The organism is Streptomyces sp. NPDC001222, from assembly GCF_042896945.1.
GTDB lineage: Bacteria > Actinomycetota > Actinomycetes > Streptomycetales > Streptomycetaceae > Streptomyces > Streptomyces gibsoniae.
In genome coordinates, this window is record NZ_JBIAXT010000013.1 from 54,510 (window position 1) to 108,824 (window position 54,315).

The following is a 54,315-nucleotide window of genomic DNA, read 5'->3' on the forward strand; positions in this document are numbered from 1 at the left end:
TATGTGCGGGTCATCACCCACCCGGCGTTCACCATCCCGCTGTTCATCGCGAGCCTGTACGCGCTGTACTTCACGCCGATCTTCGACTTCCTGATGCAGTCCAAGGCCGGGCACATCGCGATGATGGTGCACTTCCTCGCCGTCGGCGTGGTGTTCTTCTGGCCGATCATGGGCGTCGACCCCGGTCCGAACCGCCCCGGCTATCTGATGCGGATGCTGGAACTGTTCGCGGGCATGCCGTTCCACGCGTTCTTCGGCATCGCTCTGATGATGGCGTCCACGCCCATGGTCGACACCTACCGGCACCCGCCCGCCTCGCTCGGCATCGATGCCCTCGCGGACCAGACCTCGGCGGGCGGCATCGCCTGGGCCTTCAGCGAGGTCCCGTCCGTACTGGTGCTTCTCGCACTGCTGTTCCAGTGGTACCGCTCGGAACAGCGGCAGGCCAAGCGGAAGGACCGCGCCGCGGACCGCGACGGCGACCAGGAACTCCAGGCGTACAACGCCTATCTGGCCTCACTCAACGCACGCGGCCGCTGAGTTCCGCGACAGCACTGAATTCCCTTTTCCTCCAATTCTTTTCAAGTCGCCTGAAATGCTCCCGCATTCGCTAACCTGGTGCCCGGCGCCCTGCCTCCGCTCGGCAGGGCACGGGGGGACCGCCGGGGGGAGCGGTGATGACACGTCGTGCATTCCTTCGAAAGACCGGAAAAGCAGCGATCCGGAGGATCGGATTTCTTCTGGCCGCCGTACTGATCCTCAGCGGATGCGGCAGAAACGTACAGGTGTACGCGGTGAAGGCCGTCGCCGCGGGGGTTCCGTCGCTGGCCCCCTTCTTCGACGAGCGCAGCGGCCTCGGCCGCGACACCACGGTCCGGGCGGGCCGGGTGCCCGGCGGCCTGCAGGCGGGCGACACACCAGGGCTCTACGGTGGTTCACGCACCCCGACGGTCTGTGACATCGCCCGGCTGAAGCAATTCCTCACCGATCCGCACAACGCCCCGAAGGCCAAGGTCTGGGCACAGGTCGAGGGTATTGACCAGAGGGAGATCCCGGATTACCTGGACCGGCTCACACCCGTCCTTCTGCGTCACGACACCCTCGTACAGAACCACGACTTCAAGAAGGGCAGGGCCGCACCTTTCGACTCCCTGCTCCAGGCCGGAATCGCGGTATTGGTGGACGAGCGGGGGCAGCCGACGGTGAAGTGCTCCTGTGGCAATCCGCTGCGCCCCTTCCGGGGCGACACCACCCGCATCTCCGTCAAGTTCGAGGGCGCCGACGAGAAGTGGGCCGGGTACGACCCGGCCTCCGTGGTGACGGTCCATCCCGCCCCGAAGCGGCTGACCCGGCTGGCGCTGGTCGACGTCGACGACCCGGATCGGGGGCTCGACCGGCCTGTGGGCACGGCCGGGGGGCACGACTCCTCCTTCGACACCCGGGTACGGCACAAGGTGCCCGATGTGACGGGACTGCGGTACGCGGAGGCCGTACGGCGGCTCGCGGCCGAGGGACTCGCGGTCGCCTACGTCGGCCGGGGCGCGCCGCCCGACGACGCGGCGGTCACGGGCTCGGATCCCGGGCCCGGCACGGAGCTGGCGTTCGGTCGGTACGTGACGCTGTCGGTGGACATGGGCGAGACGGACGGCCCCCAGGTGCCGGGCGCCTCCGGCTCGTCCGGGAAGGGAACGGCCGGGCCGACCGACGGCGGCACCGGCCGGGTTCAGACCGGTGGGTCCCCTCCCCCGTCGTCCGGCAGCCCGACGCCGAGGAAGTCGGGCGCCTCCTCGGCCACCTCGAGCGACAGCGGCCGGGTCTCCTCGCCGCCGCCGACGACGGCAACGTCCAGCGGCTCGTCGTCCCCGTCGGGCCGCTCGTCCCCGACCGCCCGCTCCTCCCCAACGGGCCACTCCTCCCCGACAGCCGGAGGGAGCTCGGCCCCGACCACCCGCTCCTCCCCAACGGGCCACTCGTCCCCGACCACCCGCTCCTCCCCAACGGGCCACTCCTCCCCGACAGCCGGAGGGAGCTCGTCCCCGACCACCCGCTCCTCCCCAACGGGCCACTCCTCCCCGACAGCCGGAGGGAGCTCGTCCCCGACCACCCGCTCCTCCCCAACGGGCCACTCGTCCCCGACAGCCGGAGGGAGCTCGGCCTCAACGGCCCGCTCGTCTCCGTCGGGCTATTCGTCCCCGTCGACCCGCTCGTCCCCGACGGCCGGTGGGAACTCGTCCTCGACCGCCCGCTCGTCCCCGTCGGCCCGGTCATCCCCGACGGCCGGGGGCGGCTCGCCCTCGACCGCCCGCTCCTCCCCGCCGACCCGCTCATCCCCCACAGCCGGCGGCGGCTCGTCCCCGACCGCCAGAAGCGTCTCCCCCACGACATCCCACGGCGCCCCGGCCGCCGCCACGGCAGGCGGCTCGCCAACAAGCCGCCCCCTCGGCCCGACCTCCGCCGCGACAGACGGGGCAGGCGCCTCGCCCACCATCGGCACGACCTGGATTCGGGAGTGAAGGGATGGCAGCAGGATCACCGCAGTCCGGAGTGGGCCGGGTCATCGCCGGCCGCTACCGTCTGCTCAACCGGCTCGGCAGCGGCGCCATGGGCCAGGTGTGGCGCGCCCACGACCAGCGGCTGGCCTGCGACGTCGCCCTCAAGGAGGTGGCGTTCCGCGATCAGGTCGAGGCGACCGAGGAACGGACCGCCCGGGTGTCCCGTGCCCGCGCGGAGGCCCGGCACGCGGCCGGGCTGCGCGGCCACCCGCACGTGGTGACCGTGCACGACGTACTGGAGCACGAGGGTCTGCCATGGATCGTCATGGAGTACGTGCCGGGCGCGCTCGACCTGCGTGAGCGGGTCCACCGACACGGCCCCCTCGCCCCCGCCGAGTGCGCGCGCATCGGGCTCGCCGTGCTGGACGCGCTCACCGCCGGGCACGAGCGGGGTGTCATGCACCGGGACGTGAAACCGGCGAACATCCTGCTGGCTCCGGACCGCTCCGGGACGCCGTACGCCCGTGTCCTGCTCACCGACTACGGCATCGCGGTGCAGCCGGACGCGGGTGAGACCCGGCACACGCTGGCGTCCGCGCTGATCGGGACGCCGGGCTATCTGGCGCCGGAGCGTGCCACGGGCGGGCCCCCGACCGCCGCCGCCGACCTGTTCTCACTGGGCTGCACGCTGTACTTCTCGGCGGAGGGATGCGGGCCCTTCGAACGCGACACGCAGCTCGCTGAGGTCACCGCGGTGGTCCTGGAGGACCCCCGGCCGCCGCTGCGGGCCGGGGCGCTGGCGCCCCTGCTGTCCGCGATGCTGGTCAAGGACCCGGCGCAGCGGATCACGGCGCACGAGACCGCGGCCGCGCTGACGGCCGTCGTCACCCCGCAACCTCATCCGCGCACCCGGGTCGACCTGGCGCCCACCGCGGGGGGCACGCCGAACGGCTGGGCACGGCCGGGGCCGGCCACCGCGCCCACCACGTCGTACGGCCAGGGCGGGCCCGCCGCGGCGAGCGGGTTCGGCCCGCCGCTCGTCCGCAGCGAGCCGCATCCGCGGCGGGCGCACGCCGTGCGGGCCCTCGTCGCCTGCCTCCTCGGGCTGGTCCTCGCGCTGGGCGGGGTCTGGTACGCCGTTGACCGCGCGGCGTCCGGCGGCACGGCGGCACCGTACGGGAAGTCCGTCGCGCTCACCCGCCCGCTCGAAGAGGGCGACTGTGTCGTCGCCGCCTGGCCCGGGCGACCGTTCCAGGGCCCCCCGCCCCGCCTGAGTCCGTCGAGCTGCGACGACGCGAGCCCGGACGGGCAAGTCATGGCCCTCGTCGCCGACGCGTCCGCCGACGAGGCGCGCCGGCGGGGTCCCGCCCTGTGCGAGGAACGCACCCGGGACATCCGCGGGAAGCTCGCGGACGTCCGCAGTTACGCCGTGGTCCCGACCGCCGCGGGCTTCGCTGCGGCCGGGCGGCGCACCGCGTGTCTGGTGCTCGGCGCGCACGGGCCGGTCTACGGGCCGCTCGGCGACCGCCGCAAGCCGGGGATGAGGTTCGTGGACACGGCGAACATGCAGAAACAGGACTGCCTGGACGTCCTGTCCCGGTCCGCGGCACAGCTCGTCCCCTGCGCCGGGCCGCACGACCAGCAGGTGCTCGGCTTCACCCGGCTGGCCCCGGACATCACCCTGGCCAAGGCGAAGGGCCTGTCGGACCGGGCGTGCGCGCGGGACGTGCCGCCGAAGGACCACGGCTACGACCCGAACCTCTATACGGCCGCCTCCTGGACGGGAAACGCCGCCTGGGCGTCCCGAACTCATCTGGTCGTATGCACCGTACGCCGGGAGAACGGGGGCACCATGGGGAAGGACGAACCATGAGGAGGGTGTTGCGATGCCCGGTTCCACGAAGACGATGGGAGTGCTGACCGTCGGTGGGCTCGTCGTGGTGACGGCCTACACGGTGGCGCTCGGCAGCAGTGGCTGGCTGTGGTTCGGCTGGGTCGTACTCGGCCTGATCACCCTCGCCATGGTCCTGACCCGCGACGCGTGACCTCTCATGGCCGGGGCAGCCGCCCGGCCGAGTGCACTCCCGGCTGGTACTTCGGCAACCGGGCGGTGATCTTCATGCCCGCGCCCGGGGCGGTCTCGACGACGAGCCCGTGGTCGTCGCCGTAGACCTGGCGCAGCCGGTCGTCCACGTTGGACAGGCCGATGCCGCCGGAGGGTCCGGCGTCCCCGGCGAGGATGCGGCGCAGCAGCTCGGGGTCCATCCCGGCGCCGTCGTCCTCGATGACGACCACGGCCTCGGCGCCCGCGTCCCGGGCGGTGATGCTGATGTGGCGCTTGTCGGCGGTGCCCTCCAGTCCGTGCTTGACGGCGTTCTCGACGAGCGGCTGGAGGCACAGGAACGGCAGGGCGACCGGCAGCACCTCGGGGGCGATCTGCAGGGTGACCGAGAGCCGGTCGCCGAAGCGGGCCCGTACGAGCGCCAAGTACTGGTCGATGGCGTGCAGTTCGTCGGCGAGCGTGGTGAAGTCGCCGTGCCGGCGGAACGAGTAGCGGGTGAAGTCGGCGAACTCCAGAAGGAGTTCGCGGGCGCGCTCGGGGTCGGTACGCACGAACGAGGCGATCACGGCGAGCGAGTTGAAGATGAAGTGTGGGGAGATCTGGGCGCGCAACGCCTTGATCTCGGCCTCGATGAGCCGGGTGCGGGACCGGTCGAGGTCCGCCAGCTCCAGTTGCACGGAGACCCAGCGGGCGACCTCGCCGGCGGCCCGGACGAGGACCGCGGACTCACGGGGCGCGCAGGCCACGAGCGTTCCGTGCACCCGGTCGTCGACGGTGAGCGGGGCGACGACGGCCCAGCGCAGGGGGCAGTCGGGGGCGTCGCAGCGCAGCCGGAAGGCCTCGCCCCGGCCGCTCTCCAGCGGGCCGGCGAGCCGCCCGAGCACCTCGTCGCGGTGGTGCTCCCCCGCGCCGTCCCAGGCCAGCACGGACTCCCGGTCGGTGAGGCAGAGGGCGTCGGTGCCGAGCAGGGTGCGCAGCCGACGCGCGGATCTGCGCGCGGTCTCCCCGGTGAGCCCGGCGCGCAGGGGCGGGGCGGCCAGGGAGGCGGTGTGCAGGGTCTGGAACGTGGCGTGCTCGACGGGCGTGCCGAGCCCGCCGAGGGTCTCGGGGCGCGCGGTGCGCCGTCCGAGCCAGAACCCGGCGGCGAGCAGCGGGAGTACGGCCACGCACAGGCCCGCGAGGAAACCGCTCATGCCTCCGCCTCCGCGCGCAGTTCCTCGGGCAGATGGAACCGGGCCAGGATCGCGGCCGTCCCGGCCGGCACCCGGCCCGGTGTCGCCAGGGACACCAGCACCATGGTGAGGAACCCCAGCGGCACGGACCAGAGGGCCGGCCAGGCCAGCAGGGTGTGCGCGGTGCCGGCGCCAGGGTGGCCCACCATGGTCAGCGCCACGGCGACGAACGCCGAGCCGCCGCCGGCCAGCATCCCGGCCGCCGCCCCCGGCGGGGTCAGCCGCCGCCACCAGATGCCCAGCACGAGCAGCGGGCAGAACGACGACGCGGACACGGCGAAGGCGAGTCCCACCGCGTCGGCCACGGGCAGCCCGCCCACCAGGACGCTCGCCACGAGCGGCACCGCCATGGCCAGCAGCGTGCCGAGCCGGAAGTGTCCCACGCCCCGCGACGGCAGGACGTCCTGGGTGAGCACCCCGGCCACCGCCATGGTCAGGCCCGACGCGGTGGACAGGAACGCGGCGAAGGCCCCGCCCGCGACCAGGGCCCCCATCAGGTCCCCGCCGAGACCGCCGGTCATCCGGCCGGGCAGAAGCAGTACGGCCGCGTCGGCGTTCCCGGTGAGGGTGAGCTCGGGGGCGTAGAGCCGGCCCAGCGCGCCGTAGACGGGCGGCAGCAGATAGAAGGCGCCGATCAGGGCGAGTACGGCGACGGTGGTGCGGCGGGCGGCGACCCCGTGCGGGCTGGTGTAGAAGCGGACCACGACGTGCGGCAGGCCCATGGTGCCGAGGAAGGTGGCGAGGATCAGTCCGTAGGTGGCGTACAGCGGGCGCTTCTCGCGGCCGGAGTCGGGCGGGGCGGAGATGCCGCCGCCGCGGTCGGTGACGGGCGCGGGGACGCGGTCGCCCCGGTCGAAGGTCAGCCGGGTGCCGAGCCCGATGCGGTGGACGCCGGTGCTGAGCCGCACGCGCTGTGACGTGTAGTGCCGGCCGTCGACGGTGCCGGTGGCGGTGACGGAGAGCGGGCCGGAGAGCCGCAGGTCGAGGGTGTCGTCGATGCGTACGACCCGCTGGTCGCGGAAGGCCGGGGGTTCCGCGAACGCGGCGCGCGGCGCGCCGTCGCCCTGCCAGGCCACCGCCAGGAACAGCGCGGGGACGAGCAGGGCGGTGAGCTTCAGCCAGTACTGGAAGGCCTGGACGAAGGTGATGCTGCGCATGCCGCCCGCGGCGACGGTCGCGACCACCACCACCGCGACGAGGACCCCGCCGAGCGGCTCGGGCGCGCCGGTCAGCACGGCCAGGGTGAGCCCCGCGCCCTGGAGTTGGGGCAGCAGATACAGCCAGCCGACCCCGACGACGAAACCCCCGGCGAGTCGGCGCACCTGCTGCGAGGCGAGCCTGGCCTCCGCGAAGTCGGGCAGGGTGTAGGCGCCGGAGCGGCGCAGCGGGGCGGCCACGAACAGCAGCAGGACGAGATAGCCGGCGGTGTAGCCGACCGGGTACCACAGCATGTCGGGGCCTTGCACGAGGACCAGGCCGGCGATGCCCAGGAAGGATGCGGCGGAGAGATACTCGCCGCTGATCGCGGCGGCGTTGAGGCGGGGGCCCACGGTGCGGGAGGCGACGTAGAAGTCCGAGGTGGTACGGGAGACCCGCAGGCCGAAGGCGCCCACGAGGACGGTTGCGAGGACGACCAGGGCGACCGCGGGGACGGCGTAGTTCTGGTTCACGGGCCGCGCCTCAGCGGTCCTCGACGAGACGCACGAGGTCCTTCTCGTTGCGTTCGGCGCGGCGCACGTACCAGCGGGCGAGGAGGACCAGCGGCGGGTAGAGGCAGAAGCCGAGGACGGCCCACTCCAGCCCCTTGTCGCGGGTGGCGGCGAAGACCAGGGGCAGCGGGCCCACGAGCAGCACGAGCACGGTGAACACCGTGAGGGAGGCGCGCAGTTGACTGCGCATCAGGGACCGGACGTAGGTGTGGCCGAGGGTGGTCTGCTCGTCTATCTCGGTCCGCGGGCGGGAGTAGCCGAAGGCACGGCGGGTGTGCCGGGGCGGCCCGGTGACGACGACCCGGCGCTCGGTGGGGTCCTGGGGCACGCCGCTCCTCACCGGCCCATGGTCCGGCGCGTCAGCACCTCGCGCAGCTCGCGGGCGTGCCGACGGCTGACCTGGAGTTCGACCGATCCCACGAGAACGCTCACCGTGCCCGCGCCGAGGCGGAGTTCGTCGATGTGCCGTAAGGCGACGAGGTGGCGGCGGTGGATACGGAGGAAGCCGCGCCCGTGCCAGCGCTCCTCCAGGGAGGACAGCGGGATGCGGACGAGGTGGCTGCCCTGCGCGGTGTGCAGACGGGCGTAGTCGCCCTGTGCCTCCACATGGGTGATGTGCTCGACGGGCACGAACCGCGTCACCCCGCCCAGCTCGACCGGGATGTGGTCCGGGTCGGGTTCGTGGACCGGGATCAGCGGTGCGGTCCGGCGCTGCTGCTCGGCCCGGCGCACGGCCTCCGCGAGCCGCTCGCGCCGCACGGGTTTGAGGACGTAGTCGACGGCCTTGAGATCGAACGCATGCACGGCGAATCCCTCGTGGGCGGTGACGAACACGACGAGCGGCGGCTCGGCGAGGCCGGTCAGCAGGCGGGCCATCTCCAGGCCGTCGAGCCCCGGCATATGGATGTCGAGGAAGACGACGTCGATCGCGTCGGGGCCACCGGGGCCGGACTCCAGGGCACGGTTGATCCGGCGCAGCGCCTCGGTCGCGTCCCCCGCGCCCTCCACGCTGCCGATCCGCGGGTCGGCGTGCAGCAGATAGAGCAGCTCCTCCAGCGAAGGGCGTTCGTCGTCGACGGCGAGGGCGCGCAGCATGAACGTGGAGTGTAGGAGGATTCCGTACGCCTGGACATGTGCGGAGCATGGACGTTCCCGCTGGATACAGTGCCCGCATGAACAGCAGGCCAGCGCCGTTCGACGAGCTCGACCGGAAGATCGTCACCGCTCTGATGGCGAATGCCAGGACCAGTTTCGCCGAGATCGGCGCGGCCGTCGGCCTGTCGTCGACGGCGGTCAAGCGCCGGGTGGACCGGCTGCGCGAGACGGGCGTGATCACCGGGTTCACGGCCACGGTGAAGCCGTCGGCGCTGGGCTGGCGCACGGAGGCGTATGTGGAGGTGTACTGCGAGGGCGCGGCGCCGCCCCGGCGTCTGGCGGAGGTCGTGCGCAACCATCCGGAGATCACCGCGGCGATGACGGTGACCGGCGGGGCGGACGCGCTGCTGCATGTGCGGGCGCGGGATGTCGACCACTTCGAGGAGGTGCTGGAGCGCATCCGCACGGAGCCCTTCATCCGGAAGACGATCAGCGTGATGGTGCTGTCCCACCTGCTGCCGGAGAGCCCGGAGGCGGGCGCCAACCAGGCGGCGCCCGACAGCGCAGCAGACGTGCGCTGACGGGCCCCAAGACGCAGCGTTGCTGCGCGAGGACGCAGCCATCGTTCCTTGTCGCGCGTCTCTGTCACTTTCTACCTTTGTGTCACCCTCACTCGACGCCCCAGGAAGCGGAGGAACCCCTCTGTGACCGACTCCCGTGTGCCGCGCCGGCGGCGCTTCCTCGTCTGCGAACCCAGACACTTCGCCGTGCAGTACGCGATCAATCCGTGGATGCATCCCGACACGACGGTCGACGTCGACCTCGCCCGGGAGCAGTGGCAGGGGCTGATCCGCGCCTACCGCGACCACGGACACACCGTCGACGCCGTGGCCCCGGTCCCCGGCCTCCCGGACATGGTGTTCGCCGCGAACTCGGCGGTCGTCGTCGACGGCCGCGTCTTCGGCTCCTACTTCCACGCCCCCGAGCGCCGCCCCGAGTCCCACCACTACGAGACGTGGTTCAAGGCGGCCGGCTATGACGTCCACCGCTCCGAGTCCGTCTGCGAGGGCGAGGGCGACCTGGTCTGGACGGGACGCTACCTCCTGGCCGGCACCGGATTCCGTACGACGCGGGACGCGCACCGCGAGGTACAGGAGTTCTTCGGTCACCCGGTCGTCAGCCTGACCCTGGTGGACCCGTACTTCTACCACCTGGACACGGCGCTGTTCGTCCTCGACGACCACAACATCGTCTACTATCCGGAGGCGTTCTCGCCCGGCAGCCGCGAGGTGCTCGCCCGGCTGTACCCGGACGCGGTGCTCGCGACCCGCGAGGACGCCATGGTGTTCGGGCTCAATTCCGTCTCCGACGGGCGCCACGTCTTCATCGCTCCCCGGGCCGAGGTGCTCGCCGCCCGGCTCGCCGACCACGGCTACGACCCCGTCCCCGTCGACCTCTCGGAGTTCCACAAGGCCGGCGGTGGAATCAAGTGCTGCACTCAGGAGATCCGTTCATGACCGCACCTGCCCGTACGCGTTCCTCCGACGAACTGATCAGCGCCGAGCAGCCGGTTCTCGCGCACAACTACCACCCGCTGCCCGTGGTGGTGGCGCGCGCCGAGGGCACCTGGGTGGAGGACGTCGAGGGCCGCCGCTACCTCGACATGCTCGCCGGGTACTCGGCCCTCAACTTCGGCCACCGCAATCCGGTGCTGATCGAGGCGGCCCACCGCCAGCTGGACCGTCTGACCCTCACCTCCCGCGCGTTCCACAACGACCAGCTCGCCGAGTTCGCCGAGTCCCTGGCCGCGCTGACCGGCCTGGACATGGTCCTGCCGATGAACACGGGCGCCGAGGCCGTGGAGAGCGCCGTCAAGGTGGCCCGCAAGTGGGCGTACGAGATCAAGGGAGTGCCCGCCGACCGGGCGACCGTCGTCGTGGCCTCCGGCAACTTCCACGGCCGTACGACGACGATCGTCAGCTTCTCCACGGACGAGACGGCACGGTCGGGCTTCGGCCCGTTCACCCCGGGCTTCCGGATCGTCCCGTACAACGACCTGGCCGCGCTGGAGGCGGCCGTCGACGAGACGACGGCAGCCGTGCTGATCGAGCCCATCCAGGGCGAGGCCGGTGTGATCATCCCCGACGACGGCTATCTCGCCGGGGTCCGCGAGCTGACCCGCCGCGCCGGGTGCCTGTTCATCGCCGACGAGATCCAGTCGGGTCTCGGCCGCACGGGCAGCACCCTGGCCGTGGACCACGAGGGGGTCGTGCCGGACGCGGTGCTGCTCGGCAAGGCGCTGGGCGGCGGCATCGTGCCGGTGTCCGCGGTGGTCGCGCGCCGTGAGGTGCTCGGGGTGCTCAAGCCGGGCGAGCACGGCTCCACGTTCGGCGGCAACCCGCTGGCCGCGGCGGTCGGCTCGGCGGTCGTCGGGATCCTGGAGACGGGCGAGTTCCAGCGCCGGGCGGCCGAGTTGGGCGTGGTGCTGCGGGACGGTCTGACCGCGCTGCTCGGCAAGGGCGTCGTGGGCTTCCGCTCGCGCGGCCTGTGGGCGGGCGTCGACGTCGACCCCGCGATCGGCACCGGCCGTGAGATCAGCGAGCGCCTGATGCGGGAGGGGATCCTGGCCAAGGACACCCATGGCTCGACGATCCGTCTGGCCCCGCCGCTGACCATCACGGCCGAGGAGCTGGAATCGGCCCTTCAGGCGCTGGAGCGCGTCCTGACCGTCTGAGGACCGGCGACCGACGGCACCCGGGAGTCCGAGCACCACGGACCCCGGGTGCCGCTGTCCGCCGCCGGGCCCTGCGGCGTCGGTGCGCCGGTCAGGGCCACAGTCCCGTGAGGTCGAGCGCCTCGGCCGGTGTCCGGGCGTGCCGTACGCCCGGCACCTCGTGTCCCCCGGCCTCGACGAGGCGCCAGCCGTCACCGAGTTGGACCACGGGCACACCGCCCCGGCGCACGGCCAGGGCCAGCTCCGAGAGCGTGCCCCAGGAGCCGCCGACCACGATGACGGCGTCCCCGCTGTGGACGATCACACTGTTGCGTGCCTGCCCCATGCCGGTGGCGATCGCGACGCTCAGATCCGGCCCGGCACCGGCCCGGTCGGCCCCCGGCAAAACTCCGACGACCAGCCCGTCGCGGGACCGGGCGCCCGCCGCGACGGCGGCCATCACCCCGCCGTGCCCGCCGCAGATCACCACGGCCTGCCGCTCCGCGAGCAGCCGTCCCAGTTCATGGGCGAGGTGCCACTCGCGCTCCCCGCACTGCGCGGGCCCGCACACCGCCACCTGCACCGCCATGCCGAGCCTCCGCCGGGCGCCCGATGGCGACCTCAGCCGACCTTGTGGCCGTGCAGGGGCGCGGTCGCCGCGCCGGCGCCCTCCCGCATCCCCTTGAGAAACTCCTCCAGGACCTCGGTCGCCGTCAGCCGCGGCTGCCAGTCCAGTTCGGTGTGCGCCCGGGTGCAGTCCATGAGCGGCAGGCGCAGCACGGCGTCGAAGAGATGCGGGGAGGCGGGGAGCAGACGCAGGCCCCACGCGGCGGCGATCGCCGACCGGGCGGCGGTGCGGGGCAGCCGTACCGGGCGGGACCCCATGACCTCGCCCAGGGCGGCCGCGTCGAGGGGCGGCTCGGCGGCCAGGTTGAACGCGCCGCGCACATCACGGTGGAGGGCGAGCTGATACGCGCGGGCCGCGTCGTCGGTGTGCAGAGCCTGGACCCGCAGCCCGGAGACGTCCGGCAGGAACGGCAGCAGTTCCGGGCGGACCAGCGGTCCGGGCAGGAACCGCCCGGCGAAGATCCGCCGCTGTTCGCTCGCCGACTCCCGTTTGAACAGGAAGGCAGGCCGCATCCTGACCACCCGGATGTCGGGGTGCTCGTACTCGAAGGCGTCGAGGGTCCGCTCCAGATAGGCCTTCTCCCGGGTGTAGGCGGCGTCCGGCCAGCCGTGCGTCGGCCATGACTCGTCGACGGCGTCTTCCTTGGGGCCCGGGGAGTAGGCGCCGACGGACGAGGCGTGCACCAGCGTGGGCACCTTGGCGGCGGCGACGGCCTCGAAGACCCGGACGCTGCCGAGGACGTTGGTCTCCCAGGTCGCGACCGGATCATGCGTCGGCTGGAACGCCCACGCCAGGTGGACGACCGCGTCCGCGCCCTCGAACTCCTGCACGATGTCGGCCCCCGCCGACGTGAGGTCGACCGCCGACCATCGCACCCGGTCAGGGCCGAGGTCGGGGACCCGGCGCGCGAGGCCCCGCACGCTGTCCACCTCCGGGTCCTCGGCGAGCAGGCGTACGAGACTGGTGCCCACATTGCCGGTGGCGCCCGTGACCACGATCTTCTTACCCGTTGTGGTGCTCACTGGCTGCTCCTCTCATGACCGGGACGGGCGAGTACCCGGTGCGCGCGGGAGCTGCACACCCCGGTGGCCGTCGCAGATCGGTGCCGAGTGCCCTCACCCGTGCCGGCGCTCGTGCCGGGCGAGCAGCGAGAGCAGGTCGGCGACGCTCAGGCTCGACTCCGCCGGGTGCCTCAGGAGGGTGCCGGGCTGGATACGGTAGATGTTGGAGCGCCCCTCGCGGCTGTGGGTGAGGTAGCCGCCCTGTTCCAGATCCGTGATGATCTTCTGGACGGCGCGTTCGGTCAGCAGGCAGCGGGCCGCGATGTCACGGATGCGGGTGGTCCGGTCGTCGGCGATCGCGGCCAGGACGCGTGCGTGGTTGGTGAGGAACGTCCACCCGATGTGCGGCTCAGGCACTCCAGCCATACAGCCGAGCGTAGAAGCACGGCTACAGGAAGACAAAATGACGAAAGGGACTTCAGGTATGCCCTGACGTGCCCGGCTCCCCGCCCGTGTTCCCGATCCGCCGTGGGGCCCGCCCAGGCGGCCGATATGCAGGGCCGTACGAGTCATGCCACGCTGATCGGGGGCGGAGTCACGCCCTCTGTCTCACCGCGTCGAGGAGTGAGCCGCCATGACCGACCGGGAACGCCACCCGTTCGAGGACGACTCGGGCCACCTCAGGGACATGACCGAGGAGACCCTGGGCGCCCAGGAGCAGGCGCGCCAGGAACGCCAGCACCGGCTGGAGGAGCAGCAGGGCCGGCGCAGGGACGACGAGTCGCCGTCCGCACGCCCTCAGCAGGAGGACGACTACTATCTGTGAGCCGCAACCGCGCGGCAGTGCTCACGTCAGTCGTGCGCTTCGCGGTGCCTTTCCCTCACCCCGGCCCGGCCCCCGGTCCGGGGTGCCGTACGCGTGGGGTCCGCCCGGTTCCCGCCGGTCGCGCGCGACCCTACACTGGCACCCCGTCACATGCCGGTCGAGCTGCTGGAACACGGCGGTAGAGCCGATCCGCCGGAGTGAGGAGCAAGGCCCTTGTTCTACTACGTGCTCAAATACGTCCTTCTCGGCCCCCTGCTCAGACTGGTCTTCCGGCCGCGGATCGAGGGCCTCGACCATGTGCCGACGGACGGGCCGGCCATCGTCGCCGGCAACCATCTCTCGTTCTCCGACCACTTTCTGATGCCCGCGATCCTCAGACGCCGCATCACTTTCCTCGCGAAGGCCGAGTACTTCACCGGGCCCGGCGTCAAGGGCCGCCTGACCGCCGCGTTCTTCCGCAGCGCGGGCCAGATCCCGGTGGACCGCTCGGGGAAGGAGGCCGGACAGGCCGCGATCCGCGAGGGCCTCGGCGTGCTGGCCAAGGACGAGTTGCTGGGCATCTACCCGGAGGGCACCCGCTCCCACGACGGGCGTCTGTACAAGGGCAAGGTCGGAGTCGCCGTGATGGCCCTCAAGGCCCGGTGCCCCGTGATCCCCTGCGCGATGATCGGCACCTTCGAGGCCCAGCCGCCCGGCCGGACCATCCCCCGCGTCCACCCCGTGACCATCCGCTTCGGCAAGCCCCTCGACTTCTCCCGCTACGTCGGCCTGGAGAGCGAGAAGGCGGTGCTGCGCGCCGTCACCGACGAGATCATGTACGCCATCCTGTCCCTCTCCGAGCAGGAGTACGTCGACCGGTACGCGGCGGACGTCAAGGCCGAGGAGGCCGGGCAGACGGGCGAGCGGTCGCCCAGGTTTCCACGGATGCCGCTGGGGTGAGCCCGGGTGGCACGGACACGAACAGGGGCGGCCGGATGTCCGGCCGCCCCTTTCGCGCAGGTGTCGCGAGACGTGCGCAGGGCTTCGCCCTACGTGTCCGCGCCTACGGCTTCGGCGTCGCGTGCGGCGTGCAGGTCACGTCCGCCTTGTCCGTCTTGCCGGTGAGCAGGTAGGTGTCCACCCGGCTGTTGATGCACGGGTTGACCAGACCGGTCACACCGTGGGAGCCCGCGTCCTTCTCGACGATCAGACGGGAGCCCTTGAAGCGCTTGTGCAGCTCGACCGCGCCGTCGAACGGCGTGGCGGCGTCACGCGTGGACTGCACGATCATGACGGTCGGCAGGCCCTTGCCCGTCTTCACGTTCAGCGGGGACTGCTGCTTGACCGGCCACGTGGCGCACGGCAGGTTCATCCATGCGTTGGCCCACGTCATGAACGGGTAGCCCTTGTTGAGCCGGGTGTTGTCCCGGTCCCACTTCTGCCAGCTCGTCGGCCACTTGGCGTCGGTGCACTCGACGGCCGTGTAGACGGCGTTGCCGTTCTCGGCGGTGATGTTGCCCGCCGTGTTCGACAGGTCGGGCGCGGCCGCGTCCACGAGGGCCTGGGTGTCACCGGCCACGTACTTGCTGAAGACGGTGGCGACCGGTACCCACGAGGAGTCGTAGTACGGGGCGCTCTGGAAGAAGGAGATCAGCTCGGCCGGGCCGACCACTCCGCCGATCGGGTTCTTCTTCGCCGTGGCGCGCAGCTGGAGCCACTTGGCCTGCACCGCGTCACGGGTGGTGCCCAGGTGGAAGCTGGCGTCGTTCGCGGCGACCCAGTTCTCCCAGTCCTTCCAGCGGCCCTCGAAGGCGACGTCCTGGTCCAGGTTGGCCTGGTACCAGATCTTCTCCCGCGAGGGGTTCACCACGCTGTCGACGATCATGCGACGGACGTGGCCCGGGAAGAGGGTGCCGTAGACGGCGCCGAGGTAGGTGCCGTACGAGACGCCCAGGTAGTTGAGCTTCTTCTCCCCCAGGGCGGCCCGGATGACATCGAGGTCGCGCGCGGTGTTGGGGGTGGTCATCTGCTGGAGCATCGTGCGGCCGGTGCGGTCGAGGCACCCCTGCGCGTACTCACGGGCGAGCTTGCGCTGGGCGCTCTTGTCCGCCTCGGAGTCGGGGACCGGGTCCGCCTTGGGCGCCTTCACGAACTCCTGAGGGTCCTCGCAGGAGATGGGCGCCGAGTGGCCGACACCGCGCGGGTCGAAGCCGACGAAGTCGTACGCCTTCGCCACGTTGACCCAGAGCGGGTTCTTGGTGGTGATCCGGAGCGGGAAGCGCATCCCGGAGCCGCCGGGGCCGCCGGGGTTGTACACCAGGGCGCCCTGGCGCTCCTGCTTGGTGCCGGTGTTCCCGACGCGGTCGACAGCGAGCTTGATCTGCTTGCCGTCCGGGTGGGCGTAGTCGACCGGGACGGTGACCCAGCCGCACTGGACGGGCTTCGCGAAGCCCCAGTCCGCCGGGCAGTCCTTCCAGTCGATCCCGGCCTTGGCCGCGCGCGCGGCGGCGATCGCCGCACCACGGGCCTCCCGGTCCTGACCGTGGCGCGAGTCGGCGGCGGCCGACGGTGCAGCCATGGCGCCGGCTATCAGCGTCGCCGTGACGAGCGCCCCCGCGGAGCCGAGCGCGGTGGCTCGTCTCGTCGGTCTGATTCCCCTCAAGTGTGACCTCCCCGTACAAGGTTGCTATAGGTACGGGGATCCTTGCTGCTGTGAGATCCCTGAGAACAGGGGGGACTTGGCTTCTTTACCAATCCGATAACCGGTGCACGGCGCTCCGCCCAGCGGAGCGGGCCGGTCAAGTCAGCGTTTCCAGCGCCTCGTTGAGCACTCGGCGTAGCCGCAGCGCGTCCGGTGCGACCGCGGTGACGAGCGCGCCGGGCCCGGCGAGCGGGGTGAGCGCGGCCCCCTCCCCCAGCGTCCGCGCCTGGGTCGGGTGTCTATCGAACTCCGGTCGCACGACGAGGAGTTGCCCCATCGCGCGGTGTCCCGCCAGAACGGCGGGACCGTCCCATCCGCCGGGGGCGCCCGGTCCGCAGGCCACCTCCTGGTCGAGCATGGGGCGCCCGGCAAGCCGTACGGTGAGACGGCTGGTGAGCCGTCCCGGTTGCTCTCCGAAACGGCCGAGGACCTGCTCCTCGCGGTACACGAGACGGGCGCCGGGCGCGAGGTCGATCCGCGTGGAGACGGACAGCTCGCTGCCCCCGGCCGAGATCAACTGCTCCGGCAGCCAGTGCAGTTCGCCGTCGGCAGCCACATCGAGCCGGACGTCGTAGCGGGCCTCGCCCTTGGCCTGCCCGGGCAGGGCGAGGGTGGCGGCGGCCGATCCCGTATGGAGCAGCGCGCCGCTGCCCACGGCCGCCTCGACGGTGAAGTGGTCTCCGCCGAGCGGCCCGCTCATCGCACCGACGAGCATGACCCGGGCCTCCGCACCGCGCGCCCGGGTCCGGCGCAGCGCGAGCGGCCCCTCGCCCGCCAGCACCGGCAGGGACGTGCCGCCCCGGCCGTCGTCCCGGGCCACGATCCGCGCGGTGGCCCGTACCCCCGTCGTCACGCCGTCCACTCGGCGAGCCGGGCCCGCACCCAGCCGGCCACCTCACCGACACCGGCCTCCGTCCGCAGGGACTGGAAGACAACGGGCAGTTCGGCGCGCTGTGCCTTCGCGTCGGCCGCCATCCGGGCGAGATCGGATCCGACGTACGGCGCGAGATCGGTCTTGTTGACGACGAGCAGATCCGCGGTGGTGACCCCGGGGCCGCCCTTGCGGGGGATGTCGTCGCCGCCCGCGACGTCGATGACGAAGAGCTGCGCGTCGACGAGTCCCTTGGAGAAGGTGGCGGTGAGGTTGTCCCCGCCGGACTCGACGAGGATCAGATCGAGCGGCCCGACCTCGTCCTCCAGGTCCTCCACTGCTTCGAGGTTGGCGGAGATGTCGTCCCGGATGGCGGTGTGCGGACAGGCTCCCGTCTCCACGGCGGCGATCCGCTCGGGCGGCAGCACGGCCTCCCGCAGCAGGAACTCGGCGTCCTCGCGGGTGTAGATGTCGTTGGTCACGACGGCGAGGGACAGTTCGTCCCGCAGGGTCCGGCAGAGCGCGGCGACGGTGGCGGTCTTGCCGGAGCCGACGGGACCGCCGAGCCCGATCCGCAGGGCGCGCCGGGAACCGTCGGGCCTGCGTGCGTCGGCGCCGACGGCGGCGGGGCCGTCGTGGGTGTGGTCGAGGTGCATGGGGGCTCCTGTCGCATAGGTGGGGCTGGAGGGGAGGGGAGGGGAGGGGAGGGCTCCGGGGATGGGGCCTCTGCTAGGTGGCGAACAGCCGGACGGGCCGCGCGGCATGCGCCTCCGCACCGATCTCCAGCAGGGGCGCCGAGGCGGCGGGCAGCGCCTCGGTCCCGTCGTCGAGCACGCGCCGGGCCGCCTCCCGTGCGCGGTCGGCCACGAGATCCAGCTCGGGCGTCAGCCGCGCGAGCACGGCCGACGCGTCGAAGGGGTCCAGGCTCAACAGCCGTACGACCGCGCTCGCGGGCCCGCTCACGCTCTCGTGGACGGCGCAGTACGCGGCGTCCTGCGCACCGAGTCCCGCGGCCCGGGCCGCGACTCCCAGCACCACCGGCTGGTGCGCGCCCTTGGGGAACGCGCCTGCCAGGGCGTCGAGTTCCCCGGACGGCCAGGTGGCGCGCGCCGCCCGCATCAGCTGCCGTCCCAGCCGGCGCGCGGCGGCCCGGAGCGCGGCCGACGGCGTACGGGCGTCGGCGGCGGCGTCCAGGGTGGCCGGGTCCGCACCGAGCGCGGCCGCCGCGGCGAGGGACGCCGACACCAGCCCGGCGGTGTGCAGCCGTCCCCGGCAGAAGTCCTCCAGGCTCGCGGCCCCGGTGATCCGCCCGGTGCGGACGGCCTCCTCGGCCCCGCCGGAGTGGGCATGTCCTCCGGCGGGGAAGCGGCCGTCGGCCAGGACGAGAAGCGCTGCCCTGGACATCAGAAGAGGAAGTACCGCTGGGCCATGGGCAGTTCCGCGGCCGGGGCGGCCTCGACCAGCTCCCCGTCGATATGCACGGCGAAGCTGTCGGGGTCGACCCGCACCCGGGGCCGCGCGTCGTTCTCGCGCATGTCCGCCTTGGTGACACCGCGCGTGGACTCGATGGCCACGAACCTCTTCCCGAGCATGAGCCGCTCCGGCAGTCCGTCCTCGATCGCGAGGGGCGCGACGAAGTTGACCGAGTTCGCGGCAGGGGCCCGGCCGATCGCCCCGTACATCGGGCGCGGCAGGATCGGCTGCGGGGTCGGGATGGAGGCGTTGGCGTCGCCCATCTGTGCGTACGCGATCTGGCCGCCCTTGATGACGAGATGCGGTTTGACGCCGAAGAACTCGGGCTCCCACAGCACCAGGTCGGCGAGCTTGCCGGGCTCGACGGAGCCGATCGTGTGGGCGAGGCCCTGGGCGAGCGCCGGGTTGATCGTGTACTTGGCGACATAGCGACGTACGCGGTGGTTGTCCGCGCGGCCGTCGCCCGGCAGGGGTCCGCGTCGCCGCTTCATCACATGGGCGGTCTGCCAGGTGCGCAGGACGACCTCGCCGACGCGCCCCATGGCCTGGGAGTCGGAGGAGATGATGGAGATCGCGCCCAGATCGTGCAGGATGTCCTCCGCGCCGATCGTGGACGGCCGGATCCGGGACTCCGCGAAGGCGAGGTCCTCGGGCACCGCCGGGTTGAGATGGTGGCACACCATCAGCATGTCGAGGTGTTCCTCGGCGGTGTTGACGGTGAACGGCCGGGTCGGGTTGGTGGAGCTGGGCAGTACGTGCGGCTCGGACACCACGGTCATGATGTCCGGCGCGTGCCCGCCGCCCGCCCCCTCGGTGTGGTACGCGTGGATGCCGCGCCCCGCCACGGCGGCGAGCGTGTCGCCCACGAACCCGGCTTCGTTGAGGGTGTCCGTGTGGATCGCGACCTGGATGCCGGTGCGGTCGGCGACGGTCAGCGCGGCGTCGATGACGGCGGGTGTGGAGCCCCAGTCCTCATGGAGCTTGAGGCCGAGGGCGCCGCCGCGGATCTGGGAGAGCATCGCGTCGTGCGAGACGGTGTTGCCCTTGCCGAGCAGCCCGAAGTTCAGGGGGTGGGCCTCCATCGCCTCCAGCATCCTGGCCAGGTGCCAGGGCCCGGGGGTGACGGTGGTGGCCTTCGAGCCCTCGGCCGGTCCGGTGCCGCCGCCCACCAGGGTGGTGATGCCGGAGGCGAGGGCCTCGTCGGCGATCTGGGGGCAGATGAAGTGGACATGGGCGTCGATGGCGCCGGCGGTCATGATCCGGCCGTTACCCGCGATGATCTCCGTCTCGGGGCCGATCACCAGGTCCGGGTGGACGCCGTCCATCGTGTCGGGGTTGCCGGCCTTGCCGAGGGCCGTGATCCGGCCGTCGCGGATGCCGACGTCGGCCTTGACGACGCCCCAGTGGTCGATGACGACGACACCGGTGACGACGGTGTCGGGGGTGCCCTCGGCGCGGGTGGCCCGTGACTGTCCCATGGACTCGCGGATGACCTTGCCGCCGCCGAACACGGCCTCGTCTCCGGCGCGCCCCGGCCCGCCGGAGCGGTCCTCCTCGATCTCGACGAGCAGATCGGTGTCGGCGAGCCGGATACGGTCGCCGGTGGTCGGCCCGAACAGGTCGGCGTACGCGGCGCGCGAGATCTCAGGCATCGAGAGCACCTCCGGTCTCCCCGCGCAGACCGGGCACGATCCGGGCGCCGGTGAGCGGGACGAGTTCCACGTCGACGGGAATGCCGGGCTCGAAGCGGACGGCGGTGCCGGCGGCGATGTTCAGCCGCTTGCCGTGGGCGGCCGCGCGGTCGAAGTCCAGTCCCGGGTTGGCCTCGGCGAAGTGGTAGTGGGAGCCGACCTGGACGGGCCGGTCGGCGGCGTTGAGCACGGTCAGCAGGGTGACCTCGCGGCCCTCGTTGTAGACGACGGGTTCGTCCGCGAACAGGATCTCTCCGGGAATCATGGCGGCCGCTCCCTCGTCAGACGATCGGGTCGTGGACGGTGACGAGCTTGGTGCCGTCCGGGAAGGTGGCTTCGACCTGGACGTCGTGGATCATCTCCGGGATGCCCTCCATGACGTCGTCCCGGGTGAGCAGCTTGCGCCCGGAGGCCATGAGTTCGGCGACCGTGCGGCCGTCACGGGCACCTTCGAGGATGTGCGAGGTGATGAGGGCGACCGCCTCCGGATGGTTCAGCCTGAGGCCACGGGCCCGGCGCTTCTCGGCGACGTCGGCCGCCACATGGATCAGCAGCCGCTCCTGCTCGTGCGGGGTCAGTTGCACGTCCCACCTCACCGTCCTCGCCCGGACCGTGCGGGGCCGGGTTGCCGCAGCCACAGGGCAACGTCCCTGGTGGCGTGGAGGGGCAGGCTAGTTGGACCGCGTTTCGCGCGCGTTAACCGGACGGTGCTCCGCACCGCCGACGGCGGGGGCGTGCGGCCGTTCGTCCGAGCGGCCGGGCGTCAGGACGCGTTGGGCCCCCGGTGCTCCGCGGCGATACCGAAGCGACGGCGCTCACGCGGGGCCGAGGAGACCTCGCGGACGCTGGAGACCGAGCTGATCACCTGCTCCTCCGCGGCGTCCAGAGCGGCGAGACGCTCCAGGTCGGCGGCGGAGACGAGGGCGACGAGAGGCTTTCCGTGCCGCGTCACGACGACACGCTCGCCGCCGTACACCACGCGGTTGATCAGATCGGCGAGTTCAGCCCTGGCTTGCGTCACCGGAATCTCGTAGGCCATGTGGTCCAGCTTAGACCGAGGTCCCGAACAGTCCCCGGGGCCGGGGAGCGGCCGGACCGGGGACCCTCCCCGCTTTCGCTCTCAGCGTGCCGACTTTCGCTCTCAGCGTTCTTCGCCGTCGATGGAACGTACGTCCTGTACATTTTTTACAGGATCGCTGCCGAGGAGGCCCGTGCCATGAACCGTCCGTCCGCACGTCATGTCCTGCCCGAGTTCACCGAGCGCACCGGCTATGGGCAGCGGACTCTCGATCCCTACGCGAAGCTGCTGGACGAGCGGATCGTGTTCCTCGGGACGCCGATCGACGACATCGCGGCGAACGACGTGATGGCGCAGTTCATGCATCTCGAGTATCTGGACCCGGACCGCGACATCTCGCTGTACATCAACTCCCCGGGCGGCTCGTTCAGCGCGATGACCGCCGTCTACGACACGATGGAGTACGTCGGCTGCGACGTGGAGACGATCTGCCTGGGCCAGGCGGCGTCCGCCGCCGCCGTGCTGCTGGCCGCGGGAACGCCCGGCAAGCGGTCCGCCCTGCCCGGCGCACGGGTGCTGATCCACCAGCCGTCCTTGCCCGAACCCGTGCAGGGACAGGCCAGTGATCTGGTGATCCAGGCCGAGGAGTTGATGCGCGTACGCAGGCGGCTGGAGGAGATGCTCGTACGCCATACGGGGCAGAGGCCGCAGCGGATCGCCGCCGACGTCGAGCGGGACACGATCCTCGACGCACCGGCCGCGGTGGAGTACGGGCTGATCGACCACATCATCCCGAGCCGCAAGGCGTCACGCACCGCCACCGACGCGAGGTGAGCCGCCGATGCTGCCGCCCGAACTGCCGCCACTGCCCGCGCTGACCCGGGCCGAGGCCGAGCTGATCGACCGTTATCTCGACGTCGTCGACCTGCTCGGACGGATCAATCCCGGACACTCCGGGGACACCTACCGGGGACTGCGCGCCGCCCAGGCCCTGTCGAGCAAGGCGGCCGCTCTGCGTGACGCCCTGACGCTCATGCACCAGCGCGGAGAACACGAACTGCACGGCCCCACACTGGCCCGGGCCCTGCGCGTCCTGGACGGCGAACGCCGCACCGCCCGTGTCGCGGTGCCACCGGGATCGGAGTGACGAAGACGTGCTGGGACCGGCGAGACCGGGCTGACGGGCGGTGATGTACGGGGCGCCCGTGCGGAGTTGACCACGGTCCGGTCGACCCCCGCGCCCGCTCCGCACCGCCGGCCCTGCCCCTGGACCCGCGACACAAACGGACCGAATGGCGTACCCCTGGTCGGCGTAGCGACTGCTCCACCCGGGAGCCGGGGGAATTTGGGCCAAGTGGCGGGGCAGCCAGGGCGTCATGAGTTGCTCCGTCGCAGGTCCAGGCCTCGTCGGTCCCCTCAACGGCCCACGCTCACAAGGGTGTCCAGCCGAACGGGTGAGTGGTGAGTAATGCCACAAAGACCCGGTTCCATTGTGATTTTCCGACATCGCTGGGTGAAGATCCCTTGCTGACGACAAGCCCCCGCCACCGCGGCGGGGCGGTCCGGGCGGACGCCGAATCCTGCCGCCGCCCGGATGACCGGTCGACAGAAGTGGATCGGCAGGAGTGGAGGACCCAGCAAGGCGGGCCGCCGGAGAGATCCGGAGGTCCTTGGGGTGAAGCCGCGCGAGCGGCCGGGCTACTTCGCCAGCCCGAATCCGACAGGTCATCCTTCACAGGCGGCTGACGAAGGGTTGCGCATGACTGCGCTCAATCGTGTCCCGTCGCTGCTGACCCGGGCCGGCACCGCCTCGGCCCTCACCCTCGCCGCCGTCGGCGGCAGCATCGCGGTTCCCGGCGCCGCAAGCGACGCGGCGGCCGCGACACCGGCGACCAAGGCGCTCCAGGTCGCGGCGTCCAAGAAGGGCGCCCCCTACAAGTGGGGGGCCACCGGACCGCGCCGCTTCGACTGCTCCGGGCTCACCCTCTACGCCTACAAGAAGGCCGGCAAGACGCTGCCCCGCACGGCAGCTGGGCAGTACAACAAGACACACCATATTTCCGCCTCCCACCGCAAGGTCGGTGACCTGGTGTTCTTCCACTCCGGTCGGAGCGTCTACCACGTGGGCATCTACGCCGGGAAGGGAAAGATCTGGCACTCCCCGAAAACCGGTTCCGTCGTACGGCTGGAGAGGATCTGGACCAAGAGCGTCTGGTACGGCCGGGTCAGCTGACCCGGCGGGCGGGGTGACGGCGGCCGTGCCGTCACCCCGCGGCCGGACGCCCGTGTGGCCGCCCCGGTGGCGTGAAGAGGGTCTCAGCGGTTACTCGTTCGCCATGGGCGAGCGACCACCCCTCGAGGCACGGCACGAGACAGCGCTGCAGCGCGCCGACCGCAACTTCTCGGAACTGCTGCAGGAACTGCGCGTCACCCAGACCGGAGTGCAGATCCTCTTCGCATTCCTGCTGACCCTCGCGTTCACCCAGCGCTTCCCGTCCCTCGACACGGCCCAGCGCATCACGTACGTCACGACCCTGCTGCTGGCGATGGTGGCCGCGGCCCTGTTCACGGCACCGGCCGCACTGCACCGGCTGCTCTTCCAGCAGAACGTCAAGCCGGTCATCGTGCGGGTCTCCTCCCGGCTCGCCGCCGCCGGGATGGTGGTGCTGGCCTTCGCCTTCACCGGCTCGGTGCTGCTGGTGGTGGACGTGTCGCTGGGCCGCACGGCCGGCATCGCGGCCGGCGCGGGGACACTCCTGGTGTGCACGGCCCTGTGGCGCGTCCTGCCGATGCTGGTGCGGTACGCGGTCGTCAGGCCACGAGCGGCTCCAGGAGAAGCACCAGACCGAGAGCCGTCAGAGCGCCCCCGGTGACCGCATCCGTGATCCGCGCGGCCCGCGGCCGGCGCAGGAGGCGGCCGAACCGGTCCACGAGCAACGCGACCGCGGGGAACCACACCAGTGAGACCGCGAGCACGATCAGGGCGAGCACCAGGGTCCTCGGCATCTCGGGGCTGCCCGCGGGCACGAACTGGGGCAGCAGGCTGAGGAAGGTCAGGGAGGCCTTCGGGTTGAGTGCGTTAGTCACAAAGCCCTGCCGCAGCGGCCGCCCCCTGGGCACGTCACGCGCCACCGGGAGCGCGTCGTGGCCGGGGGTCGGGCCGGCCACGAGGGGGGCGTGGGTCGGGGAGCGGCGCAGTCCCCAGAGGGTGCGTGCGCCGAGGTGGAGCACATAGCCACCGCCGAGCAGTTGCAGCGTGCGGAACAGCCCGGGCACGGCCACCAGCACCGTGGCGACTCCGGCGACCGCCAGCGTCGTGTGGATGAGCAGGCCGCCCGCGATCCCCAGGGCGCAGACGACACCGGCGCGCCGGGAGATCAGAGCGTTGCGTACGACGACCGTGAAGTCCGCGCCCGGCATGGCGACCATGCCCGCGGCCACACCGGTGAAGGCGATGAGCTGTGTGTCCATGCGGACCACCCTGCCGTCCGCGAGCCTTCGGCAGGTATGTCGAATAATCTGGGTGAGTCTTAAGCATCTCTTTGGGCTCGCCTCGGACCGGCAGGGGGAGCGGGTGTACGACCCGACACGGCTCGCGGCGCTGGTGGCGGTCGCCGAGGCCGGTTCGATCACTCGGGCCGCCGAGCGCCTCGGCTACACGCCGCCCGCGCTCTCGCAGCAGCTGGCCAAGCTGGAACGGGAGGCGGGCACCGCGCTGCTCGTACGCCATCCGCGGGGAACCCGGCTGACGGGGGCCGGGGAACTGCTGGTGGTACGGGCGCGGCGGGTGCTGGACGAGCTGGAGCGGGCCCGGCACGAGCTGGCGCGGCTCACCGGTCTCAGGGGCGGCACGCTGCGGCTCGGCACCTTTCCCACCGCGGGCATCCACCTGCTGCCGCCTGCGCTCAGCGCGTTCCACCGGGCGTATCCGGACGTGGAACTGGCGGTCGCGGACTACGATCCGCCGACCGGAGTGCACGCCGTGGCGGCGGGCGACATCGATCTGGCGCTGACGCACGTCACGAGCCCGCCGAGCCCGTACCGCTGCCGTCGTCCGTCTCCCTGGAACCCGTGCTGACGGAGGAGCTGGTCCTCGTCACGAGCCCCGGCCATGTGCTGAGCGCGGAGGCGTCGCGGCTGCCGCCCGCCGAGCTGGCCGGGCAGCCGCTGATCAGCATGGCGCCGCACCACCCGGCGCGGCGCGGCGTGGAGGCCGCCCTGGCCGCCGCCGGGGCCACCCCGGCGGTCCTGGTCGAGACGCCGGGATACGCCGTGGTGTGCGCGCTGGTCAGTGCCGGTCTCGGAGTGGCGGTGGTGCCGGAGATGGTGGCCAGGACCACGGCGACGCCGCTCGGGGTACGGCCCCTGGAGCCGGGCACCCTGCGCCGTACGATCTCGGTCGCGCACCGCACCGACGAGCCGGCACCCGCGGCCGACGCCTTCCGCGCTCTGCTGCGCGGCGCCTTCGGCCGAGCGGCGCGGCACAGCTGAGCGGCGCGGCACAGCTGAGCGGGCACCGGCCCCGCAGCGGGACGGGACCCGCCCGGCATCGGGTGACCGAGCCACCGGTCCGCGGGCCGGACCGCCACGTTGCCACCGCTGCCGCCGTCAGGGATCCGGCTGTCCCGCCGCCGAGACCGACCGCACGGGAATCGTCCACGGCAGTTCGATCGCGACCGTCTTGCCGCCCTCCCGGGTGGGCCGCACCGTGAGCGTCCCGCCGTGCTCGGCGGTCAGCCAGCGGACGATCACCATGCCACGGCCGTTGTCCTGCTGGACGGAGGCGGTCAGTCGCTTGGGGAAGCGCGGATGGCTGTCCGTGACGCCGATGCGCAGTAATTCCTCCCGCGCGAGCGCGATGTCGACCGTGAACGTCGGTGACTGCCCGAAGGTGTGCTGCACCGCATTGGTCGCCAGTTCGGACACGATCAGGCGGACGGAGTCGGCGACTTCGGCATCGCTCGGCAGACCCCATTCCGCGAGAATGTCCGAGACATATGTTCGGGCGGCGGAGACCGAGGCGGGATCGCTCGGCAGAGTGACGGATGCTTCCTGATGATCTGCCATGGCGACGTCGTCCCTTTCCCACGGGACCAAAGTCCGACACGGAGCGGTCTGGTCGAGAACGGTCCCGGACTTGGTTCTGCGCGCCAGACTGCCATCACCAGGGCTCTCCCGGGTGTCATCCCCCGAGATATGCATATATCTGTCGCCCGAAGCGGTGAACTCTCCGACGACCGACCGTATTCGTGCGACCCTCCGGGTCATGCTTTACCGTCGCTTACCGTCGCAGTGAGAACCGCGCGCCGGGCGGAGGGAGTCGGCCATGCAGTACGGACCAGCGGTACGCCGCCGCAAACTCGGCGCCGAATTGCGCGAGCTGCGCGCCCGGGCGCGTCTCACGAGCGGTCAGGCGGCCGCCTGTGTCGGCTGGCACCAGTCGAAGGTGAGCCGGATCGAGACGGGCTCCAGCGGGGTCAAGCCGCGGGACGTACGGCTGCTGCTGGACGCGTACGGCGTCGAGGACCCCGAACTGCGCGAACTGCTGCTGGTGCTGGCGGGCTCGGAGGACGGCGACGGCCGGCAGAACTGGTGGCACGCCTACCGCGGGGTGCTGCCCCCGGCCTACCGCGACTTCATCAGCCTGGAGTCACAGGCGAGCGGGATGCGCACGCTGGAGACCTCGGTGGTGCCGGGGCTGCTGCAGACGCCGGACTACGCCCGGGCCGTCACCCGGGCCGCCGTGGGCACCCTGGAGGACACCCAGCTCGACGCCCTGGTGGAGGTGCGGCTCGCCCGTCAGGAGGTACTGCGCGCGGATCCGCCGCTGCGGCTGAGCGCCGTGCTGGACGAGGCAGTGCTGCGCCGGGAGGTCGGTGGGCCCCGGACCATGACACGGCAGCTGGAGCGGCTGCTGGACGCGGCCCGGTTGCCCCATGTGCGGCTCCAGGTGCTGCCGTTCGCCGCCGGTGCGCATATCGGAATCACCGGGCCTTTCGTTATCTTCTCCTTTCCGAGCAGATCTGATCTGGATGTAGTCGTTCTCGACCACTTGACGAGTAGCCTCTACCTCGAACGGAAAGAAGACCTCCAGGCCTACTGCGAGGCCTTCGACACCCTTCGGATCCACGCCCTTTCGCCCGAGGACTCGTTGGATTACATCGCCGCGTTGGCGGGCGATGCGTAAGGAGGCACCATGTCAGCACCGCCTCGGCACATCCCTGTCAGTACCTCACTCCACGGCGCACGGTGGCGACGCAGCAGCCGCAGCACGGGAATGAACAACTGCGTCGAGACCGCCCGTCCCGACACCGGCCCCCGGCAGGGACTGGTCGCCGTACGCGACTCCAAGAACGTGACCGGCCCGGCCCTGCTCTTCACCCCCGACGCCTGGAAGGAGTTCCTGACGAGCCTGAGCTGATCACCGCCGTTCGACTCGAGCTCTTTTGAGCCATTTTCGAGTCGATTACCCCTTGAAGTCCGAACGATTTCCCCCCATGCCCGACGGAGTACCGCGCTCACGGCTCCGTACCGGCCATCCGCGTACGACGAGCGACGCACGGCCGTCCCGCCGACTCACGGTCGCGTCTCGCCGATCACACGCACGGCGTGCTCGATCTGCCCGTCGGTGAGATCCGCACGGGCCGTCAGCCGAAGCCGTGAGATGCCGTCGGGCACCGACGGCGGACGGAAGCAGCCGACGGCGACCCCCGCCGCCCGGCAGTCCGCCGCCCAGCGCACCGCCAGTTCGGGAGAAGGGGCCCGCACGGAGATCACGGCGGCGTCCGGGCGCACCGCCTCATGGCCCTCGGCCGTGAGGCGGGCGTGCAGGGTCGCCGCCACCGTGCGGGCCCGCTCGGCACGCTCCGGCTCGCGGCGCAGCAGACGCAGCGCCGCCAGCGCCGCGCCTGCCGCCGCCGGGGCGAGCCCGGTGTCGAAGATGAAGGTCCGCGCCGCGTTGACCAGATGGTCGATCACCGGCGCCGGACCGAGCACCGCCCCGCCCTGGCTGCCGAGCGACTTCGACAGCGTCACCGTCGCCACCACGTCCGGCGCGCCTGCGAGACCGGCCGCGTACGGGGCGCCCCGGCCACCGGCCCCGAGCAGACCGAGCCCGTGGGCGTCGTCGACGACCAGCCCGGCGTCGAACTCCCGCGCCGCCTCCGCCAGTCCGGCCAGCGGTGCCGCGTCGCCGTCCACCGAGAACACCGTGTCGGAGACCACGACGGCGGGCCCGCGGTGGGTGCCGAGCGCCTTGCGGACCGCCCGGGGGTCGGCGTGCGCGACGACCTCGGTGGTGCCGCGGGCGAGCCGGCAGCCGTCGATGAGTGAGGCGTGGTTGCCCGCGTCGGAGACGATGAGGGAGCCGTGCGGCGCGAGCGCGGTGACGGCCGCGAGATTGGCCGCGTAGCCGGAGGAGAAGACGAGCGCCGCCTCGAAGCCGCAGAAGTCGGCGAGCTCGCGCTCCAGTTCGCCGTGGAGTTCCGTCGTTCCGGTGACGAGCCGGGAGCCGGTCGAGCCGCCGCCCCACCGCCGGGCCGCCTCCGCGGCACCCTCGGTGACCTCCGGATGGCGGGACAGGCCCAGGTAGTCGTTGCCGGCCAGGTCGAGCAGCGGGGCGTCGGCGGACCGGGGACGCAGCGTCCGGACGAGTCCGGCCCGACGGCGCGCCCGCGCCTGTTCGTCGATCCAGCCGAACGCCATGGTCCCTCCGGGGCATTTGTAGGCAGTGCACAGACCCTAGCGGCACGACCAGCCGCCCAGGGTGTGGCAATACCCACACGTCGAACGGTGTCTGTTGTGCAAACTCTCCTTGGCCCGGGACGGTCCCGTAGGACAGGATCGGCTCTCATGGACCTGCTGAACACGCTGGTGGACAAGGGGTTGCGGCGCGAGGTGCCGACCCGCGAGGAGGCGCTGGCCGTCCTCGCCACTTCCGACGACGACGTGCTCGATGTGGTGGCCGCGGCCGGCAAGGTGCGCCGCCACTGGTTCGGCCGACGGGTGAAACTCAACTATCTCGTCAACCTCAAGTCGGGCCTGTGCCCGGAGGACTGTTCCTACTGCTCCCAGCGGCTCGGCTCGAAGGCCGACATCCTCAAGTACACCTGGCTCAAGGCCGACGAGGCCTCGCAGGCCGCGGCGGCCGGGGTCGCGGGCGGCGCCAAGCGGGTCTGCCTGGTGGCGAGCGGCCGCGGGCCCACCGACCGGGACGTGGACCGGGTCTCCGACACCATCAGGACCATCAAGGAGCAGAACGAGGGCGTCGAGGTGTGCGCCTGCCTCGGTCTGCTCGCCGACGGCCAGGCGGAGCGCCTGCGCGCGGCGGGCGCCGACGCCTACAACCACAACCTCAACACCTCCGAGGCGACCTACGGGGACATCACCACCACCCACACCTACGCCGACCGGGTGGACACGGTGCACAAGGCGCACGCCGCCGGTCTGTCGGCCTGCTCCGGGCTGATCGCGGGCATGGGCGAGAGCGACGAGGACCTGGTGGACGTCGTCTTCTCGCTGCGGGAGCTGGACCCTGACTCCGTTCCGGTGAACTTCCTCATCCCGTTCGAGGGCACTCCGCTCGCGAAGGAGTGGAACCTGACGCCGCAGCGGTGTCTGCGGATCCTCGCCATGGTCCGGTTCGTCTGCCCGGACGTCGAGGTGCGGATCGCGGGCGGACGCGAGGTCCACCTCCGTTCGATGCAGCCGCTGGCCCTGCATCTGGCCAACTCCATCTTCCTCGGGGACTACCTGACCAGCGAGGGCCAGGCGGGCAAGGCCGACCTGGAGATGATCGCCGACGCCGGGTTCGAGGTGGAGGGCACGGACCAGGTGACGCTGCCCGGGCACCGGGTGGCGGGCGGCTGCGGGTCGCAGGGGGACGCCGGGTGCGGGTCCCATGAGGGTGCCGGGTGCGGGTCGCACGAGGGCACCGCCGGGTGCGGGTCGCACGAGGGGGGCGGTGTCTGCGGCTCCGCTTCCGTGCCGCCCGTCGGCGAGCCCCGTACGGATCTGGTGGCGGTGCGCCGCCGCGGCGCCGGAACGGATGTCGCGCCCAATGCCTGAGTGGTCCGTGGACGAGCTGCTGGCCCTCGACCGGCAGCACGTCTGGCATCCGTACGGCCCCATGCCGGGCCGGCAGGAGCCGCTCGTCGTGGAGTCGGCGAGCGGGGTACGGCTGCGGCTCGCCGACGGCTCCGGCGAACTCGTCGACGGCATGTCGTCCTGGTGGGCGGCGATCCACGGCTACAACCACCCGGTGCTCAACGAGGCCGTGCGCGAGCAACTCGGGCGGATGAGCCATGTGATGTTCGGCGGGCTCACCCATGAGCCCGCCGTCCGGCTGGCGAAGCGCCTTGTCGACATGTCGCCGGACGGTCTGGAGCATGTGTTCCTCGCCGACTCGGGCTCGGTCTCGGTCGAGGTCGCGGTCAAGATGTGCCTGCAGTACTGGCGCTCGCTCGGCCGCCCCGCCAAGCAGCGGCTGCTGACCTGGCGGGGTGGGTATCACGGCGACACGTGGCACCCGATGTCCGTGTGCGACCCCGAGGGCGGCATGCACGAGCTGTGGCGGGGCGTCCTGCCCCGGCAGCTGTTCACCGAGGCGCCGCCGACCGCCTACGAGGAGTCGTACGCCGACCTGTTGCGGGAGACGATCGCACGGCACGCGGACGAGCTGGCCGCGGTGATCGTCGAGCCGGTGGTACAGGGCGCGGGCGGGATGCGGTTCCACTCCCCCGCGTATCTGCGGGTGCTGCGCGAGGCCTGCGACGCGCATGACGTCCTGCTCGTGTTCGACGAGATCGCCACCGGGTTCGGTCGCACGGGCGCGCTGTTCGCCGCCGATCACGCGGCGGTGACCCCCGATGTGATGTGTGTCGGCAAGGCGCTGACCGGGGGTTATCTGACCATGGCGGCGACGCTCTGCACCCCGCGGGTGGCCGAGGGGATCTCCCGGGGCGAGGTGCCCGTGCTCGCGCACGGCCCCACGTTCATGGGCAACCCGCTGGCGGCGGCGGTCGCCTGTGCCTCGCTCGACCTGCTGCTCGGCCAGGACTGGCAGGCGGAGGTCAAGCGGATCGAGGCGGGGCTGAACGAGGGCCTCGCCCCCGCGCGGGAGCTGCCCGGGGTGCGCGAGGTGCGGGTGCTCGGCGCCATCGGCGTCGTGCAGCTCGACCACGAGGTGGACATGGCGGCGGCGACCCGGGCCGCCGTGCGCGAGGGAGTGTGGCTGCGTCCGTTCCGCGACCTCGTCTACACGATGCCGCCGTATGTGACGGGGGACGCGGACGTGGCACTGATCGGGCGCGCGGTGTGCGCGGCGGCACAGGAGGGCTGAGATGTCGGTACTGGTGGTCACGGGAACCGGCACCGAGGTCGGGAAGACGGTCACGACCGCCGCCGTCGCGGCGGTGGCGGTCGCGGCGGGCCGGTCGGTGGCCGTGCTCAAGCCCGCGCAGACGGGCGTGGGACCGGACGAACGCGGGGACGCCGACGAGGTGGCCCGGCTCGCGGGCGCCCTGACGGTGTGTGAACTCGGACGCTATCCAGACCCGTTGGCGCCCGCGACGGCGGCCCGGCGCGCCGGACTGCCGCCGGTGCGGCCGCAGGAGGTGGCCGAGGCGGCCGCGAAACTGGCGGTCGAGCACGACCTCGTGCTCGTCGAGGGCGCGGGCGGTCTGCTCGTCCGGTTCGACGACGAGGACGGCACCCTGGCGGACGTGGCCCGGCTGCTGACGGCACCGGTGCTGGTGGTGGCGACGGCCGGCCTCGGCACCCTCAACGTCTCCGAGCTGACGGCACGGGAGGTACGGCGCCGGGGGCTCGACCTGGCGGGTGTGGTGATCGGCAGCTGGCCCGGGGCCGCGGATCTCGCGTCGCGGTGCAACCTCGCGGACCTTCCGGCGGTGACACGGGCGCCGCTGCTCGGGGCGCTGCCCGCGGGCGCCGGGTCCTACGCGCCCGCCGACTTCCGCGCCGGAGCGCCGGATTGGCTGGCACCGCGACTCGGCGGGACGTGGGACCCGGAGGCGTTCGCCTCGTCGCACGCGTCGTAGGCGATCCGTTCCCATGCCGCAGCGGCTTTTCCGTGGCGCACGCCCACCGACCACTCGTCGGTGGACGTACTGCGCAGCGACGGTGAACGTCTCGCCGGTGATGTCCTCCCCTGCCTGCCGTCCCACCAGGCTGGTGGCGTAGGCGAGGACACGCGGACAGCACTCCTCATGGTCGTCCCGGAAGCGTTGGGCATGGTTCACGCGCCGTCCCCTCGCCTCGGCTCTCTCACGGGCAATGAGCGCAGCGGCCCGTTTCTTGCACGCCGAGCCGAATTTCCCGCCGAGGTGGTTCATGTCACTCGGGAGAGCAGAACCCTGCGGCGGTGGGGATGCGGACGGTGAGCGCGGGGAAACTCCCCATAAGGCCCGTCTCCTCCCCCGGAGGTGCTCATGGCGCCACGGTCCGCCCGTCCCCGTGCGCAGTCGCTCGACACCGTGCACCATCCGCTCTTCGCCCGCGCCTACGAACGGATCAGTATGGCCGCCGAGACCCGCGGCGGTGTGGGGGTGATACGGGACCGGCTGCTGGCCGGACTGTCCGGCCGGGTGATCGAGATCGGGGCGGGCAACGGGCTGAACTTCGCCCACTATCCGCGGACGGTCTCGGAGGTCGTCGCCATCGAACCGGAGCGGCGCCTGCGCCGGCGGGCGGTCGAGGAGGCCCTGCGCATCGGCGTGCCCGTGGACGTGGCCCCGGGTGCGGCGGAGGCGCTGCCGGTCAAGAGCGAGGCCTTCGACGCGGCGGTCCTCTCGCTGGTGCTGTGCAGCGTGCGCGACGTGGCCCGGGCCCTCGCCGAGGTGCGGCGGGTGCTGCGGCCCGGCGGGAGTGTGAGGTTCTTCGAGCACGGAGCGGGCGGGGGACCGGCGATGCGGTACGTCCAGCGGGCCCTGGACCGCACGGTCTGGCCGCCCCTCATGGGGGGCTGCCATCTCTCCCGGGACCCGGTCGGGGCCCTGCGCGCCGCGGGCTTCGAACTGGGCCCCTACCGAACGACGTTCATGCCGGAGCAGGGGCCGCGGCTGCCGATGTCGTACTGCGTGCTGGGTACCGCCTGGCGGCCCGAGCGCGGGGAGTAGTCACGTCACAGGCTCCACTGCCGCAGCTCACGGGCGATGTCGTCGACCGAGGCCACACCGCTCTTGACCAGCCGGGCCAGATCGCGCACCTGCTCCGGCGAGGTGACGACCTTGACACCGCTGGCGACGAGATAGGCGTAGGCGACCGCGGAGGCGAACAGCGCGTTCGAGCGCTCCAGCGCCGGTATGTGCAGCAGGAGTTGGAGCAGGGCGGCGGCGCGTGTGTGCGGGGTGTCGTAGACCGGGACGCCGAATATCTCCGCCTCGTGCCGGCTCACCGCCGCGACCAGCGCTCCCCAGTCGGTGACCTGGGGATCCCCGGGTGTCTTCTGTTCGGCGACCATCAGCAGCCAGGCGAGGTCGATTCTGAGAGGGCTCAACGGCTCAGCGACGTGCCCTCGCCCCGGCGCGCCCCCTGGCCTTCGGCCCGGCCCTCGAGGGCGGACCCGAACTCCTCGGCGAACACGGACTCGTACTGCTTCATGAAGTCGGCGGCGGCCTCGACGAACGTGTGGCCGGCCTCGCCCGTGTCCTGCCGGACCAGTTCCTCGATGTAGCGATTGACACTCATACCGCGCTCCAGGGCACGTTCGCGGGCGGCTCGGGCGGTGTCCTCGTCCACCCTCACGTTCAGCTGGGTCTTCGCCATGCTTCGACGCTAGCGCCGTGGCGCTAGCACCGGCAAGGGGGCGTGGAGTCCGGCGCCCCGCGGGGGCGAGCGCCCCCGCGCGCCGCCGGCCCGGCGGACACGCCGGTGACCTGGACAGGACCCCTGAGGGGGGCATGCTCTGGGCTCCGAGGGATACCGGGTGTGCCGCGCATCACATTACGCTCGTGCGGGACAGGACGAGCGAAGAGGCCGGAACGTCCACGACCGAGGAGGCGGCCTTGTCCACTGCTGCTGCGGAGCACTCCCCCGGCCGCGGGGAGGCGGACGGTGTCGCCGCCCGCGCCCGGGGGCTGACGAAGGCGTACGGCGCGGGCGAGACGACGGTGCTCGCCCTCGACGCGGTCGACGTGGACATCGCACGCGGCCGTTTCACCGCGGTCATGGGCCCCTCGGGCTCCGGGAAGTCGACCCTCATGCACTGCCTGGCCGGGCTCGACACCGTGTCGGCCGGGCAGGTGTGGCTGGGCGACACCGAGATCACCGGCCTGAAGGACCGCGAACTGACGAGGCTGCGCCGGGACCGGATCGGCTTCATGTTCCAGTCGTTCAATCTCGTCCCCACGCTGAACGCGGCCGAGAACATCACCCTGCCCATGGACATCGCGGGCCGTCGGCCCGACCGGAAGTGGCTCGACCAGGTGATCGACACCCTCGGGCTGCGCGACCGGCTGTCACACCGGCCTGCGCAGCTCTCCGGCGGGCAGCAGCAGCGCGTCGCATGCGCCCGCGCGCTCGTCTCCCGCCCCGAACTGATCTTCGCGGACGAGCCGACGGGCAACCTCGACTCCCGGGCCGGCCTGGAGGTGCTGGGCTTTCTGCGCGAGGCGGTCGACGCGCTGGGGCAGACCGTCGTCATGGTGACGCACGACCCGGGCGCGGCGGCCCACTCCGACCTGGTGCTGTTCCTGGCCGACGGGCGGATCGTGGACGAGATGGCGCGGCCCACGGCACCCGCGGTGCTGGAACGCATGCGTCTGTTCGCCGGCGGGCATCAGCAGGCGCCCCACGCCGGCACGGTCCCGGCGGGCAGGGACGACGCGGCCCGTCGCGAGGACTGAGGCGACCGTGCTCAAGGCGACACTGCGCAGCTTCCTGGCGCACAAGGGACGGCTCGCCCTCTCGGCCCTGGCGATCGTGCTGTCGGTGGCGTTCGTCGCGGGCAGCCTGATCTTCTCGGACACGGTCACCCGTACCTTCGACCGCTTGTTCGCCTCCACCGCGGCCGATGTGACGGTCAGCCCCAAGGAGGACCTGGCCTCGCCGCTCCCGAGCGGGGTGACCGCCACCCTGCCCGCCTCGCTCGCCGGGCGGATCGCCCGGCTGGACGGGGTGGCGGCGGCCCATGTGGATGTCGCCGTCCGGAACATCACGGTCGTCGACCACAGGAACGAACCCGTGGGCCCGACCACCGGCGCGCCCACCATCGCGAAGAACTGGTACGTCACCGACCACAGCCCCGTGAAGCTGACCTCGGGGCACGCTCCGCACGGCCCCGGGGAGGCGCTGCTCGACGCGGACACGGCCCGGCACAAGCAGGTGCGGATCGGCGACACGCTGAGGGTGCTCGCGCAGCCCGGCTCGTTCACGGTGCGAGTGGTCGGGATCGCCACCTTCACGACCACCAACCCGGGCGCCGCCCTGGTCTTCCTGGACACCCCGACCGCCCAGACCCGGCTGCTCGGCCGGCCCGGCACGGCCACCGCCATCTCGGTCGACGCGGCCCCGGGCCTGACCGACGCGCGGCTCAAGGAGCGGATCGCGGCGGCGCTCCCCTCGTCCGGCGGCTCCGTGTCCTACGAACTGAGGACCGCGGGCGAGCAGGCCAAGTCCGGCACCGACCAGCTCGGCGCGTTCCTCGACGTGATCAAGTACGTGATGCTGGGCTTCGCCGGCATCGCCGTACTCGTCGGTGTGTTCCTCATCGTCAACACGTTCTCGATGCTCATCGCCCAGCGCACCCGTGAACTGGGCCTGCTGCGCGCCCTGGGCGCCGACCGGCGGCAGGTGCGCCGGTCCGTGCTGACGGAGGCCCTGCTGCTCGGCCTGGTCTCCGCGACGCTGGGACTCGCCGCGGGGATCGGGCTCGCGGCCGGACTGATCCGGCTGATGGGCGCCTTCGGCATGAACCTGAAGTCCACCGAGATGGTGATCGGCTGGGGGACCCCCGTCGCCGCGTATGTCGTGGGGGTCGGCGTCACCTTCGTCGCCGCGTATCTCCCGGCCCGGCGCGCGGCCGCCGTCTCCCCCATGGCCGCCCTCGCGGACGCCGAGGTCGCCGGCGTGGGACGGCCCCTGACGATCCGCGCGGTGGCGGGGGCGATCATCGGCGCGCTCGGCGCGGGCGCGCTGGCGGGCTGCGTACGGGCGAACCAGACCACGCCGGCCGCCTCCCTGCTCGGGCTCGGCGTGGTCCTCACGCTCCTCGCCACGGTGATCGCGGGCCCGCTGCTGGTGCGGCCCGTGATCCGGGTGCTCGGTGGCGCCTTCCCCGCCCTTTTCGGCACCGTCGGGCGGATGAGCCAGCGCAACGCGCTGCGCAATCCGCGCCGCACCGGCGCCACCGCCTCCGCGCTGATGGTCGGGATCGCCCTGGTCGCCGGGATGTCGGTGGCGAGCACCTCCATGTCCAAGTCGTTCGACCAGCAGATCGACAAGACGCTGGGCGCCGACTTCGTGGTGCAGAACGGCAACTTCCAGCCCTTCTCGAAGGAGATCACCGACCGGGTCAGGGCCACGGACGGCGCGGGGCTCGTCGTCCGCCAGCGGTTCACCCCCGTGGCGCTCCGGCTGCCGGACGGCAGCCGTGTCGAGACGACCGCCGGGGGCTACGACCCGCCGCTGGACGCCGTGGCGCACATCAACTACGTCCGGGGGGACACCGCCACCGCGCTCGCGGACGGCGCCCTCGCCATGGACGTGACCTTCGCGAAGGACCACGGCGTCCATGTCGGCAGTACCCTGCCCGTCCGGTTCCCGGACGGGCGCAGCGCCGGCCTCAGGGTCGGCGCGCTCACGGACCAGGGCACCTCGGACGGGTTCGGCACCGAGGGCGGGCTGTTTCTCGGGATGGACACGTTGCAGAAGTACGTGCCGAACGCACAGGACTCCGCGCTGTATGTGAACGCCGCCCCCGGCACGCCCAAGGACCGGCTGCGGTCCCGTCTGGAGCAGGCGCTCGCCCCGTACCCCCAGGTGCAGGTCCGGGACCAGGCCGACTACAAGAAGCTGGTGCACGACCAGATCGCGGTGCTGCTCTATCTCGTCTACGCGCTGCTCGGCCTGGCGATCGTCATCGCGGTGCTCGGTGTGGTCAACACCCTGGCCCTGTCGGTCGTCGAGCGCACCCGGGAGATCGGGCTGCTGCGTGCGATCGGGCTCGCCCGGCGGCAGCTGCGCCGGATGATCCGGCTGGAGTCCGTGGTGATCGCCGTGTTCGGGGCCGTCCTCGGGCTGGCGCTCGGGCTGGTGTGGGGGCTGTGCATCCACCGGGTGCTGGCGTTGCAGGGCATGAAGGCGCTGGCGATCCCCTGGAGCACCATCGTGGCCGTCGTGGTGGGATCGGCGGTCGTGGGCGTGGTGGCCGCACTGCTGCCCGCGCTGCGCGCCTCGCGGATGAATGTGCTGGCGGCGATCGCGCACGAGTGATCGCGTCCCTGGCGAAGTCGTGTGGCGACGGGAGGAGTTCGGAGCGCGGCCGGTCCGCCCCGGCGGTCGTCCGAGCACCCCCGGATCGTCCCGGCAGCCGTCCGAGCGAGTGCCCCGGCCCGGTCGCGCCGATCCTGCCGTACCGCCCGACCCAGCATGATCTGATCATCGCATGAGCGAACTGCGGATACGGGCCGCCGAGCCCGCGGACCTCGACACCGTGCTGTCCTTCTGGAAGGCGGCCGCCGAAGGCACGAGCATCAGCGACGACCGCGACGGGCTGGAGCGGCTGCTCGCCCGCGACCCGGAGGCGCTGCTCCTCGCCGAGGAGGACGGCGCACTGGCCGGCACGGTGATCGCCGGTTTCGACGGCTGGCGCTGTCATCTGTACCGGCTCGCGGTGCACCCGGACCGGCGGCGGCGCGGTATCGGCTCGGCACTCCTGGCCGCCGCGGAGGAGCGCTTCGTACGGCTCGGCGGGCGCCGTGGTGACGCGATGGTGCTGCAGCGCAACGAGAGGGCCCAGTATGCGTGGCGGGCCGCCGGCTACGCGCCCGAGGAGCAGTGGCGCCGCTGGGTGAAGCCCCTGGCGAACGGTGCGACTTTGCCGATCTTTTACCATGGAGGGGATGAACGGTCCTCGCACGGGGTCAACCCGTCCCACCATGGAGATGTGTGAGCATCAGCCGAAGAGCGAGCCTCCCGGAGCCCGACCTCGCGCGGTCGCCGCGTCCCCGGCCGATCCCGGGACGGAGGTGACCCGATGACCGAAGTGCTCCTTCTGGTGGTGGCGATCCTGCTCTCGCTCGCCTGCGGCGGATTCGTCGCGGCGGAGTTCTCGCTCACCACGGTCGAGCGCAGCGAACTGGACCTCGCCGTACGACGGGGTGAGCGCGGCGCGGCGGGCGCGCTCAAGGCCGTACGGAATCTGACGTTCCAGCTCTCGGCCGCCCAGCTCGGCATCACGGTCACCAACCTGGTGGTCGGCATGCTCTCCGAGTCGTCGATCGCCAAGCTGATCGCGGGCCCGCTCGGCGCGCTGGGCCTGTCGCGTGCGACGGCCACCTCCGTGGCCCTCGTCATCGGCACGGGTCTGTCGACCGTCTTCCTGATGGTGGTCGGCGAACTCGTGCCCAAGAACTGGGCGATCTCCTCGCCGCTCGCGGTGGCCAAGCGGGTGGGCACGCCCCTGCGCTGGTTCAGCTCCGCGTTCCGCCCGTTCATCACGCATCTGAACAACACGGCCAACCACATGGTCCGCCGCTTCGGCCTCGAACCGGCCGAGGAGCTTGCCTCCGCGCGCAGCCCCCAGGAACTGGTGGCGCTGGCACGGCACTCCGCCAAGGAGGGCGCGCTGGAGGCGGACACGGCGGAACTGTTCGTGCGCACCCTCAACCTCGCCGACCTGACCGCGGAGAACGTGATGACCCCGCGCGTCCAGGTGATCGCCCTGGACGCCCAGGCGACCTGCGAGGACGTGGCGAACGCGACGCGCGCGACGGGACTGTCCCGCTTCCCCGTCTACCGCGGCGGCCTGGACTCGGTCGTCGGTATCGCGCACATCAAGGACGTCGTGGCCGTGCCCGCGGACGCGCGGCCCCACCGTTCGGTCGCGGTCATGATGCGCGAACCGCTCTTCGTCCCCGAGTCCCTCACCGTCGACCGGCTGCTGGACCGGCTCTCCGGCAAGAACACCATGGCCGTCGTCATCGACGAGTACGGCGGCACCGCCGGGGTCGCCACCCTGGAGGACATCGTCGAGGAGGTCGTCGGCGAGGTGCGCGACGAGCACGACCCGCACGAGACACCCGATCTGGCCCCGGCGGGCACGGACGCCGCAGGCCGCGCACTGTACTCGGCCGACGGCTCGGCCCGTATGGACCAGCTCGCGCGCGTCGGGCTGCGGGTGCCCGAGGGTCCCTACGAGACCCTCGCCGGGCTGATCGCGACGGAGCTCGGGCGAATACCGGCCAAGGGGGACAGCGTCGAGGTGGCCGGGTGGTGCGTCGAGGTCGTGGACGCGACGGGACGCCGGGCCGCCCGGCTGCTTCTGCACGCGCCGGCCCCCGAGCGGGAGGAGGAGCGGTGACCCTCGTCCAGCTGCTGATCGGTCTGCTGACGCTCGTCGCGAACGCCTTCTTCGTGGGCGCCGAGTTCGCGTTCATCTCCGTCCGCCGCAGCCAGATCGAGCCGCACGCCGAGGCGGGCGACCGACGGGCCCGCAGTGTGCTGTGGGGCCTGGAGCACGTGTCGGCGCTGCTCGCGGCCGCTCAGCTCGGCATCACCCTGTGCACCCTGGTCCTCGGTGTCGTCGCCGAGCCCGCGATCGAGCATCTGCTGGAGCCGGTGTTCCACGCGGTCGGCGTGCCTCCGGGCGCGGGCCGGGTGGTGTCGTTCGTGATCGCGCTGGCCCTGGCGACGTATCTGCACATGCTGCTGGGCGAGATGGTGCCGAAGAACGTCGCGCTCGCGGAGCCGGTGCGGCTGGCGCTGCTGCTCGGCCCGCCGCTGGTCGCTCTGGCCCGGGCCCTGCGACCGGTGATCTTCACCGTGAACGCGATCGCGAACGGGCTGCTCACGCTGTTGCGGGTGGAGACGAAGAGCGAGGTCACGGCCACCTTCTCGGACGACGAACTGGCCCGGCTCGTCACGGACTCCACCGAGGCCGGGCTGATCGACGACCGCGCCCAGGAGCGGCTGCACGACGCCCTGGAACTGGGCCGGCGGCCCGTGCGTGACGTGGTGGTACCGCTGGAGCGCGTGGTGTACGCGCGCGTGGGCATCACTCCGGAGGAGCTGGAGCGGCTGTCGGCCGAGTCCGGATTCTCGCGATTCCCGGTGGTGGACGAGGGACGGAGGATCAGCGGCTATCTGCACGTCAAGGACGCACTGGACGCCTCTCCACGGGACGAGCCGTTCCGGCTGCGCGACATGCGGCCCATCGCCCGGGTACGGGAGAGCACACCGCTGGACGACGTGCTGACGGCGATGCGCGGCAGCCGTACGCATCTGGCGGCGGTCCAGGGCGCGGACGGCCGTCTGGCGGGCCTGGTCACCATGGAGGACGTCCTGCGCGAGCTGTTCGGCCGACGGCCCTGACCGCCGGGGCGCGGCACGGAGCCGACGGCCGGTGGCCCCGCACCGGACGGGACAGGCCGACCGACCGGCGGGTATGGCCTCGGGATACGATCGTCGGCGCCATGCAGACGAACCCCACCCACACCAGCCTGGTCGCGGTCGGCGACTCCTTCACCGAAGGCATGTCGGACCTGCTTCCCGACGGCTCGTACCGCGGCTGGGCCGATGTCCTCGCGGGCCGGATGGCCGCCCGGACGCCCGGATTCCGGTATGCCAACCTGGCCGTGCGCGGCAAGCTCATCAAGCAGATCGTCGACGAGCAGGTCGATCTCGCCGCCGCGATGCGGCCGGATGTGATCACCCTGGTCGGCGGTCTGAACGACACGCTGCGGCCCAAGTGCGACATGGACCGCGTACGGGGCCTGCTGACCGAGGCCGTGGAGCGGCTGGCCCCCTCGTGCAAGCAGCTCGTCCTGATGCGCAGCCCGGGCCGTCAGGGCCCGGTCCTCGAACGCTTCCGGCCTCGTATGGAGGAGCTGTTCGCCTGCGTCGACGAGCTCGCCGAGCGGCACGGCGCGCTCGTGGTCGACCTCTACGGCGCGCCCTCGCTGTCCGATCCGCGCATGTGGGACGTGGACCGGCTGCATCTGACGGCCGAAGGACATCGCCGGGTGGCGGAGGCCGTATGGCAGACCCTCGGGTACGAGGCGGAGGATACGCAGTGGCGTACGCCGATGCCGCCGAGCGCTCCGCCCGGCTGGCTCGCGCGCCGGACCGCGGACGTCCGCTTCACCCGGCAGCATCTGCTGCCGTGGATAGGGCGGCGGCTGACGGGCCGCTCGTCGGGGGACGGCCGCCCGGCCAAGCGTCCGGACCTGCTGGCGTACCAGGATCCGGCCGTCCAGGAGTAGTGAACGCTCCGGAGGGAGCCGCGCATGACCACCAGGGTGATCAACCTCAAGGGCCGTCTCCAGGACTTCGGTCCCCGGCTGGAACACGCCCGCGGCGACCTCGTCCACATCGGCCGCCGCCTGGTCAGGGGCGGCTGGAACCTGCCCCGGCACCCGCTGTTCAACCCGTTCCAGATCGACACCGGGAAGAAGAAGCGCGACGGGACCCGGGCCGAGGTGATGGCCAAGTACCGGGAGTATCTGATGGCACGCCCCGAGCTGCTGGACCAGGTGCCCGGGCTGCGCGGTAGGACGCTCGCCTGTTTGGTGCGCCCCCGAGCTGTGCCACGGGGACGTCCTGGCGGAGGTCGCGGACAAGCCGAGGCAGACGGGACGCCGCTCCCAGGCGGTGTCTGACGATTCCCGCCGGGCGCGCGACTCCCCCAGCCTGGCGGCTGGGAGGTGCCCCCAGGCACGGCACCTCGTCGCGTTGTCGGATCACCCGAGTGCGTCCGGTACGCGGATGATCCTCCGCCTTGCGATGCACCGCACCAGACGCCGCGCGCTTATCCGGCGCGAATGTCAGACACCCCCTAGCAGCCGCGTTCGGTCGCGCACCCGGACGCCCGGGACAGCGCGACGGCGGTCTCGTAGGTTCCGCCGAATCACCCGATGGCGCTGGCCTGCAGGAATCGCCAGTAGAATCCGTACACGTGACTGCTGCGCCCGCAAAGCCCCGAATCCCGAACGTCCTCGCCGGACGCTATGCCTCCGCCGAGCTTGCCACGCTCTGGTCCCCCGAGCAGAAGGTGAGGCTGGAGCGGCAGCTCTGGCTCGCCGTGCTGCGGGCCCAGAAGGACCTGGGGGTCGACGTCCCGGACGCCGCGATCACCGACTACGAGCGCGTGCTCGACCAGGTCGATCTCGCCTCGATCGCCGAGCGCGAGAAGGTCACCCGGCACGATGTGAAGGCCCGGATCGAGGAGTTCAACGCCCTCGCCGGACACGAGCACGTACACAAGGGCATGACCTCCCGCGATCTGACGGAGAACGTCGAGCAGCTGCAGATCCGGCTCTCCCTGGAGCTGGTGCGCGGCCGCACGGTGGCCGTGCTGGCGCGCCTCGGCAAGCTCGCGGCCGAGTACGGCGAGCTGGTCATGGCCGGCCGCTCCCACAACGTGGCCGCGCAGGCCACCACCCTGGGCAAGCGCTTCGCGACCGCCGCCGACGAACTGCTCGTGGCCTACGGCCGGGTCGAGGAGCTGCTCGGCCGCTACCCGCTGCGCGGCATCAAGGGCCCCGTCGGCACGGCCCAGGACATGCTCGACCTGCTCGGCGGGGACGCGGCGAAGCTCGCGGACCTGGAACGGCGCATCGCCGGTCACCTGGGCTTCTCGCAGGCCTTCACCTCGGTCGGCCAGGTCTACCCGCGCTCGCTCGACTACGAGGTGGTCACCGCCCTGGTGCAGCTGGCGGCGGCGCCGTCGTCGCTGGCCAAGACGATCCGGCTGATGGCCGGCCACGAGCTGGTGACCGAGGGCTTCAAGCCCGGCCAGGTCGGCTCGTCCGCGATGCCGCACAAGATGAACACCCGCTCCTGCGAGCGCGTCAACGGCCTGATGGTGATCCTGCGCGGCTACGCCTCGATGACCGGCGAGCTGGCGGGCGACCAGTGGAACGAGGGCGATGTGTCGTGCTCGGTGGTGCGCCGGGTCGCGCTGCCGGACGCGTTCTTCGCGCTGGACGGTCTGCTGGAGACGTTCCTGACGGTGCTCGACGAGTTCGGTGCCTTCCCCGCCGTCGTCGCGCGTGAGCTGGACCGCTATCTGCCGTTCCTCGCCACGACGAAGGTGCTGATGGCGTCGGTGCGCGCGGGCGTCGGCCGGGAGGTGGCCCACGAGGCCATCAAGGAGAACGCCGTGTCCTGCGCGCTCGCGATGCGCGAGCAGGGCGCCGAGCGCAACGAGCTGCTGGACCGGCTGGCCGCCGACGAGCGCATCCCGTTGGACCGCGCACGGCTCGACGCGCTGATGGCGGACAAGCTGTCCTTCACGGGCGCCGCGGCCGACCAGGTCGCCGCGGTCGTGGGTCGCGTCGAGGAGATCGTGAAGCAGCACCCCGAGGCCGCCGGCTACACCCCGGGGGCGATCCTCTGACCCGGTTCACCCCGGAGGAACTTCAGGCCGCCCGCGACCGTCTGGTGCCGGACGTGGTCGCGGACGGCCTCAAGGTGCTTTTCTGCGGCATCAATCCCGGTCTGATGACGGCGGCGACGGGCCATCACTTCGCCCGCCCCGGCAACCGCTTCTGGCCGGTGCTGCATCTGTCCGGCTTCACACCGAGGCTGATGAAACCCTCGGAGCAGCGGGACTTGCTCACCTACGGGCTCGGTATCACCAATGTGGTGGCGCGGGCGACGGCACGGGCCGACGAGCTGGGCCCCGAGGAGTACCGCCAGGGCGGGCGGGTCCTCGCCGCCAAGGTGGCGCGGCTGCGGCCTGCGTGGCTGGCGGTGGTCGGGGTGACCGCGTATCGCGCGGCCTTCGCGGACCGAGGGGCCGCCGTGGGCCCGCAGCAGCGGACGATCGGCTCGACCCGGGTGTGGGTGCTGCCCAACCCCAGTGGTCTGAACGCGCATTGGACGGCGGTGACGATGGCGGAGGAGTTCGCCCGGTTGCGGACGGCCGCGGAGCAACCGCCGGCCGGGAGGGTCACGGGGGATCCGTCTCCGTGACGACCGCGAGGAGCTGGAACGGCAGCTCCTTGTCCCACTGGGAGACCCCGAGGGCGACCCACCGGCCCGCCTCGGCCGACTTCCACAGCTGGACGTCCGGTATGTGCCCGCTGAGGGCGGCCCAGGGCTGCTCTACGTTCTCGCCCCGCAGGGCCCGGTCGAGAACGCTGGAGAGGCTGAAGATGTGGGGCGGCCCCCAGCGCTCGGTCAGCCGCTCGCCGAGGCCGTCCCGGTCGGCCTCGTACTGCGCCGCCGTCTCCTCCCGCTCACAGCCGCCGTCCTCCCAGAACTCGCCGCTCGTCTGTAAAGCGGCCGTGTGATATCCGGGCCCGCTCTCACCGTGCTCCGTCCTGCCGCGCGCCGCGGGGAACTCCCGGGCGCACAGCAGGTCTATGACGGAGAGGTACCTCGCGATGTCCATGCAGTCCAGTAAAGCGGCCGCCACTGACAATTGGCACGGCGTCAGGAACCGGCGGGAGACGTTCGGTCTCCGTGCCGTCCGTCAGGCGATGCCGCCGTTGGCGAAGACCACCTGGCCGTTGACCCACCGTCCCGGTCCGGCGAGGAACGCGACGGTCTCGGCGATGTCGTCCGGCGTGCCCAGACGCTCCAGCGGGGACTGCGCGGCGAGCCGGTCCACGGCCTCCTTGTCCTTGCCGTCGAGGAACAGCGGGGTCGCCGTGGGGCCGGGCGCGACGGCGTTCACGGTGATGTCGCGACCGCGCAGCTCGCGGGCCAGCACCAGCGTCATGGCCTCGACGGCGCCCTTGCCGGCGGCGTAGGCGGCATAGCCGGGGAACGCGAGCCGGGTCACGGAGGTGGAGAAGGTGACGACGGCGCCGCCGCCGCGGACGCGGCGGGCCGCCTGCTGGGCCACCACGAATGTGCCGCGGACGTTGGTGCGGTGCATCCGGTCCAGCGCGTCCAGGTCGAACTCGACGACCGGACCGAGGAGCATCACGCCCGCGGTGTGGACCACGACGTCGATCCCGCCGAAGGCCCGCTCGACCGCGTCGAACGCCTCGGCCATGGCGGCTTCGTCGGCGACGTCGCCGGTCACCGCGATCGCCCGGCCGTGCGCCTCCTCGATGGCGGCGACGGTCTCGTCGGCGGCGGCCTTGTTGCCCGCGTAGTGGACGGCGACCGCCATGCCGTTTGCGGCCAGCCGCCGGGCGACCGCGCGGCCGATGCCCCCGGAGGCCCCGGTGACTAGTGCGACGCGTGTGGTGTCGGACATGGTGCTGCCCCTTCTCTCTTGATCAACGACCCCGCTTATGGACGGCGCGTCCATAAAAGCATTTTGTGAACGCGTCGTCCATATGTGAGGGTGGGTATCCGGTCACACGCATACGGGAGGACAGAGGATGCCGGAGCCATCGGAGCGGGAGAGGTCCTCGCGGGTGCGGCGCGGCCGGGGGCGGCGGCCCGCGGCCGAGGTGCGCGCCGACGCCCTGGAGGCGGCCGGTGCCCTGCTGCTGGAGGGGGGCATGGGCCCGTTCACCATCGAGGCGGTCGCGGACAAGGCCGGCGTCAGCAAGACGACGATCTACAAGTGGTGGCCGTCCAAGGGGGCACTCGCCCTCGACGGCTACTTCCACGCCGTCGAGTCCGCGCTGACCTTCCCCGACAGCGGCGACATCGAGGCCGATCTCACGGCGCAGCTCCGTGCGTTCGTCCATGTCGTCACCCGGACTCCTGCCGGACGGGTGATCGCCGAACTCATCGGCCAGGCGCAGACCGACCCCGATCTGTCCGCCGCCCTGCTGAAGCGCTACTCCGGCCCGCGGCGGGAGTTGGCCGTGGAGACGATGCTGCGGGCCCGGTCGCGCGGCCAACTGCGCGCCGACGTCGACCCCGAGGTGCTGGTCGACCAGCTCTGGGGTGCCTGCTACCACCGTCTGCTGATGCCCAACCTGCCCCTCACCGAGGAGTTCGCGGTGAGCCTGGTCGCGAACCTCATGCACGGCGTCAGGGCCTGAACCGCCACCCGGCGGTTCCCGTTCCGCTCTGCTGCCGCCCGGCCCTCGCGGGTGAGCGCGGTGCCGAGTACGATCCGCCCAACACGCGCACGAGCTGGGAGGACGGACGTTGGGGCGGCTGACCGGCGGGGACCCCTCTCTGCTCAGAAGGATCAACTCCGCGGTGGTGCTGCACGCGCTGCGCGCCACGGACTGCGCGACGCTCACCGAGATCACCACGGTGACCGGGCTGTCCCGGCCGACCGTCGAGGGTGTGGTCGAGGGACTGATCGAGGCCGGACTCGTGGTGGAGCAGGCCGCCGAGGGGGGTGCGACCCGCCGACAGGGGCGGCCCGCGCGGAGGTTCAGGTTCCGGGCGGAGGCGGGCCATCTGCTGGGTCTGGACGTCGGTGCCCACCGGGTGACCGCCCTCCTCGCCGATCTCGGCGGGCGGGAACTGGGCTCGCTGTCCAAGGAGATCTCCGAGTCGGCGCCGGCGGACGAACGTCTGGACCGGCTGCGGGGCACGGTCGCCGAACTGCTGCGCCGTGCGGGCGTGGCACGCGACTCCCTGCGCGCGGTGGGCGTCGCCAGCCCCGGGATCGTGGAGGCGGACGGCACCGTGCGTCTGGGCACGGCCCTCCCGGAGTGGACGGGGCTGAGGCTGGGCGAACGGCTCGGCCGCTCCTTCAAGTGCCCGGTCCTCGTCGAGAACGACGCCAACGCGGCGGCCGTGGCCGAGCACTGGAAGGGGGCGGCCACCGAGTCGGACGACGTCGTCTTCGTGCTGGCGGGGCTGAGTCCCGGCGCCGGCGCGCTGATCGGCGGACGACTGCACCGTGGCTACGGCGGGGCGGCCGGGGAGATCGGCGCCCTGCATCTGCTGGGCCGCGAGGCGGCTCCGGAGAAGCTGTTGTCGACCACGGACGAACCGCTGCAACCGCTGGACGAACAGCAGGTCGCCGATGTCTTCGCGCTCGCCCGGGAGGGCGACCAGCGGGCCCGCGCGGCCGTGGAACGGTTCATCCAGCGGCTGGTGCACGATGTGGCCGCCCTCGCCCTGGCCCTCGATCCCGAACTCGTCGTCATCGGCGGCTGGGCGGCGGGCCTGGACGGCGTACTGGATCCGCTGCGCCAGGAGCTGGACCGCTACTGTCTGCGCCCGCCGAAGGTGACCCTGTCACGGCTCGGCGAGGCCGCCGTGGCGACGGGGGCGCTGCGGCTGGCCCTTGACCATGTGGAGGAGCAACTGTTCGCGGTGGAGGGCACGGTCACGGCGCGACGCTGAACCCGACGGGGCGGGTCCGACGGCGTGGGTGTGCGGTACGCGTCGGACGCAGGCCCGGCCCGTCGGCGTACGCACACCACGCCCGCACAAAACGTCGCGCCCCGGATTCCCGGGGCGCGACGGACAGGGCTCTCGGTGATCAGGAGGCGCGGCGCTCCGGATCGTGGTGGATCTCGACATGTCCCGAGGCGCCGAAGGTCAGCCGGCAGGTGTCGGCGCGGTACGTGGCGAGCGAGACCGCCGCCGTGCGGCCACCGGCGTGGTAGCGGGTGGTGACGACGAGGACGGGCGCGCCGGGCAGCCGGTCCAGCTCCTTGGCGTCCTCGGCGCTGGCCGAGCCCAGCTCGACGGACTGGTCCTGGTCCTCCAGCCCGAGGTGCTGCAGCTCGCGCAGCACGGCACGCGCGCGAGCCGCACCGGAGGGCGAGTCGATCGCGGAGAGGTCGGGCACCGAGGAGTCCGGGATGTAGAGCAGCTCGGCGGCGACAGGCTGGCCGTGGGTCGTCCGGGAGCGCCGCACGGTGTGCACCCGCTCGTCCCGGTCGGTCTCCAGAAGATCGGCCACGGCGGCGGGCGGGGCCGCGCTCGCGCAGTCGACGGGCTGCCAGGCGTCCCCGGCGGCGCCCGGCCACTGGTGCCGCTCGGCGCCGACCGCGACCCCCACGCGCGGCGGGGCTACGGTCGTACCGACTCCGCGGCGGCGCTGGAGGCGCCCTTCCAGTTCGAGCTGTTCGAGTGCCTGCCGGAGCGTGGCACGAGCGACGCCGAAGCGGGCCGCGAGATCGCGTTCGTTGGGCAGGATCTCGCCCACCGAGAACTCGGAGTCGAGTGCCTCGGTGAGCACGGTCTTGAGATGCCAGTACTTAGGTTCCGGCACCGATTCGAGCTGCGTGGTCCCCACCCTGTCCTCCGCAATCGCCGTGGTGCGACGGCGTTTTAGCGCCCTTGTTTATTAAAGGTTGTTGCACTTCTCTGCGACCATAGGGCGGCCCCCACCCTTGGTCAATACCAATCCTCGATCCCTTACGCGGCACAGGAACGCGATGCCGCGGGGCGTTCACGCGGCGTTCGCGGTGCGCGACACGGACGACATGAGGGCGAACCCTTTCGTACCCGAATGTTCATGTACGGAAGCTTTGCGTTTCGGGCCGGGCACGACCGCGGCCTACCGGCCGGTAGCAGTTGCTGACAAGCTGTCTACGAACAGCGATCACCAGCGTGTCCCAGACGAGGAGCAGCAGCATGGCCGCCACGGTCTCCTTCAGCGTCCCCTCCCCGCACGGCCCGCGGACCGTCACCGTCTCGTACGCGCGCGTGGGCACCGGCGAACCGCTTCTGCTGCTCCACGGCATCGGCCATCACCGTCAGGCCTGGGACCCGGTCGTGGACATCCTGGCCACCGAGCGCGACGTGATCGCGGTGGACCTCCCCGGTTTCGGCGCGTCCCCGGCCCTGCCGGACGGACTCGCCTACGACCTGTCGACGGTGGTGCCCGCGCTCGGCGCGCTGTGCACGGCGCTGGAGCTCGGCCGTCCGCATGTGGCGGGCAACTCCCTGGGCGGTCTGCTGGCCCTGGAACTGGGCCGCACGAACCTCGTACGGTCCGTCACCGCGCTCTCGCCCGCCGGGTTCTGGACCCCGGCGGAGCGGCGGTACGCGTTCACGGTGCTCCTCGCGATGCGCCGGACCGCGCGGAACATACCGGTGCCGGTGGTGGAGCGGCTCTCGCGCACGGCGGCCGGGCGCACGGTACTGACGAGCACCATCTATGCCCGCCCGGGCCGCCGTTCGCCCGAGGCCGTCGTCGCCGAGACGCTGGCGCTGGCCCGCGCCGAGGGATTCGCCGACACCCTCCGAGGGGGCGCCTCCGTGCAGTTCGCGGAGGACCTGCCCGGGCTGCCCGTCACCGTGGCATGGGGCACCCGGGACCGGATCCTGATGCGCCGTCAGGGTGTCCGCGCCAAGCAGATCATTCCCAAGGCACGCCTGGTGCGACTGCCCGGCTGCGGACATGTGCCGATGAACGACGATCCGGCGCTGGTCGCGCGGGTCATCCTGGACGGCAGCCGCTGAGCGTGCGGGGGGCGGGCCCCGCGGTCCCCGTGTCACCCCGGGCGGTTGTTCACTTCCGGTTTCCGTGTGCGCTGCGGCGCACCAGTAGTTGTGACAGTGCCCATTGGCAGGAACCGTCCACCGGAGGCGCCTTCATGTCACACCGTCCCTTCCCCGGCCGCCGCAGCGTGCTGCGCGGCTCGCTGGCCGCGTCCGCGGCCCTCGCTCTGCCCACCACGCTCGGCGCGGCACCCGCGTTCGCCCTGTCGGGGCGCCCGAAGGCGGGATGGGGTGTCCAGGCCGGCGACGTGACCGCCCACTCCGGTCTCGTCTGGGTGCGTTCCGACCGCCCCGCCCGGATGATCGTCGAGACCTCGGCGACGGAGTCGTTCCGCAATCCGCACAGATGGCAGGGCCCGCTGCTCGGCGCGGACACGGACTTCACCGGCACCACACGACTGCACGGGCTGCCGGCCGGCGAACAGATCCACTACCGTGTGCTGCTGGCCGACCCGCACGACCCGCGGCGCACCGGCGAACCCGTGACGGGCACCTTCCGCACGACCCCGCTCGGCCGACACCACGGGGTCCGCTTCCTGTGGTCGGGCGACCTCGCGGGCCAGGGCTGGGGCATCAACCCGGACCGCGGCGGCTACCGGATCTACGACGCGATGGCGAAGCTCGACCCGGACTTCTTCCTGTGCAGCGGCGACAACATCTACGCCGACGGGCCGATCTCGGCGACCCAGGCCCTGCCCGACGGCAGCACCTGGCGCAACATCACCACCGAGGAGAAGTCCAAGGTGGCCGAGACGCTGGCCGAGTACCGCGGCAACTTCCGCTACAACCTGCTGGACGAGAACCTCAGGCGGTTCAACGCCCAGGTCCCGTCGATCATCCAGTGGGACGACCACGAGGTCCGCAACAACTGGTACCCCGGCGAGGTGATCGCCTCCTCCGACACCCGCTACACCGAGAAGAGCATCGACGTGCTCGCCGCCCGCGCCCGGCGTGCGTTCAGCGAGTACTTCCCGATCTCGACGCTGGAGCCGGGCGACCGCAACGGCCGGGTGTACCGGGTCATGCGGCACGGTCCGCTGCTGGACGTCTTCGTCCTCGACATGCGCACCTACCGCAACGCCAACTCGACCGACCACCAGACCGTGGACCCGCAGGGCATCCTCGGCGCCGAGCAGCTGGAGTGGCTCAAGCGGGAGCTCGCCCGGTCGCGCGCGGTGTGGAAGGTCATCGCCGCGGACATGCCGCTCGGCCTGGTCGTGCCGGACCCCATGGAGAACCTGCCCGACTTCGAGGCGGTCGCCCAGGGGGACCCGGGCGCGCCGCTCGGGCGGGAGCTGCAGATCGCCGAGCTGCTGCGGTTCATCAAGCACCGCCGGATCACGGGCACGCTGTGGCTGACGGCCGATGTGCACCACACCTCGGCGCAGCACTACCACCCCTCGCGCGCGGCGTTCACCGACTTCGAGCCGTTCTGGGAGTTCGTCTCCGGGCCGCTCAACGCCGGTGCGTTCCCGGCCAGCGCGCTCGACAACACGTTCGGCCCGGATCGGGTGTTCGTGAAGGCGCCGACCGACTCGAACGTCTCCCCCGCGGGCGGCTACCAGTTCTTCGGCGAGGTCGACATCGACGGTGGCAGCGGGGAGTTGACGGTCCGGCTGCGGGAGCAGGACGGGACCGTGCTCTTCACACAGGTGCTGCAGCCGGGGCGGGTCGGGCAGTAGTCGGCGGCGCCCCCGCGTCTCCACTGAACTCACCTGACCCGCCGGGTGGTTGAGGGCCGCGTGGAGGGCCCGCGTGGTCCACCGCGGGCGGCCGGCTCGCGTACCCTCGATCACTGTGCCGCGCACCGGAGTCATCCCCCGGTGCGCGGCGGCCGGTGCCGGTGACACGCAAAAGCTTCGTCAAAAAAACAACAAAAAGGACAGAAGTATACTTTACCCATCAGACACAAAGCGTTTGTGATCACGCAACACCCTTCCTCCACAGTGGTTGCATGACTCCTGACATGTCTGATGTGACGCGTGCGAAGCACGGTCGCCCGGTCCACCACTGGCGACGGGACCTGATCGAGCTGGCCGCCCTGTTCACGGCGGTGGCGGTGGCGGACGTGACCGCCGATCTGATCGGGCACGGCCCCGACGGTCCCGCCCTGCTGGGACTCTCGGCCGTGGCCCTGGTCGCGACGGCCGGCTTCCACATCTGGTGGTCACGCCGCCACGGTCACGCACCCCCGACGAGTGATACCGGCGCCCGGCCGCCCGGCGACGAGCGGCAGGCCGGGCCGTCCGAGCGCGACGCGGCCGCCGGGGCGACCTCCCTGTGGCGGATGCGGACCACGGTGCAGGACGAGCCGGGCACCCTGGCCGCGCTGTGCACGGCGCTGGCCGGGCAACGGATCGACATCCTGAGCCTGCAGACGCATCCCCTGGCCGAGGGCACGGTGGACGAGTTCCTGCTGCGGGCTCCGGCCGAGCTGGAGGCGAGCGAGATCACGCGGGCCGTGTCGCTCTCCGGAGGCTCCGAGACCTGGATCGAGCGGGCCGACGCGCACGACCTCGTGGACGCTCCCACCCGGATACTGAGCCTGGCCACGCGCACCGCGCTCGACGCGGCGGAACTCCCGCTCGCGCTCCGCCAGTTGCTCGGCCGGTGCACCATCCGCTCCCTGCCCGCCCGCTCCCCCGGCTCAGGACGCCCGGAGGCGGACGCTCCCGTCGAGGGGGCCCTGGAGGACACGGTGATGCGGCTGCGGGCGCCGGAGGGCGGGGTGATCATGGTGGAGCGGCCGTATCTGCCGTTCACGCCGACGGAGTTCGCGCGGGCGCGGGCGTTGGTCGAACTGGACGCCCGGCTCGGTCCGCGCATCCCCCGCAGCCAGGACGTACTGACCCTGCCGAAGGGCACCGCGATCACCGTGCGGCGGGCCGACACCTCGGATCTCGAAGCGGCGAAGGACATGCACGACCGGTGCTCGCCGCGCACCCTGAGCATGCGGTACCACGGACCCGTCGGCGACGCGGACCGCTATCTCAACCACCTGCTCAGCCCCCGCTTCGGCCGCACGCTCGCGGTGCAGACCCCGTCGGGGCGCGTCGTCGGCCTCGGGCATCTGCTGTGGGACGGCGACGAGACGGAGGTGGCCCTGCTCGTCGAGGACGAGTGGCAGCGGCGCGGCATCGGCAGCGAACTCCTCGGCCGTCTGGTGACAATGGCGGTCGAGGCGGGCTGCGAGAGCGTCTACGCGGTCACGCAGGCGTCGAACACGGGCATGGTCGCCGCGATGCGCGGCCTCGGGCTGCCCCTCGACTACCAGATCGAGGAGGGCGTCCTCGTCATCACGGCACGCCTGGAGGCGACTCCGGTGGCGTCGAGGCTGCCCTACGACCACGCCTACGAGCAGCACGGCGCGAAGGGCGCCCAGGACTGAGGCCGCGCGCACGGCGTGCGGCACACGGAACGGCCCGGCGTACTCCGCCGGGCCGTTCGGCTTCCCCGGGGACCCGGGCGAAGAGGGTGCCCGTTACCGCTCCGCGACCTCTTCCGTCCGCCGCTCGCCGTCGGTCGCCGCGGCCCCGAGCGCCCCGTCGAGATCGGTCCACAGGTCCTCGACGTCCTCCAGGCCCACCGACAGCCGCAGCAACCGGTCGCTCACCCCGGCGCCCTGACGGTCGGGCTCGTCGACGATGCGGTGGCTGATCGACGCGGGGTGCTGGATGAGGCTGTCCACGCTGCCGAGACTCACCGCGGGAGTGATCAGCCGGACCCCGCCGATCACCGCGTGCGGATCGCCGTGCACCTCGAAGGCGATCATCGCGCCGCCGATGCGCGGGTAGTGCACTCGGGCGACGCGGGGATCGGCGGCGAGCCGGCCGGCGAGTTCGGCGGCGGTGGCGGACGCGGCCCGGACCCGTATCGGCAGCGTCGACAGACCACGCAGCAGCAGATAGCCGGCGAGCGGATGCAGCACCGCGCCCGTCGCGAAGCGCACCTGGCGCAGCCGGCGCGCCAGCTCCTCGTCGCACGCCACCACGCCGCCCATCACATCGCCGTGGCCGCCGAGGTACTTGGTGGCGCTGTGCAGCACCAGCCGGGCGCCGTGCTCGGCGGGGCGCTGCAGCACGGGCGTCGCGAAGGTGTTGTCCACGAGCAGCGGGACCGAGCCGCAGGCGTGGGCGATCGCGCGCAGGTCGACCTCCGCGAGCGTCGGGTTGGCCGGCGACTCGACCATGACGAGACCGGTGTCGGGGCGCAGCGCCGCCGCGATGCCCGCCGGGTCGGTCCAGGTCACCTCCGAGCCCAGCAGTCCGGCGTTCAGCAGATGGTCGCTGCAGCCGTACAGCGGTCGTACGGCCAC

General features: G+C 72.1%; 55 protein-coding genes, 3 pseudogenes and 1 riboswitch (2 of these 59 running past the window's edge). Of the genes and pseudogenes, 34 read left to right on the forward strand and 24 right to left on the reverse strand.

Translation table 11 applies throughout. The features are described 5' to 3' along the window. The 4 genes from ACFY2Z_RS19365 to ACFY2Z_RS19380 form a co-directional block, all read left to right on the forward strand. Positions 1-540 carry the 3' portion of a cytochrome c oxidase assembly protein gene (locus ACFY2Z_RS19365; protein ID WP_390745329.1) on the forward strand. 411 nt of this gene lie to the left of the window's left edge, so only the last 540 of its 951 coding nucleotides appear in the window; its start codon lies off the left edge, out of view; its stop codon occupies positions 538-540. Between the two features lie 254 nt (positions 541-794). Continuing rightward, a complete protein-coding gene (locus tag ACFY2Z_RS19370) occupies positions 795-2,513 on the forward strand; it encodes a DUF6777 domain-containing protein (RefSeq protein WP_390745330.1) in 1,719 nt (572 codons plus the stop codon). Between the two features lie 4 nt (positions 2,514-2,517). Continuing rightward, positions 2,518-4,365, forward strand: a complete 1,848-nt coding sequence (locus ACFY2Z_RS19375; protein WP_390745331.1) for a protein kinase — start codon at positions 2,518-2,520, stop codon at positions 4,363-4,365. A 13-nt stretch (positions 4,366-4,378) separates the two neighbouring features. Beyond that, on the forward strand, positions 4,379-4,537 hold the full coding sequence (locus ACFY2Z_RS19380; RefSeq protein ID WP_311691433.1) for a hypothetical protein: 159 nt from the start codon (positions 4,379-4,381) through the stop codon (positions 4,535-4,537). 4 nt (positions 4,538-4,541) lie between these two features. Here ACFY2Z_RS19380 and ACFY2Z_RS19385 read toward each other — a convergent pair whose 3' ends face one another. Genes ACFY2Z_RS19385 through ACFY2Z_RS19400 form a run of 4 tightly spaced genes read right to left on the reverse strand, consistent with a single transcriptional unit; the run spans position 4,542 to position 8,590 of the window. Further along, the gene (locus ACFY2Z_RS19385; RefSeq protein WP_390745332.1) at positions 4,542-5,747 is read right to left on the reverse strand and encodes a sensor histidine kinase; all 1,206 of its coding nucleotides are present in this window, start codon (positions 5,745-5,747) and stop codon (positions 4,542-4,544) included. Then, the gene (locus tag ACFY2Z_RS19390; RefSeq protein ID WP_390745333.1) at positions 5,744-7,456 is read right to left on the reverse strand and encodes a cation acetate symporter; all 1,713 of its coding nucleotides are present in this window, start codon (positions 7,454-7,456) and stop codon (positions 5,744-5,746) included. The genes ACFY2Z_RS19385 and ACFY2Z_RS19390 overlap by 4 nt, the downstream gene beginning before the upstream one ends. 10 nt (positions 7,457-7,466) lie before the next feature. Continuing rightward, a complete protein-coding gene (locus tag ACFY2Z_RS19395) occupies positions 7,467-7,823 on the reverse strand; it encodes a hypothetical protein (RefSeq protein ID WP_390745334.1) in 357 nt (118 codons plus the stop codon). 8 nt (positions 7,824-7,831) lie between these two features. Continuing rightward, the gene (locus tag ACFY2Z_RS19400) at positions 7,832-8,590 is read right to left on the reverse strand and encodes a LytR/AlgR family response regulator transcription factor (protein WP_390745335.1); all 759 of its coding nucleotides are present in this window, start codon (positions 8,588-8,590) and stop codon (positions 7,832-7,834) included. Positions 8,591-8,667: 77 nt separating this feature from the next. Between ACFY2Z_RS19400 and ACFY2Z_RS19405 the strand changes: the two genes are divergently transcribed. From ACFY2Z_RS19405 to rocD, 3 genes are all read left to right on the forward strand, one after another. After that, positions 8,668-9,171 carry an Lrp/AsnC family transcriptional regulator gene (locus ACFY2Z_RS19405; RefSeq protein ID WP_390745336.1) on the forward strand — a complete coding sequence of 168 codons (504 nt, stop codon included), beginning with the start codon at positions 8,668-8,670 and terminating at the stop codon, positions 9,169-9,171. Between the two features lie 123 nt (positions 9,172-9,294). Next, positions 9,295-10,107 carry a dimethylargininase gene (ddaH, locus tag ACFY2Z_RS19410; protein WP_390745337.1) on the forward strand — a complete coding sequence of 271 codons (813 nt, stop codon included), beginning with the start codon at positions 9,295-9,297 and terminating at the stop codon, positions 10,105-10,107. Beyond that, a complete protein-coding gene (gene rocD / locus ACFY2Z_RS19415) occupies positions 10,104-11,324 on the forward strand; it encodes an ornithine--oxo-acid transaminase (protein WP_390745338.1) in 1,221 nt (406 codons plus the stop codon). Before ddaH ends, rocD begins: the two co-directional genes overlap by 4 nt. A 91-nt stretch (positions 11,325-11,415) precedes the next feature. On the opposite strand, the gene ACFY2Z_RS19420 is transcribed toward rocD, so the two are convergent. The 3 genes from ACFY2Z_RS19420 to ACFY2Z_RS19430 all read right to left on the reverse strand — a co-directional run bounded on the left by ACFY2Z_RS19420 (position 11,416) and on the right by ACFY2Z_RS19430 (position 13,358). Continuing rightward, on the reverse strand, positions 11,416-11,892 hold the full coding sequence (locus tag ACFY2Z_RS19420) for a TIGR00725 family protein (RefSeq protein ID WP_390745339.1): 477 nt from the start codon (positions 11,890-11,892) through the stop codon (positions 11,416-11,418). Positions 11,893-11,924: 32 nt separating this feature from the next. Further along, the gene (locus ACFY2Z_RS19425; protein WP_390745340.1) at positions 11,925-12,953 is read right to left on the reverse strand and encodes an SDR family oxidoreductase; all 1,029 of its coding nucleotides are present in this window, start codon (positions 12,951-12,953) and stop codon (positions 11,925-11,927) included. A 93-nt stretch (positions 12,954-13,046) separates the two neighbouring features. Next, the gene (locus tag ACFY2Z_RS19430; protein WP_311691413.1) at positions 13,047-13,358 is read right to left on the reverse strand and encodes a helix-turn-helix domain-containing protein; all 312 of its coding nucleotides are present in this window, start codon (positions 13,356-13,358) and stop codon (positions 13,047-13,049) included. Positions 13,359-13,566: 208 nt separating this feature from the next. Here ACFY2Z_RS19430 and ACFY2Z_RS19435 point away from each other — a divergent pair, with 208 nt between their 5' ends. Beyond that, positions 13,567-13,758, forward strand: coding sequence for a hypothetical protein (locus tag ACFY2Z_RS19435; protein ID WP_390745341.1), 192 nt, complete (start codon positions 13,567-13,569; stop codon positions 13,756-13,758). A 213-nt stretch (positions 13,759-13,971) separates the two neighbouring features. Then, positions 13,972-14,697, forward strand: coding sequence for a lysophospholipid acyltransferase family protein (locus ACFY2Z_RS19440; RefSeq protein WP_390745342.1), 726 nt, complete (start codon positions 13,972-13,974; stop codon positions 14,695-14,697). A gap of 103 nt (positions 14,698-14,800) precedes the next feature. On the opposite strand, the gene ACFY2Z_RS19445 is transcribed toward ACFY2Z_RS19440, so the two are convergent. From ACFY2Z_RS19445 to ACFY2Z_RS19480, 8 genes are all read right to left on the reverse strand, one after another. After that, the gene (locus ACFY2Z_RS19445; protein ID WP_390745343.1) at positions 14,801-16,399 is read right to left on the reverse strand and encodes an alpha/beta hydrolase; all 1,599 of its coding nucleotides are present in this window, start codon (positions 16,397-16,399) and stop codon (positions 14,801-14,803) included. Positions 16,400-16,535: 136 nt separating this feature from the next. Continuing rightward, positions 16,536-17,300 carry an urease accessory protein UreD gene (locus ACFY2Z_RS19450; protein ID WP_390745344.1) on the reverse strand — a complete coding sequence of 255 codons (765 nt, stop codon included), beginning with the start codon at positions 17,298-17,300 and terminating at the stop codon, positions 16,536-16,538. Further along, a complete protein-coding gene (gene ureG / locus ACFY2Z_RS19455; RefSeq protein ID WP_390745345.1) occupies positions 17,288-17,965 on the reverse strand; it encodes an urease accessory protein UreG in 678 nt (225 codons plus the stop codon). The genes ACFY2Z_RS19450 and ureG overlap by 13 nt, the downstream gene beginning before the upstream one ends. A 73-nt stretch (positions 17,966-18,038) precedes the next feature. Continuing rightward, positions 18,039-18,713 carry an urease accessory protein UreF gene (locus ACFY2Z_RS19460; protein WP_390745346.1) on the reverse strand — a complete coding sequence of 225 codons (675 nt, stop codon included), beginning with the start codon at positions 18,711-18,713 and terminating at the stop codon, positions 18,039-18,041. Then, entirely contained in the window at positions 18,713-20,434 is a 1,722-nt protein-coding gene (locus ACFY2Z_RS19465; RefSeq protein ID WP_390745347.1) for an urease subunit alpha, read from the reverse strand. Before ACFY2Z_RS19465 ends, ACFY2Z_RS19460 begins: the two co-directional genes overlap by 1 nt. Next, positions 20,427-20,738, reverse strand: a complete 312-nt coding sequence (locus ACFY2Z_RS19470) for an urease subunit beta (RefSeq protein ID WP_390745348.1) — start codon at positions 20,736-20,738, stop codon at positions 20,427-20,429. Before ACFY2Z_RS19470 ends, ACFY2Z_RS19465 begins: the two co-directional genes overlap by 8 nt. A 16-nt stretch (positions 20,739-20,754) precedes the next feature. Next, complete coding sequence (locus tag ACFY2Z_RS19475) at positions 20,755-21,057, reverse strand: urease subunit gamma (RefSeq protein ID WP_037782101.1); 303 nt, start codon at positions 21,055-21,057, stop codon at positions 20,755-20,757. Between the two features lie 179 nt (positions 21,058-21,236). Further along, positions 21,237-21,512: a type II toxin-antitoxin system Phd/YefM family antitoxin gene (locus ACFY2Z_RS19480; protein WP_390745349.1), complete on the reverse strand. Its 276-nt coding sequence runs from the start codon at positions 21,510-21,512 to the stop codon at positions 21,237-21,239. A 177-nt stretch (positions 21,513-21,689) separates the two neighbouring features. On the opposite strand from ACFY2Z_RS19480, the gene ACFY2Z_RS19485 reads away from it, so the two are divergent. The 4 genes from ACFY2Z_RS19485 (at position 21,690) to ACFY2Z_RS19500 (ending at position 24,364) form a co-directional block, all read left to right on the forward strand. After that, a complete protein-coding gene (locus tag ACFY2Z_RS19485; RefSeq protein WP_390745350.1) occupies positions 21,690-22,325 on the forward strand; it encodes an ATP-dependent Clp protease proteolytic subunit in 636 nt (211 codons plus the stop codon). A 7-nt stretch (positions 22,326-22,332) separates the two neighbouring features. After that, on the forward strand, positions 22,333-22,638 hold the full coding sequence (locus ACFY2Z_RS19490) for a hypothetical protein (RefSeq protein ID WP_390745351.1): 306 nt from the start codon (positions 22,333-22,335) through the stop codon (positions 22,636-22,638). 414 nt (positions 22,639-23,052) lie between these two features. Beyond that, positions 23,053-23,247: riboswitch (cyclic di-AMP (ydaO/yuaA leader) on the forward strand. Between the two features lie 3 nt (positions 23,248-23,250). Beyond that, on the forward strand, positions 23,251-23,724 hold the full coding sequence (locus ACFY2Z_RS19495; protein WP_390745352.1) for a C40 family peptidase: 474 nt from the start codon (positions 23,251-23,253) through the stop codon (positions 23,722-23,724). A 103-nt stretch (positions 23,725-23,827) separates the two neighbouring features. Next, positions 23,828-24,364, forward strand: coding sequence for a DUF6328 family protein (locus tag ACFY2Z_RS19500; RefSeq protein ID WP_390745353.1), 537 nt, complete (start codon positions 23,828-23,830; stop codon positions 24,362-24,364). Here ACFY2Z_RS19500 and ACFY2Z_RS19505 read toward each other — a convergent pair. Further along, positions 24,303-24,962 carry a LysE family translocator gene (locus ACFY2Z_RS19505; RefSeq protein WP_390745354.1) on the reverse strand — a complete coding sequence of 220 codons (660 nt, stop codon included), beginning with the start codon at positions 24,960-24,962 and terminating at the stop codon, positions 24,303-24,305. The genes ACFY2Z_RS19500 and ACFY2Z_RS19505 overlap by 62 nt on opposite strands. A 103-nt stretch (positions 24,963-25,065) precedes the next feature. Here ACFY2Z_RS19505 and ACFY2Z_RS19510 point away from each other — a divergent pair. Further along, a pseudogene (locus tag ACFY2Z_RS19510) lies at positions 25,066-25,982 on the forward strand (LysR family transcriptional regulator). Positions 25,983-26,099: 117 nt separating this feature from the next. On the opposite strand, the gene ACFY2Z_RS19515 reads toward ACFY2Z_RS19510, so the two are convergent. Beyond that, a complete protein-coding gene (locus tag ACFY2Z_RS19515; RefSeq protein ID WP_390745355.1) occupies positions 26,100-26,558 on the reverse strand; it encodes an ATP-binding protein in 459 nt (152 codons plus the stop codon). A 259-nt stretch (positions 26,559-26,817) separates the two neighbouring features. Between ACFY2Z_RS19515 and ACFY2Z_RS19520 the strand changes: the two genes are divergently transcribed. Both ACFY2Z_RS19520 and ACFY2Z_RS19525 read left to right on the forward strand, forming a co-directional pair. Further along, complete coding sequence (locus tag ACFY2Z_RS19520; RefSeq protein WP_390745356.1) at positions 26,818-27,678, forward strand: helix-turn-helix domain-containing protein; 861 nt, start codon at positions 26,818-26,820, stop codon at positions 27,676-27,678. 9 nt (positions 27,679-27,687) lie between these two features. Next, on the forward strand, positions 27,688-27,912 hold the full coding sequence (locus tag ACFY2Z_RS19525) for a DUF397 domain-containing protein (RefSeq protein ID WP_390745357.1): 225 nt from the start codon (positions 27,688-27,690) through the stop codon (positions 27,910-27,912). Between the two features lie 155 nt (positions 27,913-28,067). On the opposite strand, the gene ACFY2Z_RS19530 is transcribed toward ACFY2Z_RS19525, so the two are convergent. After that, entirely contained in the window at positions 28,068-29,195 is a 1,128-nt protein-coding gene (locus ACFY2Z_RS19530; protein ID WP_390745358.1) for an 8-amino-7-oxononanoate synthase, read from the reverse strand. 147 nt (positions 29,196-29,342) lie between these two features. Here ACFY2Z_RS19530 and bioB point away from each other — a divergent pair, with 147 nt between their 5' ends. The 4 genes from bioB (at position 29,343) to ACFY2Z_RS19550 (ending at position 33,625) form a co-directional block, all read left to right on the forward strand. After that, a complete protein-coding gene (gene bioB, locus ACFY2Z_RS19535; RefSeq protein WP_390745359.1) occupies positions 29,343-30,557 on the forward strand; it encodes a biotin synthase BioB in 1,215 nt (404 codons plus the stop codon). Continuing rightward, the gene (locus ACFY2Z_RS19540; protein WP_390745360.1) at positions 30,550-31,830 is read left to right on the forward strand and encodes an adenosylmethionine--8-amino-7-oxononanoate transaminase; all 1,281 of its coding nucleotides are present in this window, start codon (positions 30,550-30,552) and stop codon (positions 31,828-31,830) included. Before bioB ends, ACFY2Z_RS19540 begins: the two co-directional genes overlap by 8 nt. A 1-nt stretch (position 31,831) precedes the next feature. Then, positions 31,832-32,548 (forward strand): dethiobiotin synthase, encoded by a 717-nt coding sequence (gene bioD, locus ACFY2Z_RS19545; RefSeq protein ID WP_390745361.1) that lies wholly within the window; start codon positions 31,832-31,834, stop codon positions 32,546-32,548. Positions 32,549-32,938: 390 nt separating this feature from the next. After that, a complete protein-coding gene (locus tag ACFY2Z_RS19550) occupies positions 32,939-33,625 on the forward strand; it encodes a class I SAM-dependent methyltransferase (protein ID WP_390745362.1) in 687 nt (228 codons plus the stop codon). 5 nt (positions 33,626-33,630) lie between these two features. Here ACFY2Z_RS19550 and ACFY2Z_RS19555 read toward each other — a convergent pair whose 3' ends face one another. Both ACFY2Z_RS19555 and ACFY2Z_RS19560 read right to left on the reverse strand, forming a co-directional pair. Next, complete coding sequence (locus ACFY2Z_RS19555; RefSeq protein WP_390745363.1) at positions 33,631-34,005, reverse strand: fic family toxin-antitoxin system, toxin component; 375 nt, start codon at positions 34,003-34,005, stop codon at positions 33,631-33,633. After that, positions 34,002-34,274 carry a toxin-antitoxin system HicB family antitoxin gene (locus tag ACFY2Z_RS19560; RefSeq protein WP_390745364.1) on the reverse strand — a complete coding sequence of 91 codons (273 nt, stop codon included), beginning with the start codon at positions 34,272-34,274 and terminating at the stop codon, positions 34,002-34,004. The genes ACFY2Z_RS19555 and ACFY2Z_RS19560 overlap by 4 nt, the downstream gene beginning before the upstream one ends. Positions 34,275-34,513: 239 nt before the next feature. On the opposite strand from ACFY2Z_RS19560, the gene ACFY2Z_RS19565 reads away from it, so the two are divergent. From ACFY2Z_RS19565 to mug, 9 genes and pseudogenes are all read left to right on the forward strand, one after another. Next, complete coding sequence (locus ACFY2Z_RS19565; RefSeq protein WP_390745365.1) at positions 34,514-35,353, forward strand: ABC transporter ATP-binding protein; 840 nt, start codon at positions 34,514-34,516, stop codon at positions 35,351-35,353. A 7-nt stretch (positions 35,354-35,360) separates the two neighbouring features. Continuing rightward, positions 35,361-37,940, forward strand: coding sequence for an ABC transporter permease (locus ACFY2Z_RS19570; RefSeq protein ID WP_390745366.1), 2,580 nt, complete (start codon positions 35,361-35,363; stop codon positions 37,938-37,940). A gap of 172 nt (positions 37,941-38,112) precedes the next feature. Beyond that, positions 38,113-38,535: pseudogene (locus tag ACFY2Z_RS19575) on the forward strand (GNAT family N-acetyltransferase); the annotation flags it as partial. Positions 38,536-38,703: 168 nt separating this feature from the next. Continuing rightward, a complete protein-coding gene (locus ACFY2Z_RS19580) occupies positions 38,704-40,029 on the forward strand; it encodes a hemolysin family protein (RefSeq protein ID WP_390745367.1) in 1,326 nt (441 codons plus the stop codon). Then, the gene (locus ACFY2Z_RS19585; protein ID WP_390745368.1) at positions 40,026-41,039 is read left to right on the forward strand and encodes a hemolysin family protein; all 1,014 of its coding nucleotides are present in this window, start codon (positions 40,026-40,028) and stop codon (positions 41,037-41,039) included. Before ACFY2Z_RS19580 ends, ACFY2Z_RS19585 begins: the two co-directional genes overlap by 4 nt. A gap of 101 nt (positions 41,040-41,140) precedes the next feature. Then, positions 41,141-41,929 (forward strand): SGNH/GDSL hydrolase family protein, encoded by a 789-nt coding sequence (locus ACFY2Z_RS19590; protein WP_390745369.1) that lies wholly within the window; start codon positions 41,141-41,143, stop codon positions 41,927-41,929. Between the two features lie 24 nt (positions 41,930-41,953). Further along, positions 41,954-42,284 (forward strand): annotated as a pseudogene (locus ACFY2Z_RS19595) (DUF4326 domain-containing protein); the annotation flags it as partial. A 337-nt stretch (positions 42,285-42,621) separates the two neighbouring features. Further along, positions 42,622-44,064 (forward strand): adenylosuccinate lyase, encoded by a 1,443-nt coding sequence (gene purB / locus ACFY2Z_RS19600; protein ID WP_390745370.1) that lies wholly within the window; start codon positions 42,622-42,624, stop codon positions 44,062-44,064. Beyond that, positions 44,061-44,642, forward strand: coding sequence for a G/U mismatch-specific DNA glycosylase (gene mug / locus ACFY2Z_RS19605; RefSeq protein ID WP_390745461.1), 582 nt, complete (start codon positions 44,061-44,063; stop codon positions 44,640-44,642). Before purB ends, mug begins: the two co-directional genes overlap by 4 nt. On the opposite strand, the gene ACFY2Z_RS19610 is transcribed toward mug, so the two are convergent. Both ACFY2Z_RS19610 and ACFY2Z_RS19615 read right to left on the reverse strand, forming a co-directional pair. Next, a complete protein-coding gene (locus tag ACFY2Z_RS19610) occupies positions 44,620-45,063 on the reverse strand; it encodes a hypothetical protein (RefSeq protein WP_390745371.1) in 444 nt (147 codons plus the stop codon). The genes mug and ACFY2Z_RS19610 overlap by 23 nt on opposite strands. 81 nt (positions 45,064-45,144) lie before the next feature. After that, the gene (locus ACFY2Z_RS19615; protein WP_390745372.1) at positions 45,145-45,879 is read right to left on the reverse strand and encodes an SDR family oxidoreductase; all 735 of its coding nucleotides are present in this window, start codon (positions 45,877-45,879) and stop codon (positions 45,145-45,147) included. A 127-nt stretch (positions 45,880-46,006) separates the two neighbouring features. On the opposite strand from ACFY2Z_RS19615, the gene ACFY2Z_RS19620 reads away from it, so the two are divergent. Together ACFY2Z_RS19620 and ACFY2Z_RS19625 are read left to right on the forward strand one after the other, a co-directional pair. Next, positions 46,007-46,621, forward strand: coding sequence for a TetR/AcrR family transcriptional regulator C-terminal ligand-binding domain-containing protein (locus ACFY2Z_RS19620; protein ID WP_390745373.1), 615 nt, complete (start codon positions 46,007-46,009; stop codon positions 46,619-46,621). Positions 46,622-46,730: 109 nt separating this feature from the next. Next, the gene (locus tag ACFY2Z_RS19625; protein ID WP_390745374.1) at positions 46,731-47,888 is read left to right on the forward strand and encodes an ROK family transcriptional regulator; all 1,158 of its coding nucleotides are present in this window, start codon (positions 46,731-46,733) and stop codon (positions 47,886-47,888) included. A 139-nt stretch (positions 47,889-48,027) separates the two neighbouring features. Here the strand turns inward: ACFY2Z_RS19625 and ACFY2Z_RS19630 are convergent, their stop codons facing one another. Then, positions 48,028-48,789, reverse strand: a complete 762-nt coding sequence (locus ACFY2Z_RS19630; RefSeq protein ID WP_390745375.1) for a GntR family transcriptional regulator — start codon at positions 48,787-48,789, stop codon at positions 48,028-48,030. A gap of 341 nt (positions 48,790-49,130) precedes the next feature. Here ACFY2Z_RS19630 and ACFY2Z_RS19635 point away from each other — a divergent pair, with 341 nt between their 5' ends. The 3 genes from ACFY2Z_RS19635 to ACFY2Z_RS19645 all read left to right on the forward strand — a co-directional run bounded on the left by ACFY2Z_RS19635 (position 49,131) and on the right by ACFY2Z_RS19645 (position 53,388). Next, on the forward strand, positions 49,131-49,961 hold the full coding sequence (locus ACFY2Z_RS19635) for an alpha/beta fold hydrolase (protein WP_390745376.1): 831 nt from the start codon (positions 49,131-49,133) through the stop codon (positions 49,959-49,961). A 134-nt stretch (positions 49,962-50,095) separates the two neighbouring features. Then, positions 50,096-51,682, forward strand: coding sequence for an alkaline phosphatase D family protein (locus ACFY2Z_RS19640; protein WP_390745377.1), 1,587 nt, complete (start codon positions 50,096-50,098; stop codon positions 51,680-51,682). Positions 51,683-51,954: 272 nt separating this feature from the next. Next, positions 51,955-53,388 carry a GNAT family N-acetyltransferase gene (locus ACFY2Z_RS19645; RefSeq protein WP_390745378.1) on the forward strand — a complete coding sequence of 478 codons (1,434 nt, stop codon included), beginning with the start codon at positions 51,955-51,957 and terminating at the stop codon, positions 53,386-53,388. A 93-nt stretch (positions 53,389-53,481) separates the two neighbouring features. On the opposite strand, the gene ACFY2Z_RS19650 is transcribed toward ACFY2Z_RS19645, so the two are convergent. Further along, positions 53,482-54,315, reverse strand: partial view of a trans-sulfuration enzyme family protein gene (locus tag ACFY2Z_RS19650; RefSeq protein ID WP_390745379.1) — the 3' portion only. 384 nt of this gene lie beyond the right edge of the window; 834 of the gene's 1,218 nt are visible here — the last part of the coding sequence; its start codon lies off the right edge, out of view — the gene reads right to left on this strand; its stop codon occupies positions 53,482-53,484.

What these genes read in the sequence shown, in the direction of transcription:
- ACFY2Z_RS19620 (WP_390745373.1), top strand. Translation starts at nt 46,007, where the DNA reads ATGCCGGAGCCATCGGAGCGGGAGAGGTCCTCGCGGGTGCGGCGCGGC.
- bioD (WP_390745361.1), top strand. Translation starts at nt 31,832, where the DNA reads ATGTCGGTACTGGTGGTCACGGGAACCGGCACCGAGGTCGGGAAGACG.
- ACFY2Z_RS19485 (WP_390745350.1), top strand. Translation starts at nt 21,690, where the DNA reads ATGAACCGTCCGTCCGCACGTCATGTCCTGCCCGAGTTCACCGAGCGC.
- ACFY2Z_RS19480 (WP_390745349.1), bottom strand. Translation starts at nt 21,512, where the DNA reads ATGGCCTACGAGATTCCGGTGACGCAAGCCAGGGCTGAACTCGCCGAT.
- ACFY2Z_RS19490 (WP_390745351.1), top strand. Translation starts at nt 22,333, where the DNA reads ATGCTGCCGCCCGAACTGCCGCCACTGCCCGCGCTGACCCGGGCCGAG.
- ACFY2Z_RS19525 (WP_390745357.1), top strand. Translation starts at nt 27,688, where the DNA reads ATGTCAGCACCGCCTCGGCACATCCCTGTCAGTACCTCACTCCACGGC.
- ACFY2Z_RS19495 (WP_390745352.1), top strand. Translation starts at nt 23,251, where the DNA reads ATGACTGCGCTCAATCGTGTCCCGTCGCTGCTGACCCGGGCCGGCACC.
- ACFY2Z_RS19530 (WP_390745358.1), bottom strand. Translation starts at nt 29,195, where the DNA reads ATGGCGTTCGGCTGGATCGACGAACAGGCGCGGGCGCGCCGTCGGGCC.
- ACFY2Z_RS19405 (WP_390745336.1), top strand. Translation starts at nt 8,668, where the DNA reads ATGAACAGCAGGCCAGCGCCGTTCGACGAGCTCGACCGGAAGATCGTC.
- ACFY2Z_RS19400 (WP_390745335.1), bottom strand. Translation starts at nt 8,590, where the DNA reads ATGCTGCGCGCCCTCGCCGTCGACGACGAACGCCCTTCGCTGGAGGAG.
- bioB (WP_390745359.1), top strand. Translation starts at nt 29,343, where the DNA reads ATGGACCTGCTGAACACGCTGGTGGACAAGGGGTTGCGGCGCGAGGTG.
- ACFY2Z_RS19635 (WP_390745376.1), top strand. Translation starts at nt 49,131, where the DNA reads ATGGCCGCCACGGTCTCCTTCAGCGTCCCCTCCCCGCACGGCCCGCGG.
- ACFY2Z_RS19590 (WP_390745369.1), top strand. Translation starts at nt 41,141, where the DNA reads ATGCAGACGAACCCCACCCACACCAGCCTGGTCGCGGTCGGCGACTCC.
- ACFY2Z_RS19435 (WP_390745341.1), top strand. Translation starts at nt 13,567, where the DNA reads ATGACCGACCGGGAACGCCACCCGTTCGAGGACGACTCGGGCCACCTC.
- ACFY2Z_RS19430 (WP_311691413.1), bottom strand. Translation starts at nt 13,358, where the DNA reads ATGGCTGGAGTGCCTGAGCCGCACATCGGGTGGACGTTCCTCACCAAC.
- ACFY2Z_RS19610 (WP_390745371.1), bottom strand. Translation starts at nt 45,063, where the DNA reads ATGGACATCGCGAGGTACCTCTCCGTCATAGACCTGCTGTGCGCCCGG.
- ACFY2Z_RS19385 (WP_390745332.1), bottom strand. Translation starts at nt 5,747, where the DNA reads ATGAGCGGTTTCCTCGCGGGCCTGTGCGTGGCCGTACTCCCGCTGCTC.
- ACFY2Z_RS19375 (WP_390745331.1), top strand. Translation starts at nt 2,518, where the DNA reads ATGGCAGCAGGATCACCGCAGTCCGGAGTGGGCCGGGTCATCGCCGGC.
- ACFY2Z_RS19470 (WP_390745348.1), bottom strand. Translation starts at nt 20,738, where the DNA reads ATGATTCCCGGAGAGATCCTGTTCGCGGACGAACCCGTCGTCTACAAC.
- ACFY2Z_RS19615 (WP_390745372.1), bottom strand. Translation starts at nt 45,879, where the DNA reads ATGTCCGACACCACACGCGTCGCACTAGTCACCGGGGCCTCCGGGGGC.
- ACFY2Z_RS19540 (WP_390745360.1), top strand. Translation starts at nt 30,550, where the DNA reads ATGCCTGAGTGGTCCGTGGACGAGCTGCTGGCCCTCGACCGGCAGCAC.
- ACFY2Z_RS19460 (WP_390745346.1), bottom strand. Translation starts at nt 18,713, where the DNA reads ATGTCCAGGGCAGCGCTTCTCGTCCTGGCCGACGGCCGCTTCCCCGCC.
- ACFY2Z_RS19580 (WP_390745367.1), top strand. Translation starts at nt 38,704, where the DNA reads ATGACCGAAGTGCTCCTTCTGGTGGTGGCGATCCTGCTCTCGCTCGCC.
- ureG (WP_390745345.1), bottom strand. Translation starts at nt 17,965, where the DNA reads ATGCACCTCGACCACACCCACGACGGCCCCGCCGCCGTCGGCGCCGAC.
- ACFY2Z_RS19515 (WP_390745355.1), bottom strand. Translation starts at nt 26,558, where the DNA reads ATGGCAGATCATCAGGAAGCATCCGTCACTCTGCCGAGCGATCCCGCC.
- ACFY2Z_RS19420 (WP_390745339.1), bottom strand. Translation starts at nt 11,892, where the DNA reads ATGGCGGTGCAGGTGGCGGTGTGCGGGCCCGCGCAGTGCGGGGAGCGC.
- rocD (WP_390745338.1), top strand. Translation starts at nt 10,104, where the DNA reads ATGACCGCACCTGCCCGTACGCGTTCCTCCGACGAACTGATCAGCGCC.
- ACFY2Z_RS19465 (WP_390745347.1), bottom strand. Translation starts at nt 20,434, where the DNA reads ATGCCTGAGATCTCGCGCGCCGCGTACGCCGACCTGTTCGGGCCGACC.
- ACFY2Z_RS19500 (WP_390745353.1), top strand. Translation starts at nt 23,828, where the DNA reads ATGGGCGAGCGACCACCCCTCGAGGCACGGCACGAGACAGCGCTGCAG.
- ACFY2Z_RS19520 (WP_390745356.1), top strand. Translation starts at nt 26,818, where the DNA reads ATGCAGTACGGACCAGCGGTACGCCGCCGCAAACTCGGCGCCGAATTG.
- ACFY2Z_RS19645 (WP_390745378.1), top strand. Translation starts at nt 51,955, where the DNA reads ATGACTCCTGACATGTCTGATGTGACGCGTGCGAAGCACGGTCGCCCG.
- ACFY2Z_RS19560 (WP_390745364.1), bottom strand. Translation starts at nt 34,274, where the DNA reads ATGGCGAAGACCCAGCTGAACGTGAGGGTGGACGAGGACACCGCCCGA.
- ACFY2Z_RS19640 (WP_390745377.1), top strand. Translation starts at nt 50,096, where the DNA reads ATGTCACACCGTCCCTTCCCCGGCCGCCGCAGCGTGCTGCGCGGCTCG.
- ACFY2Z_RS19550 (WP_390745362.1), top strand. Translation starts at nt 32,939, where the DNA reads ATGGCGCCACGGTCCGCCCGTCCCCGTGCGCAGTCGCTCGACACCGTG.
- ACFY2Z_RS19380 (WP_311691433.1), top strand. Translation starts at nt 4,379, where the DNA reads ATGCCCGGTTCCACGAAGACGATGGGAGTGCTGACCGTCGGTGGGCTC.
- ACFY2Z_RS19505 (WP_390745354.1), bottom strand. Translation starts at nt 24,962, where the DNA reads ATGGACACACAGCTCATCGCCTTCACCGGTGTGGCCGCGGGCATGGTC.